This window comes from Klebsiella sp. CN_Kp088 (assembly GCF_040064335.1).
Taxonomy (GTDB): domain Bacteria; phylum Pseudomonadota; class Gammaproteobacteria; order Enterobacterales; family Enterobacteriaceae; genus Klebsiella; species Klebsiella aerogenes.
The window spans coordinates 171794-228594 of the sequence record NZ_JBEAIQ010000023.1; the positions used below are offsets into that span (position 1 = coordinate 171794).

The window sequence follows — 56801 nt, forward strand, 5'->3', positions numbered from 1 at the left end:
CTTTGACGACCGGCTCGGTGGCCAGGACCGCCGCGGCGCCGCAGATGCTGCTACCGGCGCCGATAAGCCAGCTGGTATGTTTATCGAGCCCGAAAACCTTCTGCCCGAGGAAACAGGCGATAAAGAAAGTGCTGGACAGCGTCAGTACGTCAATCAGGATCCCGCTGACGCCGACGTCAGCAATCTGGGCAAACGTCAGACGAAAACCATAAAGAATGATCCCCAGGCGCAGCAGATACTGCTTGGCGAAAATCACCCCACCGTCGCAGGACTGCCAAATTTTAGGATAAACGGTATTACCGACCACCATGCCGAACAAGATAGCCAGCGTTAGCGCGCTGAAGCCCGCGCCGGCGATAGCAGGGAAACTGCCTGCCCACAGGGCGGCGCCGGTCAACGCGGCGGTCAGCGCCAGGCCTGGGACGAAATGCCACAGGGTGCGATGTTTAGTGGGTAAAGTGAGTGCTGTCATAACCTTCTCCTTTGTCTGGGCAAAGAATACGACTGGCTGGTTTAAAAATAAAATTGATTATATATTTATAATCTATCGGAATAAGTGATAAACCCTTCATCCTTCGCGCTGCAGATGTGTTGGCTGCGTTTACTCACCCCAGTCACTTACTGATGTAAGCTCCTGGGGACTCGCTCACTTGCCGCCTTTCTGCAGCACGAATGATTTTGGGTTATACCCTTCATCCTTCAGGCCACAGCCCTGCTGATTTATGTCACCATAGCGTTGACGGTTATCCAGCTTGGGCTAATACACAGGTGAGTTATGCATATCACGCTACGGCAACTGGAAGTTTTTGCTGAGGTTTTGAAAAGCGGGTCAACGACGCAGGCGTCACAGATGCTGGCGCTGTCGCAGTCGGCGGTGAGCGCGGCGCTGACCGACCTGGAGGGGCAACTCGGCGTTCAGCTGTTTGACCGCGTCGGTAAACGGCTGGTGGTCAACGAGCATGGCCGCTTGCTCTACCCGCGGGCGCTGGCGCTGCTGGAGCGCGCCGGAGAGATAGAACAGCTGTTTCGCGGCGATAATGGCGCGATCCGCGTTTATGCCAGTAGCACCATCGGCAACTATATTCTGCCGGAAATCATCGCCCGCTACCGCCGGGACTTCCCTGAACTGCCGCTGGAGCTGAGCGTTGGCAACAGCCAGGATGTGATTAATGCGGTCAGCGATTTGCGCGTCGATATTGGCCTGATCGAAGGGCCGTGCCACGCGGCGGATATTATCGCCGAGCCGTGGATTGAAGATGAACTGGTGGTGTTCGCCGCCCCTGATTCGCCATTCCTGGAAGGCGAATTGACGCTGCTACGGCTGGCGGAAGCGCAGTGGATCCTGCGCGAGCATGGCTCCGGCACGCGGGAGATCGTCGACTACGTGCTGTTGTCGCATCTGCCCGCATTTCAACTGGGCATGGAGCTTGGCAACTCGGAGGCGATTAAACATGCGGTCCGCCACGGACTAGGCATCAGCTGCCTGTCGCGGCGAGTCATTGCCGAGCAGCTGGAGGCCGGAACGCTGGTGGAGCTCAAGCTGCCGCTGCCGCGCCTGACGCGCACGTTATGGCGTATTCGCCATCGGCAAAAACACGTTTCCAAGGCGCTGCAGCGCTTTATCCGTTACTGCGAGGTGTAGCGCTAGCAACGACGTAAGCCGCGATTTTTTGTCTGTTTTTTTATGCGCCAATGCAGGATTACTGCTTTACTAATAATTTGTGTCAGATCATGAAGCTCTCTTATAACTTTGCATTTGTACCGGATGGATGGACGATCGTCTGCTACAATCGCGCCTCATTTTTTGGATGGATAGCATTTTCACATGGTTTCGGAAACTAAAACCACAGAAGCGCCCACGCTCCGCCGCGAGCTAAAAGCGCGCCACTTGACCATGATCGCTATTGGCGGTTCCATCGGTACAGGTCTTTTCGTTGCCTCTGGCGCAACAATTTCTCAGGCAGGCCCCGGCGGCGCGCTGCTTTCCTACATTCTGATCGGTCTGATGGTGTATTTCCTGATGACCAGTCTCGGCGAGCTGGCGGCATTTATGCCGGTTTCAGGCTCTTTTGCGACCTACGGTCAGAACTATGTAGAAGAAGGCTTTGGTTTCGCGCTGGGCTGGAACTACTGGTACAACTGGGCGGTGACTATCGCCGTTGACCTCGTTGCTTCGCAGCTGGTGATGAGCTACTGGTTCCCGGATACACCCGGCTGGATCTGGAGCGCCTTATTCCTCGGCATCATGTTCCTGCTGAACTGGATCTCGGTACGCGGCTTCGGCGAAGCGGAGTACTGGTTCTCGCTGATTAAAGTTGCCACCGTGATTATCTTTATCATCGTCGGCATTATGATGATTTTTGGCATCTTCGAAGGCGCCAAGCCGGCGGGCTGGAGCAACTGGGGCATTGATGATGCGCCGTTTGCCGGCGGTTTTGCGGCGATGATCGGCGTGGCGATGATTGTCGGCTTCTCCTTCCAGGGTACCGAGCTCATCGGTATTGCCGCGGGCGAATCGGAAAATCCGGAGAAGAACATTCCGCGCGCGGTGCGTCAGGTGTTCTGGCGTATCCTGCTGTTCTATGTCTTCGCGATTTTGATTATCAGCCTGATCATCCCGTATACCGATCCGAGCCTGCTGCGCAACGACGTTAAAGACATTTCCGTTAGCCCGTTCACCCTGGTGTTCGAGCACGCCGGTCTGCTCTCTGCGGCGGCGATCATGAACGCGGTTATCCTGACGGCGGTGCTGTCGGCGGGTAACTCCGGGATGTACGCCTCTACGCGTATGTTGTATACCCTGGCGTGCGACGGCAAAGCGCCGCGCATTTTCTCGAAGCTGTCGAGAGGCGGCGTACCGCGCAACGCGCTGTATGCGACTACCGTGATTGCGGCGCTGTGCTTCCTGACCTCGATGTTCGGCAACCAGACGGTTTACCTGTGGCTGCTGAATACCTCCGGGATGACTGGCTTTATCGCCTGGTTGGGTATTGCGATCAGCCACTACCGTTTCCGTCGTGGTTACGTGTTGCAAGGTAACGATATTAATAACCTGCCGTACCGTTCCGGGTTCTTCCCGCTGGGGCCGATCTTCGCCTTCGTACTGTGCCTTATCATCACCCTTGGCCAGAACTATGAAGCCTTCCTCAAGGACACCATTGATTGGGGCGGCGTGGCGGCGACCTACATCGGCATTCCGCTGTTCCTGGTTATCTGGTTTGGTTACAAGCTGGTGAAAGGTACCCGCTTCGTGCGCTACAGCGAAATGAAGTTCCCGGAACGCTTTAAAGGCTAATTCCTCACTCTACCGCTTTCGATAAAGCCCTCTTTTAAAGAGGGCTTTTTTTATGCCAGCAAGGCTTACAAACGGACACACTTCTTCATAATTGTATTGATAATTGTAATCATTATCCTTATCATTTCGGAAAATTCAGGATGAAGCCAATCTCCATATCTTGCCGCTCAACTACGAAAGGCAAGGGGTGACCAGCCACATCGACTGTAAAAAAATTGCGCGCGGCCGCCAGAGCCGCGTGTCGACAGGATGTGCAAGCAGCACCCTTTGTTTGATTTGTAGTTGACCTCATGGAGATTTGGTATGTTCAGGTTAAACCCTTTTGCCCGGGCGGGACTGTGCGCGTCCGTCGTAGCATTGGCATTTCCGGCGCTGGCCGCAAATGATGACGAGACGCTGGTTGTCACCGCCGCGGCGACTGAACAGAGCGTCAAAGATGCCCCCGCCAGTATCAGCGTGATCACCCAACAGGACTTGCAGCGTAAGCCGGTGCAGAACCTGAAGGACGTGCTGCGCGATGTGCCTGGCGTTCAGCTCACCAACGAAGGGGATAACCGCAAGGGTGTCAGCATCCGCGGTCTGGATAGCAGCTATACGCTGATCCTGATCGATGGCAAACGCGTCAACTCGCGTAACGCCGTCTTCCGCCATAACGATTTCGATCTGAACTGGATCCCGGTGGACTCCATCGAGCGGATTGAGGTAGTGCGCGGCCCGATGTCTTCCCTGTACGGTTCCGACGCGCTCGGCGGCGTGGTCAACATCATTACCAAAAAAATCGGCCAGAAATGGACCGGTACCCTCAGCAGCGATGCCACCATTCAGGAACACCGCGATCGCGGCGACACTTACAACGGCCAGTTCTTCACCAGCGGCCCGCTGATTGACGGCGTGTTGGGCATGAAAGCCTACGGCAGCCTGGCGAAACGCAGTAAAGACGATCAGCAATCTTCCAGCAACGCCGCGGGCGAAACGCCGCGCATTGAAGGTTTTACCAGCCGCGACGGTAACGTTGAGTTCGCCTGGACGCCAACGGAGAATCAGGACATTACCGCCGGCTACGGTTTCGATCGCCAGGATCGCGATTCAGACTCGCTCGACAAAAACCGCCTTGAACGCCAAAACTACTCTTTGACCCATAACGGGCGCTGGGACGTTGGTAATAGCGAAGTGAAATTCTACGGCGAGAAAGTGGATAACAAAAATCCAGGGCAGGCTGGGACCATTACCTCTGAAAGCAATGCGGTGGATGGTAAATATGTGATGCCGTTGGGGATGATCAACCAGATCGTCACCCTCGGCGGCGAATGGCGCCACGATAAACTCAAAGATCCGGTGAACCTGAGCAGCGGCGGCAAATCGACTTCCGCCAGCCAGTACGCGCTGTTCCTCGAAGACGAGTGGCGGATCTTTGAACCGCTGGCGCTGACCACCGGCATCCGTATGGATGATCACCAAACCTACGGCGATCACTGGAGCCCGCGTGCGTATCTGGTCTATAACGCCACCGATACCGTGACCGTGAAAGGCGGTTGGGCAACGGCCTTTAAAGCGCCGTCGCTGCTGCAATTGAACCCGGACTGGACCACCAACTCCTGTCGCGGTAGCTGCAGCATTATCGGTAACCCGGATCTGAAGCCGGAAACCAGCGAAAGCTTTGAGCTTGGTCTGTATTACAGCGGTGAAGAGGGCTGGCTGGAAGGGGTTGAAGGCAGCGTGACCGCCTTCCAGAACAACGTTGACGATATGATCGACATTCTGCGTACCTCCAGCGCCAGCGAAGCGCCGGGTTACCCGAACTTCGTCGGCTGGAAGACCGTGAACGGTAAGCGCGTGCCGGTATTCCGCTACTTCAACGTCAACAAAGCGCGGATTAAAGGCGTGGAGACCGAAGTGAAGGTTCCGTTCGGCGAAGAGTGGAAACTGACGGTCAACTATACCTATAACGATGGTCGCGATCTGAGCAACGGCGGCAATAAACCGCTGCAGACGCTGCCGTTCCACACCGCTAACGGTACCCTCGACTGGAAACCGCTGGAGGATTGGTCTTTCTACGTCACGGCCAACTATACCGGTGAGCAGCGTGCGGTAAGCGCGACGGGTAAAACCCCAGGCGGTTATACCATGTTCGATATCGGCGCCGCGTGGCAGGTCAGCAAAAGCGTGAAACTGCGCTCCGGCGTGCTTAACGTTGGCGATAAAGATCTGAGCCGCGACGATTACAGCTACACCGAAGATGGGCGTCGCTACTTTATGGCCGTCGATTACCGCTTCTGATAGCGATAAACTGTCTGCCGCCGCTGAAGTAACTTCAGTGGCGGCTGCCCCGATAAAACGTGTACGCCGCTATCCGCCAGGTATCAGCCGCTTGCCCCTTTCATCCACCACCTTTTCTCCATCCTCTTTGCTAAATGCGCCTTGCTGCGGGTCGGGCAGGATATCCAGTACCACTTCAGATGGCCGACATAAGCGGGTTCCCCGTTCAGTGACCACAATAGGGCGATTAATCAGGATGGGATGAGCGAGCATAAATTCTATTAACTGCTCGTCGGTGAACTTGTCCTCTGCGAGTCCCAACTGGGCATAAGGTTCAACATTCTCGCGTAGTAGAGTACGCACAGCGATCCCCATATCTGCAATAAGCTTAACCAGCTCATCGTGAGTCGGCGGTGTTTCAAGGTAATAAATAACGGTGGGCTCATTACCGCTGTTACGGATCATCTCCAGCGTATTCCGTGACGTACCGCAGGCCGGGTTGTGATAGATGGTGATATTACTCATATGAGTATCTCGTTATAGAGTGAGAGAGAGCCGCAGCGCCAGCGCGGCCAGAGTGACAAACAGCACAGGTAGCGTCATGATGATGCCTGTGCGGAAGTAATATCCCCAACTGATGGTCATGCTTTTCTGCGACAGTACGTGCAGCCACAGCAGGGTCGCCAGACTGCCTATTGGCGTGATTTTGGGGCCTAAATCGCAACCAATCACGTTGGCGTAGATCATCGCTTCTTTGATAACGCCAGAAGCGGTGCTTCCTTCAATCGACAGTGCGCCCACCAGGACCGTTGGCATATTGTTCATTACCGACGACAGGAAAGCGGTCAGGAAGCCCGTGCCAAACGTTGCCGCCAGCAGTCCCTTATCCGCCAGCATATTCAGCACACCCGACAGATATTCCGTTAAGCCCGCATTGCGCAGACCGTAGACCACCAGGTACATACCCAGCGAGAAAATAACGATCTGCCAGGGCGCGCCGCGCAATACTTTACCGGTATTGATGGCGTGACCTTTTTTCGCAACGGCAAACAGAACAGCGGCACCGACAGCGGCGATGGCGCTAACGGGCAGCCCCAGCGGTTCAAGAACAAAGAAACCAACCAGCAACAAAAGCAAAACAACCCAGCCAGCTTTGAAGGTTGCGGGATCTTTAATCGCGCTGGCAGGTGTTTTCAGCAAAGTGACGTTGTAAGTTGCCGGAATATCCCGGCGGAAAAACAGATGCAGCATGCCCAGCGTGGCCGCGATGGCAGCAATATCAACAGCAACCATCACAGAGGCGTATTGCGTAAAACCAAGCCGGAAGAAATCAGCTGAGACAATATTGACCAGATTGGAAACGATAAGCGGCAGGCTGGCGGTATCGGCAATAAACCCGGCAGCCATGACAAAGGCTAATGTTGTCCTTTTGCTGAACCCCAGAGCGAGCAGCATGGCAATAACGATGGGAGTCAGAATGAGCGCTGCGCCATCGTTAGCAAACAGCGCCGCAACGGTCGCGCCTAACAGGATAATCCAGGTGAACAGCAGACGACCGCGCCCGTTGCCCCAGCGGGAGACATGCAGCGCAGCCCATTCAAAAAAGCCCGATTCATCGAGCAGCAGGCTGATGATAATCACCGCGATAAAAGTCGCTGTTGCGTTCCAGACGATATTCCAGACAACGGGAATATCACTGGGATGAATAACGCCGCAGGCCAGCGCCAGTACTGCGCCAATACTCGCGCTCCAGCCGATGCTGAGGCCCCTGGGCTGCCAGATAACCAACACCAGCGTGAATAAAAAGAGACTACCGGCCAACAACATTCTCTACTCCAATATATGCGTTTCTATATATGTATCAACAGGTGGCGCACGCTGTTTTCTTGCGCCATTCGTCAATATCTTCCCTCATGCTCTGCCTGGTCGTGGCAATGATCTCCGCCGCCCAGGCAGGCATATGGGGCGAGAGGCGATAGTGGACCCATTTCCCTTGCCGGCGGTCGAGTACCAGTTCAGATTCACGTAATATCGCCATATGGCGAGATATTTTCGGCTGGGATTGCCCGGTGGCGGCACACAGATCGCAGACGCACAGTTCGCCGGACTCACGCAGCAACATGATGATGGCTAAACGGGTTTCATCCGCCAGGATTTTAAACAGCTGGATAGGCTTTATCATGGTTGACCAGATTATCATGGAGGTACATATATGCTAAATCATATATGTTGTGTTTTAAATAACAAATTATCGCCCGTAGCGACAAGATAGTTCCTGACGAAGATATAAAGCCGGGCAAGCGGAGGATGCCCGGCGGAGGGAAATAGAGGGTTACTTAAACAGATGCTTCGCGTGGAAGCGCAGATGATCTTCTATAAAGGTGGCGATGAAATAGTAGCTGTGGTCGTAGCCGGGCTGGATACGCAGGCTCAGCGGCCACTGTTTCTGTCGAGCTACCTCTGCCAGCACCGCGGGCTGTAGCTGGTTACCGAGAAACTGGTCGGCGTCACCCTGATCAATTAACGTCGGAATGGCATCCCCGGTCTGGCTTGTCTGCATGAGTGCGCAGCTGTCCCACTCCTGCCAGTTCGCTTCATCATTGCCGAGATAGGCGCTGAACGCTTTTTGTCCCCATGGAACTTTGCATGGGTTAACGATCGGCGCGAAGGCCGAGACGCTGGTAAAGCGCCCTGGGTTTTTCAGCGCCATGATGAGCGCGCCGTGGCCGCCCATCGAGTGGCCGCTGATAGCGCAACGGTCGGCGACCTTAAATTGACGGTTAATCAACTGCGGTAGCTCATCGCGCAGGTAGTCGTACATGCGAAAATGCGCCGCCCACGGCGCCTGAGTGGCGTTGAGGTAAAAACCCGCGCCTTTACCGAGATCGTAACCGGCATCATCGGCGACGTCATCACCGCGCGGGCTGGTGTCGGGCATCACCAGCGCGATGCCAAGTTCGGCGGCGACACGCTGGGCGCCAGCCTTGTTGGTGAAGTTTTCGTCATTGCAGGTCAAACCGGATAGCCAGTACAGCACCGGTGGCGGGGCGGTTTCCGTCGTCGGCGGTAAAAAAATGCTGAACGTCATCGCACAATTCAAGGTACTGGAGTGATGACGCCAGCGCTGCTGCCGACCCTCGTAACAGCGATGTTCTTCAAGCAGTTCCATGCAGGGCTCCTCGGGTATCTATGTGTAATGCTTAATAATACAGATATTTCATTAACCGGTGAGTAACTTTCACTTTCCCGTCGCGCAAAGCTATTGCATCATTAATACGAGTTATAAAGAACGTCTCTAAACATCTACAGTGCTAATGAATGCGCGCGAGGGCGGTAGGGCTCGCTGGCGTGGCGCATCGACAACGTCCAACCGCAGCGGTAAAAATGAAAGGTTGCGCCAATTTCAATAATTATCGTGACGGCTACTGGATTATGTGCGCCACCTCACGCACAATGAGTGCAAACTTTGCCCTCAGAAGAGCAAAGAGCGCCACACCTGCAGGAGAACCTAAATGTCATCATTGAGTAAAGAAGCCATACTCGTTCATGAAGCGCTGGTCGCTCGTGGGCTGGAGACGCCGCTGCGTCCGCCAGTACAAGAAATTGATAATGAAACGCGCAAGCGTCTGATCGCCGGGCACATGACTGAGATTATGCAGCTGCTGAATCTTGATCTCAGTGACGACAGCCTGATGGAGACTCCGCATCGCATCGCAAAAATGTACGTTGATGAGATTTTCTCCGGTCTGGATTATGCCAGATTCCCGAAAATCACCGTTATTGAAAACAAAATGAAAGTTGACGAGATGGTGACGGTTCGCGATATCACGCTGACCAGTACCTGTGAACATCACTTTGTGACGATTGACGGCAAAGCGACCGTTGCTTATATCCCGAAAGATTCGGTAATCGGCCTGTCGAAAATTAACCGCATCGTGCAGTTCTTTGCCCAGCGTCCGCAGGTGCAGGAGCGCCTGACGCAGCAGATCCTTACCGCGCTGCAGACTTTGCTCGGCACCAGCAACGTCGCGGTATCCATTGACGCGGTGCATTACTGCGTGAAAGCGCGCGGCATCCGCGATGCGACCAGCGCCACGACCACCACTTCGCTTGGCGGTCTGTTTAAATCCAGCCAGAATACCCGCCAGGAGTTCCTGCGCGCCGTACGTCACCACAATTAATTCGGAGCAGGGTGCATGGAGAGAAACGTCACGCTGGACTTCGTTCGCGGCGTCGCCATCCTCGGCATTCTGCTACTGAATATCACCGCCTTCGGCTTGCCGAAGGCGGCCTATCTGAATCCGGCCTGGGCCGGGAGTGTTTCGCTGAGCGACGCCTGGAGCTGGGCCATCCTCGATCTGTTTGCGCAGGTAAAATTCCTCACCCTGTTTGCTCTGCTGTTCGGCGCCGGATTGCAAATGCTGCTGGTACGCGGTAAACGCTGGATCCAGTCGCGGCTAACGCTGCTTGCCCTGCTTGGTTTTATCCACGGTCTCTTTTTCTGGGACGGCGATATTCTGCTGGCCTATGCGCTGGTGGGGCTGATTGCCTGGCGCATGGTACGCGATGCCCATCATGTCAAATCGCTATTTAATACCGGCGTCGTGCTTTATCTCATCGGTATTGCGGTGCTGGTATTGTTGGGATTAATTTCCGGCAACGGCGCCAGTCGGTCATGGGTGCCCGATGCCGCGAATGTGCAGTATGAGCAGTTCTGGAAGCTCAAAGGCGGTATGGAGGCGGTGAGCAATCGCGCGGATATGCTGTCCGATAACCTGGTGGCGCTGGGCGTGCAGTACGGCTGGCAGCTGGCGGGGATGATGCTAATGGGCGCGGCGCTAATGCGCTGCGGCTGGTTGAAAGGGCAGTTTAGCCTTAGCCATTATCGCCGCGTCGGGGCTGTGCTGATTATTGCCGGGATGTTGGTAAATGTGCCGGCCATCGCCGCGCAGTGGTATTTGCAATGGGACTACCGCTGGTGCGGTTTTCTGCTGCAGGCGCCGCGTGAACTTGGCGCGCCGCTACAAACCATTGGCTATGCCGCGCTGGCGTGGGGATTCTGGCCGCAATTATGCCGCTTTCGTCTGGTTGGGGCGATTGCCTGCGTTGGGCGGATGGCGCTCAGTAACTATTTACTGCAAACCCTGATCTGCACCACGCTGTTCTATCACCTGGGCCTGTTTATGAAATTTGACCGTTTACAGCTGTTGGCCTTTGTGCCGGCGGTGTGGGCCGTTAATCTCCTCTTCTCGCAGTTTTGGCTGCGTCATTTCCGCCAGGGGCCCGTTGAGTGGCTATGGCGTCAGTTAACCCTGAGAGCCTCAGGGACATCATCCAGAGATACATCTGTATAACGATCTCGATCACAATCATTAACAAAATGGATGTAACCGTTTCCAGCCGTGTGACCTCACTCACGTAGCGCGGTGCGCGTCGCTGCCAGAATAGCCACCTTGCTGAACACAGGAGGTGGGTGTGACGTATTGCAATGCGATAAAGGCGGGTATGTATGATCACCATTCGTGATGTCGCCCGTCAGGCGGGAGTTTCCGTGGCGACGGTTTCACGGGTGCTGAACAACAGCGCGTTGGTGAGCCCGGATACCCGGGAGGCAGTGATGAAGGCGGTCGCGCAACTGGGCTATCGGCCGAATGCCAATGCCCAGGCGCTGGCGACCCAGGTTAGCGATACCATTGGCGTGGTGGTGATGGATGTGTCAGACGCCTTTTTCGGCGCGTTGGTGAAAGCGGTGGATACCGTCGCGCAGCAGCATCAGAAATATGTGCTAATCGGCAACAGCTACCATGAAGCTGAAAAAGAGCGTAACGCCATTGAGGTGCTAATTCGCCAGCGCTGTTCGGCGCTTATCGTGCATTCGAAAGCGTTAAGCGATGCCGAACTCGGCGACTTTATGCAGCATATTCCAGGCATGGTGCTGATAAACCGCATTGTGCCTGGTTTTGCGCACCGCTGCGTGGGTCTCGATAACGTCAGCGGTGCGCTAATGGCTACGCGGATGCTGCTCAATAACGGCCATCAGCGGATTGGCTATCTCTCTTCCAACCACGGCATTGAAGATGATGAACTGCGCCGCGAAGGGTGGAGTAAAGCGCTGCAGGAGCAGGGCATTATCGCGCCGGATAGCTGGGTGGGCTCGGGTTCGCCGGATATGCAGGGCGGTGAAGCGGCGATGGTAGAACTGCTGGGGCGTAATTTAGGCCTGACCGCGGTGTTTGCCTATAACGACAGTATGGCTGCCGGGGCGTTAACCACTCTCAAGGATAACGGCATTGCCGTGCCGCAGCATCTCTCGCTGATTGGTTTTGATGACATTCCCATTTCCCGTTACACCGATCCGCAATTGACTACCGTGCGCTATCCCATTATGTCGATGGCGAAATTGGCTACCGAACTGGCGCTACAAGGGGCGGCAGGGAAACTCGATAGCGAGGCCAGCCACTGCTTTATGCCCACGCTGGTGCGGCGCCATTCGGTGACGCAAAAGCAAAGTGTGGGGCCGATCACTAACTGAATCTATTAGCTGATGTAACCGCTTTCAATCTGTGAGTAAATTCACAGTATATTAACATTCAGCTGTTTATGATGGCAGCGTTGACCAGTCCGAACCAGACTGTACAGGTGATGTTTTAAAATATCATCTTAAACAATAGGTTAGGCACTTGATGAAGCCGTTTTTCTGGAGCGTTACCCTACACGGAAGACAGAATTAACGTTGTGAATATCGTTGTGCGGTAACCCTAATGTAACAACTCCCGCCAGCTATCTTCACGCCAAAAAAAACGATGCAAAATAATAAAACCGGAGATTCCATGAATAAGAAGGTCTTAGCTCTGTCCGCCGTCATGGCTGGCATGCTTTTTGGCGCCGCAGCGCATGCCGCGGATACCCGTATCGGCGTTACGATCTACAAGTATGACGACAACTTCATGTCCGTTGTGCGTAAAGCGATCGAAAAAGACAGCAAATCTGCGCCGGACGTGCAACTGCTGATGAATGACTCGCAGAACGATCAGTCCAAACAGAACGATCAGATCGACGTGCTGCTGGCGAAAGGGGTGAAGGCGCTGGCCATCAACCTGGTTGACCCGGCGGCGGCGGGTACGGTTATCGACAAAGCGCGTGGGCAAAATGTGCCGGTGGTGTTCTTTAACAAAGAGCCGTCGCGCAAGGCGCTGGATAGCTACGATAAAGCCTATTATGTGGGTACCGACTCCAAAGAATCCGGGATTATCCAGGGCGATCTTATCGCCAAACACTGGAAAGCGAATCCAAACTGGGATCTGAACAAAGATGGTCAGATTCAGTTTGTTCTGTTGAAAGGCGAGCCGGGCCACCCGGATGCCGAAGCGCGTACTTCCTACGTTATCAAAGAGCTGAATGAAAAAGGTCTTAAAACTCAGCAACTGGCGTTAGATACCGCCATGTGGGATACCGCGCAAGCGAAAGATAAAATGGACGCCTGGCTCTCCGGCCCGAACGCCAACAAAATCGAAGTGGTCATCGCGAACAACGATGCGATGGCGATGGGCGCGGTAGAAGCGCTGAAAGCGCATAACAAGAGCAGCATTCCGGTGTTCGGCGTCGATGCCCTGCCTGAAGCGCTGGCGCTGGTGAAATCGGGCGCGATGGCCGGTACCGTGCTGAACGACGCCAACAACCAGGCCAAAGCGACCTTCGATCTGGCGAAGAACCTGGCAGACGGCAAAGAGCCCGCTGCTGGCACCAACTGGAAAATTGAGAATAAGATTGTCCGCGTACCGTACGTAGGCGTAGATAAAGACAACCTCAGCCAGTTTATCGGTAAATAAGTTCTTCATGCATTGCGGGCGCGCTCGCGCGCCCGATTATTCCTGATACCGAAGCCGATTTTGCTGCGATATAACTTATCGTCGCGGATCGTCACGAACGCAGCCAGGTATAACTATGGTCAGCAATAATAGCGTACAGTCGGGCGAATATTTGTTGGAAATGAGTGACATCAACAAATCTTTCCCCGGCGTTAAAGCTCTTGATAATGTCAATCTGAAGGTTCGTCCGCACTCTATCCATGCATTAATGGGCGAGAATGGCGCGGGCAAATCGACATTATTGAAATGCTTATTTGGAATCTATCAAAAAGATTCCGGCAGTATTCTTTTTCAGGGAAAAGAAATCGATTTCCATTCGGCGAAAGAAGCGCTGGAAAACGGTATTTCTATGGTGCACCAGGAATTAAACCTGGTACTTCAACGTTCGGTCATGGACAACATGTGGCTGGGACGTTACCCCACCAAAGGCATGTTTGTCGATCAGGATAAAATGTATCGCGATACCAAAGCGATATTTGATGAACTCGATATTGATATTGATCCGCGCGCTCGCGTGGGGACTTTATCGGTATCGCAGATGCAGATGATTGAAATTGCCAAAGCATTCTCCTATGACGCGAAAATCGTCATTATGGATGAGCCTACCTCATCGCTGACAGAAAAAGAGGTTAATCACCTGTTTAAAATAATCCGCAAGCTGAAAGAGCGTGGCTGCGGTATTGTTTATATCTCCCATAAAATGGAGGAGATATTTCAGCTATGCGATGAGATTACGATCCTGCGCGATGGTCAGTGGATCGCCACCCAGCCGCTGGAAGGGCTGGATATGGATAAGATCATTGCGATGATGGTTGGCCGTTCGCTGAACCAGCGTTTTCCGGATAAACAAAACAAACCGGGCGAAGTAATCCTTGAAGTTCGTAACCTGACCTCGCTGCGCCAGCCGTCGATCCGCGATGTCTCGTTCGATCTGCATAAAGGCGAAATTCTCGGCATTGCCGGACTGGTGGGCGCTAAACGTACCGATATCGTTGAAACGCTGTTTGGCATCCGCGAAAAGGCCAGCGGCACCATTACCCTGCATGGTAAAAAAATTAATAACCATAGCGCTAATGAAGCGATTAACCACGGCTTTGCGCTGGTAACCGAAGAGCGTCGTTCGACGGGGATTTATGCTTATCTCGATATTGGTTTTAACTCGCTGATATCAAATATCAAGAAGTATAAAAACAAGGTCGGCCTGCTGGATAATTCACGGATGAAAAGCGATACCCAATGGGTTATCGATTCCATGCGTGTAAAAACGCCAGGTCATCAAACGCAAATCGGTTCGCTTTCCGGCGGGAATCAGCAGAAGGTTATTATCGGCCGTTGGTTATTAACCCAACCGGAAATATTAATGCTTGATGAACCGACCCGCGGAATTGACGTCGGCGCGAAATTTGAAATTTACCAGCTGATTGCCGAACTGGCTAAAAAAGATAAGGGCATCATTATTATCTCTTCTGAAATGCCGGAGCTGCTGGGAATTACCGACCGTATTCTGGTTATGAGCAACGGGCTGGTTGCCGGAATTGTTGAGACCAAAACCACGACGCAAAATGAAATTCTGCGTCTTGCATCATTGCACCTTTGAGATCAGGGGCTTTCCATGAGTGCGTTAAATAAAAAGAGTTTTCTCACTTACCTGAAAGAGGGTGGGATTTACGTTGTACTTTTGGTCTTGCTGGCCATTATTATTTTCCAGGATCCGACCTTCTTAAGTCTGTTGAACTTAAGTAACATCCTGACGCAATCCTCGGTACGTATTATCATCGCGCTCGGCGTCGCCGGGCTGATTGTCACCCAGGGGACCGACCTTTCCGCCGGACGTCAGGTGGGTCTGGCGGCGGTGGTAGCGGCTACCATGCTGCAGGCGGTGGATAACGCCAACAAGGTGTTCCCGGAGATGGCGACCATGCCGATTCCGTTGGTGATTCTGCTGGTCTGCGCGATTGGCGCGGTGATTGGCTTGATTAACGGTATCGTCATTGCCTATCTCAACGTGACGCCGTTTATCACTACGCTGGGTACGATGATCATCGTTTACGGTATCAACTCCCTGTACTACGACTTTGTCGGCGCGTCGCCGATTTCCGGTTTCGACAGCCACTTCTCACAGTTTGCCCAGGGCTTTGTCGCTTTAGGTTCATTCCGCCTGTCGTACATTACATTCTACGCGCTGATCGCTATCTTCTTCGTGTGGATCCTGTGGAATAAAACCCGTTTCGGTAAAAACATCTTCGCTATCGGCGGCAACCCGGAAGCGGCGCGTGTCTCCGGCGTTAACGTGGCGCTGAACCTGCTGATGATTTATGCCCTGTCCGGGGTGTTTTACGCCTTCGGCGGGCTGCTGGAAGCCGGACGTATCGGTTCGGCGACCAACAACCTCGGCTTTATGTACGAACTGGATGCGATTGCCGCCTGCGTGGTGGGGGGCGTTTCCTTCAGCGGCGGCGTGGGTACGGTTTTCGGCGTGGTGACCGGGGTCATTATCTTTACCGTCATCAACTATGGTCTGACCTACATTGGCGTCAATCCATACTGGCAGTACATTATTAAAGGGGCGATTATCATCTTCGCTGTGGCGCTGGATTCACTGAAGTACGCGCGTAAGAAATAAGATTGAACATATAAAAAACCCGCGCCTGGCGCGGGTTTTTTATGCCTGAAATTCGATAAAACGACGGCGGCTATTTTTCTTTCTGTAGCTCCAGTAACTGCTCGGGCGTGACCGCCGGGTAGGATTGCGCATCCTCCGGAACTTCATGCTGCTGCGCTGGGATGGGGATCAGCGGCCCGAGGAAACGCGGTTCGCGTTTGAAGATATAGAGATCCGCCAGCGCGCCAAATCGGGCGCCAAACTCGCGAAGACGTACGGTCCACATATCCTTCGGCGAAGGCACCGCATAGCACTGCGCCTGAATCCCCATATGCAGGGCGATAAACAGCGCGCGCTCGCAATGGAAGCGCTGGGTGATAATAATAAAATCATTGGTATCGAACACTTTGCGGGTGCGCACGATCGAATCGAGGGTGCGGAAACCGGCGTAGTCCAGCACGATATCCGCCGGATCGACGCCGGCTTTAATCAGATCGCGGCGCATGGTCATCGGTTCGTTATAGCTTTGCAGGGCGTTGTCACCGCTTAACAGCAGATAATTAACCTTACCGCTATTGTAGGCGTTGAGCGCACCCTGGATCCGATAACGATAATACTGATTGATCACGCCGGTGCGATAATATTTGGCAGTGCCCAACACCACGCCCACCTGGCGGTAGGGGAGATCCTGCAGCTCATCGTAAATATAGGGCGCGGTTTTCCAGCTCATCCAGCGGTCAAGACCCAGCACGGTCAACAGCAGCAGGCCGAGCAGGACTAACAGGCTGTATAACACACGCTTTAACATGAACTTGACTCAATGGTGGACGAGGGAAGCTTCAGGCTACTTTACCCGCCGGGTAAGCGCAAGAAACCATCGTTTAATTGCGGGGATTTTCAGCAATATGGCAGATTACCGAATCCAGGCCGGAGAAGCCAAAGGCGCATCCGGCAATCTGCTCAGGCTATCAGGCTAATTAACCTAACAGCACGCGGTCGATATTCTGACAGCCCAACGCTTTCAGGGTCGCAACGGTCGCATCCCACTGGATAAGCGATGCATCGGCTTTCTCGGCCAACAGCGCGCGCTGGATATCCGGATAGTCGTAACCGTTAAGGCTCAGCAGGTTCAGCGCGCCCTGCAGCGGCGGTAGCGTCGGATTGAACGCCGCGTTTTCCGCGTAGCTGCCGCAGAAAATGGTGCCGTCTTTCAGCTCCAGCGCCACGCCGGAAGGGGAGTTGCTGTACGGCGCGTGGCAGCGGTTCGCCGCCTGAATAGCCGCCTGCGTGAGCGCATCGCCGCTGAGGGGGAAGCCGTGATCCTGCTCATCCATCAGCAGAGTTTTGATTTCCAGATCTTTCGGGCCAAAGGCGTCCGGCAGATAGTGCTGCAGGGAGTGCGCTTCGCGACCCGGCAGATGAATGCGCAGCGCCAGACCGCTATTCAGTTCATTCATAAACTGGCGGCAGTGGCCGCAAGGCGTGTAGTTGACGGTAATGGCGCGCAGGGATTTTTCGCCGCGTAGCCAGGCGTGGCTGATGGCGCTCTGTTCCGCGTGGACGGTCTGTTGCATGGTGGCGCCGAGGAATTCCATGTTGCCGCCGAAGTACCAGCGACCGCTCACGCCGCGGGCGATAGCGCCAACGTTAAAGTGAGAAAGATCGGCGCGGGCGCAGGCGGCGGCAAGCGGCAGTAGCGCAAAGGCCAGCGCGTCTTCATCCAAACCTGTTGCTTGTTGTAGCGTCGCCACCTGATCGGCTTCGAGCAGCGCCGGGAAGTGCGGGTCTGCGAGCATCGGGGCGATGGCCGCCTGCAGGTCTGCCGCCAGATTAGTCAAAGCAGCTTGAAAACGAGAGTGCATAGCGTTGCCTCATAACAATGTAATGGGAAGCTAGTGTAAGGGCCCGCACGGGACCTATATGTGACATAAGTCTCATTGTTTATGCAACGCTAATTTGTTGCATTTATAAGTGTGATGCAAATCACAATTATCCGACAACAGCGACGATCACCGGGAACAGAAAAGGCGCGACCAGCGAGGTAATAATTCCGCACAGTACCAGCGCTAGCGAGCTAAACGCCCCTTCCTGGTAGTCCAGTTCGGCGCAACGCGCGGTGCCGAGGGCGTGCGAGGCGGTACCCATCGACAGGCCGCGGGATGCTTTAGTATGAATACGCATGGCGTTAAGCAGCGTATGGCCGAACACCGCGCCGAGGATCCCAACGAAAATGACGCACACGGCGCTAATCGCTGGAATACCGCCAATACTGCCGCTGACCGCCATGGCAATTGGCGTGGTGACGGATTTTGGCATGATGGAAGCGGCTATTTGCGGGGTGGCGCCCATCAGCAGAGCGACGGTGGTACCGGTGATCATCGCCACGCAGCTACCGATAAAGCAGATGGTGATGATGGATTTCCAACGCGCGCGGATCTGGTGCAGTTGTTCATATAGCGGAAAGGCCAGCGCAACCACCGCCGGCTGCAGCAGATCGTTAAGGATTTTGCTGCCGGCAAAATAGCGTTCATAAGAAATACCGGTGACCAGCAGGAAAGGAATAATGACCACCATGGCGACCAGCAGCGGGTTGAGCAGCGGAAATTTAAACCGCGCCGCCAGCTTGCGGGCAAGGAAAAAGACAATCAGCGTTAACGGTAGCGACCACCACATTTCATAGATCATTTTTTACTTCCTTTTTGCCCGATGATTTTGCGTTCACCGTGGACCAGATGCGAGCTCCAGCTCACCACCAAAAAGACTAATAAAGTACTGACGGCGCAGGACACCGCCACCGGGCCCAGCTGCGCGCGCAGTAAATCCCAGTACTGCATTACGCCAACGCCGATAGGCACGAACAGCAGCGCCATGTAGCGGATCAGAATGTTGCAGCCGGGGTTGACCCACTGCGGCGGCATAATTTGCAGCGCCAGCAGCACGAACAAAATCAGCATGCCGATAATGCTGCCGGGGATCGTGATGGGCAGTAGCCCGGCGATAAAAATGCCTGCATACAAGCAGGCGTAAATCAGGACGAAAGCTCGCACGTACTGCCAGATAATATTCAGCGACTTACTCATGGTAATAACCCTTGATGAACTGCCATTCATCATACAATTAAACCCTGAAATGTGCTACCGATCACATCATGAATTCTAGGCATCGTCAGCATAGAAAATGGGAACAGCGGCCTTATTCTGCGAGGTAGTGCAGAAAACGAGTGAGCGCCAGCGATGGTACTTCGCTTTTGCGCCAGAACACCCCAACGCTACCTTTTTGTTCAATACGCGGCAAATTCAGAATCGTCAGCTGCCGATGTTCGGCGTAATGCTGCGCCAGCCGCAAAGAAAGAATAGAGATCATATCGCTGCTTTGCAGCAAATTGCTGGTGACATTCATCGAGGCTGACTCGATAGTATTCTCCGGCAGCATGACCCCGTTATCGACCAGCGCGTTATCAATGCTTTGGCGAATGGGCGTGCCGGTAGGCCAGACGATCCAGCGCCAGGTGGCGAGATCTGCCCAGCTCAGACGTGGCATGCTAGCCAGCGGATGGTCGGGACGGGCGACGAAGCACACCGGTTCGGTATAGAGCACACGATAGTTGAGCGGCAGTTCCAGCGCGCGGCCGCCAACACGTCCGACGACCACATCGACCACGCCGGAGAGCAGGTCGTGCAGCAGCGGGGTCATCACTTTTTCTTCGATATTCAGATGCAGGGTCGGCATCTCTTTAAGCAGGGCGAGGATCGCCTGCGCCACGCAGTCTGTCGCCACGGGAGAGCAGCCGATCATCAGGCTGCCGACCAGCCCGCCTTGCTTAAAGCGCTCGATCTCGTACTGCGAGCGCGACATATCGTTGATTAGCCGCTGGGCGTGCTGAAGCAGCAGTTTGCCGCCTTCCGAAGGGCGCAGGCCCTTACTGTGGCGCTCAAAGAGCGGCATGCCGACTTCTTCTTCAAATTGCGTCAGCCACTTAGAGAGCGCGGGCTGGGTAATATTCATCATTTTCGCGACCTGCGTGAGATTGCCTTGCTCACCCAGCGCCACCAGCATTTTCAAATGCTGCAGCTTCAACTTTTGCGTCCAGTTCGCCATCAGCCGATAACCTCCAGGTTATGTCTATGCCCGAAAAGCCATTGTACATTTCATCGCCATGGTTACAAAATCGCAACATAAAAGAAATAAATACAACATCTACCCTGACCTGCACTGAGGCATCATTATGGCTCAACGACGTGAACTACAGACGTTACTTAACGCAGCGCCGGTTGGCGCCCTGCAGTGGCGTGTGATTATCTGCTGTTTTCTGGTGGTGATGCTTGATGGATTTGACACCGCCGCCATTGGCTTTATCGCTCCCGATATCCGTGTTCACTGGCAATTGAGCGCCAGCGACCTCGCGCCGCTGTTTGGCGCCGGACTATTGGGATTGACCGCCGGGGCGCTGCTCTGCGGCCCGCTTTCCGACCGTTTCGGTCGTAAACGGGTGATTGAGTTTTGCGTGGCGCTGTTTGGCCTGTTTAGTCTGCTCTCCGCATTCTCGACGAATCTAGAGATGCTGGTTTTTCTGCGTTTCCTCACCGGTCTGGGATTAGGCGGGGCGATGCCCAACACCATCACTATGACTTCGGAATATCTGCCCGCCCGCCGCCGCGGCGCGTTAGTTACCCTGATGTTCTGCGGCTTCACGCTCGGTTCGGCGCTGGGCGGCGTGGTGAGCGCCCAACTGGTGGCGCATATCGGCTGGCACGGCATTCTGGCCTTAGGCGGGATCCTGCCGCTGCTGCTGGCCGTCGCGCTGCTGTGGGCGCTGCCGGAATCGCCGCGCTGGCAGGTTCGTCGCGGGCTGCCGCAGGCGACCATCGCCAGAACCGTCAGCGCTATCACCGGCGAGCGCTATCCCGAGACCCATTTCTGGCTCGACGAACCGGCAGCCGGGCCGAAAGGCAGCATTAGCCAGCTGTTTGCCGGCCGACAACTGGCGATCACCTTGATGCTCTGGGTGGTGTTCTTTATGAGCCTGCTGATTATCTATTTGCTCTCCAGCTGGATGCCGACGCTGCTTAACCATCGTGGTATCGATTTACAGCACGCTTCGTGGGTGACCGCCGCGTTTCAGGTGGGCGGCACGCTCGGCGCACTGTTGCTCGGCATCCTGATGGACCGTTTCAATCCCTTCTTTGTACTGGCGCTAAGTTATTGCCTGGGCGCGTTGTGCATCGTGATGATCGGTTTAAGCGAAAACGGATTGTGGCTGATGGCGCTGGCGATTTTCGGCACTGGAATTGGCGTGAGTGGTTCGCAGGTGGGTCTGAATGCGCTGACCGCCACCCTTTACCCAACCCAGAGCCGCGCGACCGGGGTCAGCTGGTCCAACGCCATCGGCCGCTGCGGCGCCATCGTTGGTTCGCTCTCCGGCGGCATGATGATGGCGATGAATCTCTCTTTCGACACGCTGTTTTACGTTATAGCGGTACCGGCGGCGATCGGCGCGGTGATGCTCATCATGCTGATGCTGGCGGTTCGCCGTCCTGGATCTGTACCCGACGCGCTGCCCTCTGCGGGTGTCGCGAATAAATAAGGAGAACAATAATGACCCTATCTACTCCGCAATCGAACCGCGAACGCCAGCAGTTCTACCAGCATATTGCCGGGCAGAATCTGACGCCGCTGTGGGAATCGTTGCACCATTTGGTGCCGCAAACGCCGAATGCCAACTGCGCCCCGGCGTACTGGAACTATCAGGAAATTCGCCCGCTGCTGCTGGAAAGCGGGCAGTTAATCGGCGCTAAAGAGGCGGTGCGTCGGGTACTGGTGCTGGAGAACCCGCAGCTGCGCGGCCAGTCGTCCATTACCGCGTCGCTGTATGCCGGCCTGCAGCTCATCATGCCGGGCGAGGTGGCGCCGAGCCACCGTCACAACCAGTCGGCGCTGCGCTTTATCGTGGAAGGCCACGGCGCGTTCACCGCCGTCGACGGCGAGCGCACGCCAATGCGCCCCGGCGATTTTATTCTGACTCCGCAGTGGCGCTGGCACGATCACGGCAATCCTGGCGATGAACCGGTGGTCTGGCTCGATGGTCTCGATTTACCGCTGGTCAACTATCTCGGCTGCGGATTTGCTGAAGATTATCCGCAGGAGCAGCAGCCGGTGACGCGTAAAGAGGGCGACTACCTGCCGCGCTATGCTGCCAATATGCTGCCGCTGCGCCATCAGGTGGGAAATTCCTCGCCGATTTTTAACTACCGCTACGACCGTAGCCGCGAGGCGCTGCACGACCTGACCCATCTTGGCGAGGCCGACGAATGGGACGGTTACAAGATGCGCTACGTCAACCCGGTCACCGGCGGCTATCCGATGCCCTCGATGGGCGCTTTCCTGCAACTGTTGCCTAAAGGGTTCCGGTCGCGGGTGGCGAAAACCACCGATAGCACCATCTACCACGTAGTAGAAGGTAGCGGCCAGGTGATGATTGGCGAACAAACCTTTGCATTCCAGGCGAAAGACATCTTCGTGGCGCCAACCTGGCACGGCGTATCGTTCAACGCCAGCGAAGAGTGCGTGCTATTTAGCTTCTCGGACCGTCCGGTACAGGAGGCCTTAGGCCTGTTCCGTGAAGCGCGTTATTAATAAGAAGGAAAACAATGATGACTCAATACGTTTTTGCACCCCAGGCGCCGATTAGCATCCCGGTTGTTGGCAGCGATGAGCAGTTCCCGGTACGCCGCGTTTACTGCGTTGGCCGTAACTATGCCGCCCACGCTCGTGAAATGGGCTTCGATCCGGATCGCGAACCACCTTTCTTCTTTTGTAAACCGGCGGATGCGGTTGTGCCGGTGGCGGCTGGCGAAACGCTGGATCTGCCGTATCCGGCGCAGACCGACAACTATCACTACGAGATTGAGCTGGTGGTCGCCATCGGCAAAGCGGGACGCGACATCCCGCTGGAGCAGGCGCAGGAATATATATGGGGCTATGCCACCGGACTCGATATGACCCGCCGCGACCGCCAGATGGAGATGCGCCAGATGGGGCGCCCGTGGGAGATAGGTAAAGCGTTCGATCTTTCCGCTCCTGTCGCGCCGCTGCATAAAGCCGCCGAGGCGCGCGAGGTCAATCAGGCCGGGATCTGGCTGCAGGTGAATGGTGAAGATCATCAGCGTAGCGATATACGCCACCTCATCTGGTCGGTAAATGAAACCATCAGCTATCTCTCTGGCTTTTTTGAACTACAGCCCGGCGATCTGATTTTCACCGGCACGCCGGAGGGCGTCGGCGCGGTGGTGAAGGGGGATGTGATTACCGGCAACGTAGACGGACTGACGCCTATCGCCGTGCGCGTGGTGTGAGGTGAACAATGAAGCTGTACAGTTTTTTTAATAGCTCTGCCTCATATCGGGTGCGCATCGCGCTGGCCCTCAAGGGCATCGATTATCAGAGCGTTGGGGTGAATATCCGCATCGGGGCGCAGAATGCGCTGGAGTACCGGCGGCTCAATCCGGTTGGGCTGGTACCGACGCTTATCACCGATGACGGTGAATCGCTGGGTCAGTCGCTGGCGATTGTTGACTGGCTTGACCGCCACTACCCACAAATGCCGCTGCTGCCGCAGGAGGATCCCGCGCGGATGCGGGTGCTGGAGATGGTCTACGCCATCGCCTGCGATATTCATCCGATTAATAACATGCGGGTCTTGCGCTACCTTAGCGATGAGTTGAAGGTCAGCGAAGCGGACAAAAAACGCTGGTACGCCCACTGGATCCAGCAGGGGCTGAGCGCGCTGGAGCAACTGCTGCGACAATCGAAATCCGGCGCTTTCTGCGTCGGCGATAGACCAACGCTCGCCGACTGTTGTCTGGTGCCGCAATGGGCCAACGCGCAGCGGATGGGGTGTGATTTGAGCCATTATCCGCGCTGCCAGGCGGTTTACGACGCCTGTACCCGGCTACCGGCCTTTATTGCCGCCGCGCCGGAAAATCAACAAGACAAAATTCCGGCCTAGGGAGGAGGGAAAATGGCGAAAGTGACGCGAGCAATTATCGTTGGCGGCGGCATTGGCGGCGCGGCGACGGCGCTCTCTCTGGCGCGCCAGGGGATCAAAGTGATGCTGCTGGAAAAGGCGCATGAAATCGGTGAAATCGGCGCCGGTATTCAGCTGGGGCCGAATGCGTTTTCAGCGCTGGATAGCCTCGGCGTCGGCGAAGTGGCGCGCCAGCGCGCGGTGTTTACTGACCATATCACGATGATGGATGCGGTGAATGGGGAAGAGGTAGTGCGTATCGAGACCGGGCAGGCCTTCCGTGACCATTTCGGCGGCCCGTATGCGGTGATCCATCGGGTGGACATTCACGCCACCGTCTGGGAAGCCGCGCTGACCCATCCCGGCGTGGAATACCGGACTTCAACTCAGGTGGTGGATATCCGCCAGACCGCCGATGACGTGACGGTCTTTGATGACAAAGGCAACAGCTGGACCGCCGATATTCTGCTGGGCTGCGACGGCGTGAAGTCAGTGGTGCGCCAGAGTCTGCTCGGCGATGCGCCGCGGGTCACCGGCCACGTGGTGTACCGCGCGGTGATCGAGGCCGCCGACATGCCGGAAGACCTGCGTATTAACGCGCCAGTACTGTGGGCCGGGCCGCATTGCCATCTGGTGCATTATCCGCTGCGCGGCGGCAAACAGTACAACCTGGTGGTCACCTTCCATAGCCGCGAAAGCGAAGAGTGGGGCGTGCGCGACGGTAGTAAAGAAGAGGTGCTCTCTTACTTTAAAGGGATTCATCCGCGCCCGCGGCAGATGCTCGACAAGCCGACTTCCTGGCGCCGCTGGTCCACCGCCGACCGCGAGCCGGTTGCAAAGTGGGGCAACGATCGCATTACCCTGGTCGGCGATGCCGCCCATCCGGTAGCGCAATATATGGCGCAGGGCGCCTGCATGGCGCTGGAGGATGCGGTAACGATAGGTAAAGCGCTGCAGCAGTGCGACGGCGACGCCGCTCACGCCTTCGCGCTATACGAGTCGGTGCGTATTCCGCGTACCGCGCGAATTGTCTGGTCAACCCGTGAAATGGGGCGGATTTATCACGCGGCGGGGGTCGAACGTCAGGTACGTAATCTTCTCTGGAAGGGTAAAGCGCAGGATGAATTTTACCGGGGTATCGAGTGGCTTTACGGCTGGAAAGAGGATAACTGCCTCGAACCACGCTAAGGTCTGGTATTGAGGTCTTTCAACCGACGCACAGAGGCGCTACCATAGCGCCTCTTTTTTTTCCGGGTAACGATATGCGTGTATTACTGGCGCCAATGGAAGGCGTGCTCGATTCGCTGGTGCGCGAGCTGCTGACCGAGGTTAACGATTACGATCTGTGCATCACCGAATTTCTGCGCGTGGTGGACCAACTGCTGCCGGTTAAATCGTTCTATAGACTGTGCCCGGAACTGCACCATCAAAGCCGTACTCCGTCCGGCACCCGCGTGCGCGTGCAATTGTTGGGGCAATACCCGCAATGGCTGGCGGAAAACGCCGCCCGCGCGGTGGAGCTTGGCTCTTGGGGCGTGGATTTAAACTGCGGCTGTCCATCGAAGCTGGTGAACGGCAGCGGCGGCGGCGCGACGTTACTGAAAGATCCCGAGCTTATCTATCGCGGGGCGAAAGCCATGCGCGAAGCGGTTCCCGATCACCTGCCGGTGACGGTGAAAGTTCGCCTCGGCTGGGACAGCGGCGAACGGCGCTTTGAAATCGCCGACGCGGTACAGCAGGCGGGCGCCAGCGAGCTGGTGGTGCATGGCCGCACGAAAGAGGATGGTTACAAAGCTGAACGCATCAACTGGCAGGCCATCGGCGAAATCCGCCAGCGCCTGGCCATCCCGGTGGTTGCCAACGGCGAAATCTGGGACTGGCAAAGCGCGCAGGAGTGCATGGCCGCTACCGGCTGTGATTCAGTGATGATTGGCCGCGGCGCGCTCAATGTGCCGAATCTCAGCCGGGTAATTAAATACAATGAACCGCGTATGCCGTGGCCGCAGGTGGTTGAGTTACTCAAAAAATATACTCAGCTGGAAAAGCAGGGGGATACCGGTTTATATCACGTGGCGCGCATTAAGCAGTGGCTGGGCTATTTACGCAAAGAATACACGGAAGCGCTTGGCCTCTTTAATGAAATTCGCACCTTGCAAACCTCAGCAGAGATAGCGAAAACGATTGCACGTTATTAGATAAGGCGGTGTTATTCCGTACGCACTTTATTAATTAGCACTTATTCCTGCACGATACGACGCGAGCTGTATCACGTTTTTATTCCCTCGCGCTTGAGTCGTCACAAGAAGTTGATACAGTGCAATAGTTGGATTGCTACTGCTTCGGCAGGCGAAACCTGATTACCTGGCATTTGTCGGGGGTCAGGTTTTTTTGTTTCTGGGGTTCATATGCTAATCGCCAAAGTACTTAATAATAACGTGGTGGTAGTGGTCAACGAGCAGCAGCGCGAACAGGTGGTGATGGGGCGAGGGCTGGCCTTTCAAAAGCGCGTGGGCGACTCGTTGGACGAAAGTAAAATTGAAAAAGTCTTCGCCTTACAAAGCGATGAACTGGTTGGCCGCTTAGGCGAATTACTCAGTCAGATACCGTTAGAAGTGATGACTACCTGCGATCGTATCATCGACCTGGCCCGCGGGCGGTTGGGAAAGTTACAGGAAAGTTTATATATCACCTTAACTGACCACTGTCACTTTGCCATCGAGCGGCAGAAAAACGGCGTCGCGATTCGCAACGTGCTGTTGTGGGAGATTAAACGGCTGTATCCGAAGGAGTTCGAACTGGGTCAGGAGGCGAGGGCCATTATCGCCCGCCGGCTGGGCGTCGAGCTTGCCGAGGATGAAGCCGGGTTTATCGCTTTGCATCTGGTGACGGCGCAGCTCAACAGCGAAATGCCGGAAGTGATGCACGTGACGCGGGTGATGCAGGAGATCCTGCAACTGGTGAAGTATCAGCTGCAGCTTAACTATGACGAAGAGTCGCTCAGCTACCAGCGCTTTGTGACCCACCTGAAGTTTTTTGCCCAGCGCATGTTAACGCGAACGGTAGTGCAGGATGACGACGTCACGCTGCACAGCGCGGTGAAAGATAACTACGCCAAAGCGTGGAAGTGCGCGGAAACGGTGGCGAAGCACTTGCAAAAGAATTATCAACGGGCGCTGACCACCGAAGAGATTATGTTTCTTGCCATTCATATTGAACGGGTAAGAAAAGAGGGGCGTTAATTCCCCCACAAAACTGGATTGTTACTGCATGATGCAGGCAAAACCTGAGCGCGACGCCAACCGGCGTGGTTCTCGGGTTTTTTTATTTTTACTACTCAGTCGCCGGTTGTCTGTGGGCAGCGGCAGTAAGGAAAAGAGCATGGAATATAAAGCACTCGCGCAGGATATTCTTCACCGCGTCGGCGGCAAAGAGAATATTGTGAGTCTGGTTCACTGCGCGACACGTCTGCGTTTCAAATTGAAGGATAATGCGAAGGCCGATGCCGAAGGGCTGAAGGCGAACCCCGGCGTGATCATGGTGGTAGAAAGCGGCGGCCAGTTTCAGGTGGTCATCGGTAACCATGTTCACGATGTCTGGCTGGCAGTGCGCCAGCAGGCGGGGTTAAGCGACGACAGCGAACCGGTAACACAGGAGAAAGCGGCAAAAAGCTCGGTATTAAGTCAACTCATCGACATCATCTCCGGCATCTTTACCCCTTTTATTGGCGTGATGGCGGCGACGGGGCTGCTGAAAGGTCTGCTGGCGCTGGCGCTAACCTGCGGATGGCTCACGCCGCAGCAGGGGACCTATAAAATCTGGTTTGCCGCCAGCGATGCGCTGTTCTTTTTCTTCCCGCTGTTTCTTGGCTACACCGCTGGCAAAAAGTTTGGCGGCAACCCGTTCATCTCAATGGTGATCGGCGGGGCATTAACCCACCCGCTGATGATTCAGGCCTTTGAAGCCAGTCAGACGGGGGCGCCAGTGGAGCACTTTCTCGGCATCCCGGTGACCTTTATTAATTACAGCTCGTCAGTGATCCCGATTATCCTCGCCTCGTGGGTCTGCTGCTGGCTGGAACGTAAGAGTAACGCGGTGCTGCCGTCCGCGATGAAGAACTTTTTTACTCCGGCAATCTGCCTGGCGGTGGTAGTGCCGCTGACCTTTCTGGTGATAGGCCCGCTGGCGACCTGGCTGAGCCACATGATTGCCAATGGCTATCAGGTTATCTACGTTTTTGCCCCATGGCTGGCAGGAGCAGTGCTGGGCGCGCTATGGCAGGTATGCGTTATTTTCGGCCTGCACTGGGGGCTGATACCGTTGATGATCAATAACATGACCGTGTTGGGGCATGATTCTATGCTGCCAATTATTCTGCCGGCGGTGATAGCCCAGGTGGGCGCCGTGCTGGGGATACTGCTGGCCACGCGCGATTCGCGTCAGCGGATGCTGGCCGGTTCCGCGTTTTCCGCCGGGCTGTTTGGCATCACGGAGCCTGCCATTTATGGCCTGACGCTGCCGTTACGTCGCCCGTTTATCTTCGGGTGTATCGCCGGCGCGATTGGCGGCGCGATCACCGCCTTCAGTAATAGCTACGCCTATTCCTTTGGGGTGCCGAACATTTTCTTTCCGGCGCAGATGATCCCGCCCGGCGGTATTGATTTTAGCGTGTGGGGCGGATTAATCGGCACCGGGGTGGCTTTCATTCTCGCCTGCGTATTGACCTTCTTTGCCGGCATGCCGCGCAGCCAGGCTGAACAGGCGATCGTCGTCGCGCCTGCGGCGGAAAACGATATTCTGGCGCCGATGTCCGGCAGCGTACTGGCCCTCGACCAGGTGCCGGATAGCACCTTCGCCAGCGGACTGCTGGGTAAAGGCGTGGCCATTATTCCAGCGGTGGGCAAGGTCATTGCCCCGTTTTCTGGCGAGGTCGCCTCGCTGTTTCAGACTAAACACGCCATCGGCCTGCTGAGCGACAGCGGCATTGAGCTACTGATCCATGTCGGCATTGATACCGTCAAACTCGACGGCGTACCGTTTACCGCCCATGTCAAAGAGGGGGATAAAGTTCAGGCCGGCGATTTGCTGCTGGAGTTCGACCGTCAGGCTATTCTGGACGCCGGTTACGACCTGGCGACCCCGATTATTATCAGCAACAGCGATGAATACCGTAGCGTTGAGATTGTATCCGCGAGCGTCGTGGATGCCGGCCAGCCGCTGTTGTCCGTCAGCCATTAATTACAGGAGAGAGCGATGAAAACATTCCCACAGGGCTTTTTATGGGGCGGCGCCACCGCGGCAAATCAGGTCGAAGGGGCGTATCTGGAAGATGGCAAAGGTTTATCCACCTCCGACGTACAGCCGCAGGGGGTATTCGGCGACGTCGTGGAGCGCGTCGCGGGCGATAGCAGTATTAAAGATGTGGCGATCGATTTTTACCATCGTTACCCGCAGGATATCGCGCTGTTCGCTGAGATGGGTTTCAACTGTCTGCGGGTCTCGATCGCCTGGACGCGTATCTTCCCGAACGGTGATGACGCCGAGCCGAACGAAGCCGGGCTGGCTTTCTACGACAAGCTGTTTGCCGAGATGGCCGCGCATAATATCACTCCGCTGGTGACGCTATCGCACTATGAGATGCCGTGGGCGCTGGTAAAAAACTATGGCGGCTGGGGCAGTCGCAAGGTGATTGGCTTTTTCGAACGCTACGCCAGGACGGTATTCAGCCGCTATAAAAATCAGGTCAAACTGTGGCTCACTTTTAACGAAATTAATATGTCGCTGCATGCGCCAATGACCGGCGTCGGTTTGCCGGCCGGTAGCAGTAAAGGCGAAGTCTATCAGGCTATCCACCACCAGTTGGTGGCCAGCGCGCTGGCGGTCAAAGCCTGTCATGAACTGGTACCGCAAGGGAAGATTGGCAATATGCTGCTCGGCGGGCTGATGTATCCGCTGAGCTGCAAGCCGGAAGATGTCTTTGAAACGCTGCAGCAAAACCGCAGCTGGCAGTTCTTCGGCGATGTGCAGTGCCGTGGCGCCTATCCGGGCTACATGCAGCGCTATTTCCGCGAAAACGATATTACGCTGACCATCACCGACGGTGACCGGGAAGCGCTGAAAGAGACCGTCGATTTTATCTCCTTTAGCTACTATATGACCGGCTGCGTCACCGCCGATGAAGCGCTGAACCAGCAGGCGCGCGGTAACATTCTCAGCATGGTGCCGAATCCGCATCTGGCAAGCTCGGAGTGGGGCTGGCAGATAGACCCGCTGGGGCTGCGTACCCTGTTAAACGTACTGTGGGACCGCTATCAGAAGCCGTTGTTTATCGTTGAAAATGGTCTGGGGGCGAAAGATAAAATCGAAGCCGACGGCAGCATCAACGATGACTATCGCATCAGCTATCTCAACGATCATCTGGTGCAGGCGCGCGAAGCCATTGCTGACGGCGTTGAACTGATGGGCTTTACCAGTTGGGGGCCAATCGATCTGGTTAGCGCGTCGAAGGCCGAGATGTCCAAGCGCTACGGTTTTATCTATGTCGATCGTGACGATCGCGGGCAGGGGACGCTTGAACGGCGTAAGAAGAAAAGCTTCGCCTGGTATCAGGCGGTGATTGCCAGTAACGGCGGTAGCCTGCAGGAATAAGCTGTTCAGCGGCCCGGTTGATCCGGGCCGCATGCCGTTTAAGCCGGTTTACCGGCGCGCAGTAAAAAGATCATCGGACGCTCTTTCTCTTCCTCCAGCGCCGGTTGGGCGGCGATTTGCTCGGCGCTCGGGCCCCACTCATCAAGCTGCTCCAGCATAAAACCGGCGGCGATGAGCGCGTTAATCCAGCTTGAGAGTTTGCGATGCTGTTTAATCACCCCCTCGGCAAACCAGTTGCTGATACGTTCGCCTTCCTGCTGATAGTGGCTGACCGGCCAGCGTTTCTGCCCCTGTTCATCTACCTGCCAGCCCTGCTGCAGCGGCGCGGTATAGATGGGATGTTCGGCGGAGAAGACCAGCTTACCGCCGGGAACCAGCGCCTGATAGAGCGTGGCGAACAGCGGGGCGACATCCGGCAGGTAATGCAGCGCCAGCGAACTGTAGACCAGATCGCAGCTCTCGGCGGGCAGCGTCAGGGTTTGCAGGTCGGCGCAGCGATATTGGATAGTTTCGCCGGTGGTCATCTCCCGCGCCCGCTCCAGCATCCGGCTGGAGAGATCAAAACCGATTATCTGTTTTGCTCCCTGTTGCTGCGCCCAGCGGCAAAACCAGCCGTATCCGCAGCCGAGATCGACTACTCGCAGGCCGTCTAACTGTGGCAGCAGGCGCTGAATTGCCGGCCACTCCGGCGCGCCGTCAAGCCCCTTCACCGAACGATCAAGGGTGGCGTAACCGGCAAAGAAACCGGGATCGTCATAAATGTTCTGACTCATTGCAACTCCAATAATAACTTTGTTTATTTTTAGCTGACTCATTGTCAATGCACACGCTTTACTTAACGAACGCCATTCAATTAATTTATGATGACCAACCTTTATAAGTAACCCGACCTGAAGAATGAACCTTACACTGAGCAAAAGCGTGCTGGCGGCACTGCCACTGGCCATCGCGCTGGCTGGCTGCGCGCCATCCCATGACATTGGCGGCCCTTTAAAGCAGCAAACCCCGGCATCTCATGTTTCTATGGATCTTCCCGCCGCCGTAAAAAATGGCTGGCCGCACACCGACTGGTGGAAAGACTACCACGATGCCCAGCTGGATAATCTGATTCAGCGCGCGTTAGCCAATGCCCCGGACATGCAAATTGCCGCGCAGCGCATCAAACTGGCCGAAGCGCAGGCGCGAATGTCGCAGGCGAATCTTGGTCCGGAGATGGATTTCTCCGCCGATATCGAACGGCAGAAAATGTCCGCGGAAGGCCTGATGGGACCGTTCGCTACTGATACCGACGGCAACACCGGGCCCTGGTACACCAATGGTACCTTTGGTCTGACTGCCGGTTGGGATCTGGATCTGTGGGGGAAAAACCGTGCGTTGGTGAAAGCGCGTATCGGCGAAGTGAAAGCCCAGGTCGCCGAGCAGGCGCAGACCCGCGAGCTGCTGGCCAGCAGCGTGGCGCGCCTGTACTGGCAGTGGCAGACCGAAGCAGCGGTGAAAACGGTGCTGCAGCAGGTCAAAAGCGAACAGAATAATATTGTTAGCGTCGATACCGCGCTCTATCAGCGTGGCATCACCAACTCCGCCGAAGGGGCGGAGAACGACATTAACGTCAGCAAAACCGATCAGCAGCTGGCCGACGTGGCGGGTAATATGAAAGAGATTGAAGCGCGGCTGATGGCGTTAACCAACAGCCAGAGCCAGTCGCTCAATCTGCGAGCGGCGCCGCTGCCCGCAGTCAGCGCGCAAATGCCGAGCGAACTGGGTTATGAACTGCTGGCCCGCCGTCCGGATCTGCAGGAAGCCCACTGGTATATTGAATCCTCGCTAAGCGAAGTTGATGCGGCGAAAGCGGCGTTTTATCCGGATATCAACCTGATGGCGTTCCTGCAACAGGATGCGCTGCATTTAAGCGATCTGTTCCGCCATTCGGCGCAGCAGATGGGCGTCACCGCCGGGCTGACGCTGCCTATCTTTGATAGCGGCAGGCTGAATGCCAATCTCGACATCGCCAGCGCGCAGAACGGCCTGTCGATCGCTAAATACAACAAAGCCGTGGTCGATGCGGTGAACCAGGTAGCGAAAACCGCAAGCCAGGTAGAGACGCTGATGGAGAAAAACCAGCAGCAGCAGCAGGTGGAGAAAGACGCGCAGCGGGTGGTCAATCTCGCCCAGGCGCGGATGAATGCGGGAATCTTATCCGGTTCCCGCGTGAGCATGGCGAAGCTGCCTGCGCTACAGGAGCGAATCACCGCACTGCGTCTGCACGGCCAATGGCTGGATGCCAGCATTCAGCTGACTTCCGCACTGGGCGGCGGTTATCACCAGACGACAAAATAACGGCATCAATAGCGGCGCGCGGCGCCGCTATTGATTATCATCCTCTGTATCTTCCTCTTTTCTTTTCGCTTCCCGGCGTTTCAGCCACAGATGAACCCCGACCACCAGCGCCACTACGAGGATCAGCCAGATCCAGTGTTTAACGTGCTGATCGAGATGGTGCAGCCACGGGCCGATCGCTTCGCCGCCAAGATAGCCAAGGGTAGTAAAAATCAGCGCCCAAACGATGGCGCCAAAAATATTCAGCGGTAGAAATATTTTTGGCGGCAAGCGGCTGGCGCCGATCAAGACCGGGCCGATAACCCGAAAGCCGTACATAAAGCGGGTGCCGATAACGAACAGATAGGGATGGCGCTGAATCAGGCGCTGCGCTTTACGGATGCGCGCCTTTTGCCGCGAGAAGCGGCGCAGTAGCTTACCGCCGAACTGACGTCCAAGGAAATACAACAGCTGATCGCCGATCATGCCGCCTAAGGCCACGGCGATGACCACCAAAGGAAACTTCAATAGACCCTGATGTGCCGCCACGCCGCCAAGGATGGTGATGGTTTCACCTTCTGCGATGCTGCCAATAACCAGCGCCGCGTAGCCGTATTGGGAAATCAGGTGATTGATATCCATATAAACATAAACTCCTACTCTTACCAGTCCCTTAATCATACACCCTGATGATTAAAACGCGCTGAAGCGGATTTTTATCGCTGTACACAAAATAATCTACAGAGTGAATTATACTTGGATCAGTGCTGTACGAAGCCGTGACAAGGGGGACGCTATGAACCATGTCTGGGGACTCTTCGCTCATCCTAATCAAGAGATGAGCGTGATCAAGAGTGAAAATGAGACCGTTTCGCACCACTACACGCATCATGTGCTGGTGATGGCGGCGGTTCCGGTTATCTGCGCCTTTATCGGTACGACGCAGCTCGGCTGGAACTTCGGCGACGGTACGGTGATTAAGCTCTCGCTGATGACCGGGTTGGTATTAGCGGTACTGTTTTACGCCGTGATGTTAGCGGGGGTGGCGGTGATGGGGCGGGTGATCTGGTGGATGGCCAGAAGCTATCCGCAGCAGCCGTCGCTGAAACGCTGTATGGTCTTTGCCGGCTACGTCGCGACGCCGCTATTTTTAAGCGGGATCGTGGCGCTCTATCCGCTGGTATGGCTGTGCGCGCTGATAGGCACCATCGCGCTGTTTTACACCGGTTATCTGTTGTATCTGGGTATTCCGACCTTCCTGAGTATTAATAAGGAAGAGGGGCTCAGCTTCGCCAGCTCAACCCTGGCTATCGGGGTGCTGGTGCTGGAAGTGCTGCTGGCGATCACCGTCGTGCTGTGGGGCTACGGGTACCGACTCTTCTAATCAAATGCATTGCCGGCAGAAATGAATAATTATGTCGGCAATGCAGCATTTACTCACGATTCTTATTGGCCTCAGGGCGTTATGACGCGGTATGATGGCGTTTGCCAGCGGCGTAGCTCACTTTACGCCGCGGCGTACGTTCTATAACGTGCAAAAATACTTTTCAGAATGCCCATGATGCCGAATTTTCGAATTTCTTTGCTCAGCCTGACTTTGCTGCTGGCTGTGCCTTTTGCGCCCCAGGCGATAGCAAAAACCACTGCGGTAACCGCCGCTTCACAGCCGGACATCGCTTCCGGTAGCGCGATGATCGTCGATCTGGCGACCAAGAAAATCATTTACGCCAGCCAGCCCGATTTGGTGCGCCCGATGGCGTCTATTACCAAAGTGATGACCGCTATGGTAGTGCTGGATGCGCATTTACCGCTGGACGAAATGCTGACCGTTGATATCAGCCAGACGCCGGAGATGAAAGGTATCTATTCCCGCGTACGACTTAACAGCCAAATCAGCCGCCGCAATATGCTGCTGCTGGCGCTGATGTCTTCGGAAAACCGTGCCGCCGCCAGCCTGGCACACCACTATCCTGGCGGTTATAACGCTTTTATCCGCGCGATGAACGCCAAAGCGCAGGCGCTGGGTATGACCCATACACGCTATGTTGAGCCGACCGGCCTGTCGGTGCATAACGTCTCCACGGCGCGCGATCTGACTAAGCTGCTGATCGCCAGCGAACAATATCCGCTGATCGGCCAGCTAAGCACCACCAAAGAAGATACCGCCACCTTTGCGCATCCGGCGTATACCTTGCCGTTCCGCAATACCAACCATCTGGTGTATCGCGATAACTGGAATATTCAGTTGACCAAAACCGGCTTTACCAACGCCGCCGGCCACTGCCTGATTATGCGCACGGTGATTAATCAACGCCCGGTGGCGCTGGTGGTAATGGACGCGTTTGGCAAATATACCCACTTTGCCGACGCCAGCCGTTTACGGACCTGGATTGAAACCGGCAAGGTGATGCCGGTTCCGGCATCCGCATTGAGTTATAAAAAGCAGCGTGAAGCGCAGATGGCGGAAGCGATGCTGAAAGGCGGCACGCAGACCGCGCAGAACGATTAATTTGTCCTTCCCCCGGATTGCGCCGCAATCCGGGAATTTTGATATCACTCCGGTAACGTCCAGTCGCCGTCGCCAAGCTGGCGCTGCATGATTAGGGTATCGCGCCAGTCGCCCATCTTATAGCCGACGCTGCGCAGCTGTCCGGCAACGGTAAAGCCAAATTTCTTATGGATGGCAATCGAGCCGGCGTTGTTATGTCCGTCGCCGATAATCGCCAGCATCTGCCGCCACGGCCCCTGTTCACATTGCGCGATGAGGCGTGTCAGCAGCGCGCTGCCGATGCCGCGCCCGCCCATGCCGGACTCAACGTATATGGACTCTTCCAGCGTATAGCGATAGGCCGGGCGAGGGCGGTAAAAGGTGGCGTAGCAGTAGCCGACAATGGTGCCGCGCCACAGCGCGACCAGCCACGGAAGCCCGTTATCGCGCACGGTTTTGATTCGCTTGCGCATTTCGTCGACGGTAGGCGGGATCTCTTCAAACGAGGCGCGGCCATTAAGCACGTGCCAGACGTACAGCGCGGCAATCGCATGCGCGTCATCAGGCAACGCTTCGCGGATCTCTAAGTCGGCGTCTTGTAACTTATCCTTGGCGGACATGGGGGCTCCTCAAGCTAATTGGCCGGAGAGTCTTTTTCTCCGGCATGCAGCGTAATACAGAAGCCCCGCGGCTGAACAGTCCTGGTTAACGATTATTGTGCTTCCGTCGGCTTCTGCACCTCGCCCCAGTATTTTTGTTTGCTGGTTTTGCCGATCCCCGGATTCATGCTGTTGGTGGGATCGTTCTGGCGATAGAAGCGTTTTAAACTCTCCGCCGCTTCATACAGATGCCCGACGTTGTGCTCCGCCGGGTACTGCGCGCCGCGCGCTTTCAACAGATCCAGCATTTTTTCCTTCAGTTCGTGCGCGTCGACCCCTTTCTTCACGATGTAATCCTGGTGGAAGACGTGGCACATAAAGTGGCCATAGTAGAGCTTGTAGACCAACTGGCTGTCGATTTCCGCCGGCAGATGTTCGAACCATTCGGTGTCATTGCGGCGCAGGGCGATGTCCAGCGCCAGAATATCTTCCACTTCGTCGGCATGTACCGCCTGATAGCGGATCGCCGCGCCGGCAGCGGCGAAGCGGTGCAGGAATGCCTTGCTGCCTTCTTCCGCGGTACAGACAAAGAAATCGCCTTCGGCCTGCTGGAAATACTCCGTAAGCCACTTTTGCGCTTCTTCGATGCCGTCGCCGGCCATCTTCAGCAGCAGATGATGTTCGTACTTATCACGCCAGGTTTTCATACGCTCCGGCAGGTGCGCCGGGAAGGCGTGACCGAGCTTCTGCATAAAGCGGTCGGTGAAGTGCGGCTTGAACAGGGAGACTTTTTCCAGCATCGCGTCGGTGCGCCCCTTCATGGTGAAGAAGAACGGCATTTTGTCGGTGCCGAGCTTATCGATCATCAGGAAGGTGTCTTTGCCATATTTTTCGGCGATATCGTAAATATCGCGGTGCATATATTCACCGGCTACCGGCAGATTATTGAATTCAGCGAGGATGTGGCGGCGGATTTCGGTGAGCACTTCCGGCTGATTGGTGCCGATATAGAACACCTGCTGGCGCTTTTCCGCCGGAAAAGTATCGAGACGGACGGCGAAGACCGCCAGCTTGCCGGCGCAGCCGGAGGATTCGAACAGGCGGTCCGGGTCGGCGTTATAGCGAGCCGGGGTATCGGCGTTGACGTCGCGCACGCGGGTGACGTAATCGTGATCGTGGGCGTGGCGGCCATCGTGCTGCACGTCGGCATCGTTGATACGGTCATCGTCGAGGCGGCTCAGGATTTGCTCCGGCGTTGAGCCAAGATCGATTCCCAGATGGTTGACTAATTTCAGTTTGCCGTCGGCGTCAATCTGCGCGAACAGCGACATTTCGGTATAGGCCGGTCCGCGTTGCACCAGCGATCCGCCGGAGTTGTTACAGATACCGCCGATGACGGATGCGCCGATGCAGGAAGAGCCGATCACCGAGTGCGGTTCGCGGCCCAGCGGTTTTAGCGCTTTTTCCAGTGAATAGAGGGTGGTGCCAGGGTAGGCCAGCACCTGCTCACCCTTATCCAGCAGGTGCAGCTTATCCAGACGCAGCGTGCTGATAATGACGATTTCGCGATCGTAATCATTGCCGCTTGGGGTGGAGCCTTCGGTGAGGCCGGTATTCGCCGCCTGCATCAGGATAATTTTGTCAGCCTGGACGCAGGCGCTGAGAACTCGCCATAATTCAAGCAGGGTACCGGGGAACACCACCGCCAGCGCATCGCCGTGGCCGGAGCGGAAACCTTTCCGGTAACGCTGGGTTTTCGCCGGATCGGTTAACAGATGCGAGGAGCCAACCAGCCGCGCCAGTTCCGCCAAAAAGGGAGGGTTATTTATTGTTGTTGCAGATGACATGATTCACTCCTTGTGGGCACAGAAAAGCTATATCGCTGTTAGCATACCGCTTTGTATGACAATTTGGTGTATGAATGTTTCTATAAATCAGATAAGAACCTTAGCATTCTACGGGCGCGTTGTTTATATATATGGCAAACTGCGGTTTTTGCTGCGTTTTCGCTGGGCTATTAGCACCGAATCAAAGAGGGATACATAATAATGAAATGGTTGTGTACTGTTGGCGTCGCCGTGAGCCTGGCGCTGCAACCCGCGCTGGCGGATGAACTGTTTAGTAACCATCCGCTGACGCCTGAGGCGCGAGATGCGTTTGTTAGCGAACTGCTGAAAAAAATGACGGTCGATGAAAAAATCGGTCAGCTGCGCCTAATCAGCGTCGGTCCGGATAACCCGAAAGAGGCGATCCGGGAAATGATCAAAGACGGTCAGGTAGGGGCGATTTTTAATACCGTGACCCGGCCTGATATCCGCGTGATGCAGGATCAGGTGATGCAGCTAAGCCGCCTGAAGATCCCGCTGTTTTTCGCCTACGATGTGCTGCACGGCCAGCGTACCGTCTTCCCGATAAGCCTCGGCCTGGCCTCCTCTTTTAATCTCGACGCGGTGAATACCGTCGGACGTATCTCGGCCTATGAAGCGGCTGACGATGGTCTCAATATGACCTGGGCGCCGATGGTCGACGTCTCTCGCGACCCGCGCTGGGGCCGCGCCTCCGAAGGTTTTGGCGAGGATACTTACCTGACCACCGTGATGGGTAAAGCGATGGTGGAGTCGATGCAGGGTAAGAGCCCGGCAGACCGCTATTCGGTGATGACCAGCGTTAAACACTTCGCCGCCTACGGCGCGGTTGAAGGCGGCAAAGAGTACAACACCGTCGATATGAGCCCGCAGCGCCTGTTCAACGACTACATGCCGCCGTATAAAGCCGGTCTCGATGCCGGCAGCGGCGCGGTGATGGTGGCGCTAAACTCGCTCAACGGTACCCCGGCCACTTCCGATTCCTGGCTGCTGAAAGACGTCCTGCGCGACCAGTGGGGCTTCAAAGGCATCACCGTTTCCGACCATGGCGCCATCAAAGAGCTGATTAAACACGGTGTCGCCTCCGACCCGGAAGACGCGGTGCGCGTCGCGCTGAAGTCCGGTATCAACATGAGCATGAGCGATGAGTACTACAGCAAATATCTGCCGGGGCTGGTGAAATCCGGCAAGGTGACGATGGCTGAACTGGATGACGCTACCCGCCACGTGCTCAACGTCAAGTATGATATGGGGCTGTTCAACGATCCGTACAGCCATCTGGGGCCGAAAGCATCCGACCCGCAGGACACCAACGCCGAAAGCCGTCTGCATCGTAAAGAGGCGCGTGAAGTGGCGCGAGAAAGCCTGGTGCTGCTGAAAAATCGTCTCGATACGCTGCCGCTGAAAAAATCCGGCACGATCGCCGTAGTAGGCGCGCTGGCGGATAGCAAGCGCGACATGATGGGCAGCTGGTCGGCGGCGGGCGTGGCCGATCAGTCGGTCACCGTGCTGACTGGCATTAAAGAAGCGCTGGGCGATAAAGGCAAAGTGATTTATGCCAAAGGCGCTAACGTTACCGACGATAAAGGCATTGTCGATTTCCTTAACCTGTATGAGAAAGCGGTGCAGGTCGATCCGCGCTCGCCGCAGGAGATGATCGATGAAGCCGTGGCGGCGGCGAAACAGTCCGACGTGGTTGTTGCGGTAGTGGGCGAAGCACAGGGCATGGCGCATGAGGCTTCCAGCCGGACCGATATCACCCTGCCGCAAAGCCAACGCGACCTGATTAGCGCACTGAAAGCGACCGGTAAGCCGCTGGTGCTGGTGCTGATGAACGGGCGTCCGCTGGCGCTGGTGAAAGAGGATCAGCAGGCGGATGCGCTGCTGGAGACCTGGTTTGCCGGTACTGAAGGCGGCCATGCCATCGCCGATGTGCTGTTTGGCGATTACAACCCTTCCGGTAAGCTGCCGATGTCCTTCCCGCGTTCGGTGGGGCAGATCCCGACCTACTACAGCCATCTGAATACCGGCCGTCCGTATAATCCGGAAAAGCCCAATAAATACACCTCGCGTTATTTTGATCAAGCGAATGGCCCGCTGTATCCATTTGGTTATGGCCTGAGCTACACCACCTTCAGCGTTTCGGATGTTAAAATGTCGGCGCCAACGATGCCGCGCGACGGCAGCGTGACCGCCAGCGTGCAGGTGACCAACACCGGCAAGCGCGAAGGGGCGACGGTGATCCAGCTTTATTTGCAGGACGTGACCGCGTCGATGAGCCGCCCGGTGAAAATGCTGCGCGGCTTTAAGAAGGTGAATCTTAAGCCGGGTGAGACGCAAACCGTCAGCTTCCCGATTGATGTTGAAGCGCTGAAATTCTGGAACCAGCAGATGAAATACGTTGCTGAACCGGGCAAATTCAACGTCTTTATTGGGGTGGATTCCGCCCGCGTTAAGCAGAGCGAATTTGAGTTGCTGTAATCGATAGCCCTGTGAAAGGGGATAAACCGGGTATTACTCCTGAAAGGCCGATTAATCGGCCTTTTTTTTTCGTTCGCCGGCCAAATGGACTACGCTTTTCTCTTAAGCTTCTGTAAACGGAGCGCAAAAGAAGAGAAGGAAGCAGGATGATGGCAACGAAATGGTCAGGCGCGTTGGCGCTAGTGGCGCTGGTCAGCCTGCCGCTGCAGGCGGCGGAACCGGTGAAAGTGGGTTCGAAAATCGATACGGAAGGGGCGCTGCTCGGCAATATCATTTTGCAGGTACTGGAAAGCCACGGCGTGAAAACGGTCAATAAAGTCCAGCTTGGCACCACGCCGGTGGTTCGCGGAGCGATTACCGCCGGTGAGCTGGATATCTATCCGGAATACACCGGCAACGGGGCTTTCTTCTTTAAAGATGAAAATGACCCGGCGTGGAAAAACGCCAAACAGGGCTATGAAAAAGTTAAAAAGCTGGACGCGGAAAAAAACAAGCTGGTCTGGCTGACCCCGGCTCCCGCCAATAATACCTGGACTATCGCGGTGCGACAGGAAGTGGCGGAGCAAAATCATCTTGCTTCATTGGCCGATCTTAGCGCCTATCTACAGAAGGGCGGCGATTTTAAACTGGCGGCTTCCGCGGAGTTTATCGAGCGCGCCGATGCTCTCCCGGCGTTCGAAAAAGCCTATGGCTTTAAGCTCAATCAGAATCAGCTGTTGTCGCTGGCGGGCGGCGATACCGCGGTGACCATTAAAGCGGCGGCGCAGCAAACCTCCGGCGTAAACGCGGCGATGGCCTATGGCACCGATGGCCCGGTAGCGGCTTTGGGGCTGCAAACCCTGAGCGATCCAAAAGGCGTACAGCCTATTTACGCCCCGACGCCGGTTGTGCGTGAAGCGGTGCTGAAGGCGTATCCGCAGATGGCGCAGTGGCTGGAACCGGTGTTTGCCAGCCTCGATGAAAAAACGTTGCAGAAATTAAACGCCAGCATTGCCGTTGAAGGGCGAGACGCGAAGAGCGTAGCCGCCGATTACCTGCAACAAAAAGGGCTGCTGAAGTAAATACGAGTGACTATTCGTTGTTATAACCGCGTGGCGCTGCTGCTCACGCTACTGCTGTTGGCCGTGACGGCGCTGCCATTCGTCACTTATGCCCCTAATCGTCTGCTTTCCGGTGAAGCGCGCTGGCTATGGACGCAGATGCCGTGGCTGGCGGCGGTGCAGCTGGCAGGCGCGTTGCTGTTGTTGTTATTGTGCTGGATCCCAGGCCGTCTGGCGCTGCTCGGTAGCCTGCTTATTGCCGATTTGCTCCTGCCATTACTAATGTGGGGCGCCGGAGACATCGCGCTACAGCTGGTGCAACAGGGCTCCCCGCTGGCGCGTACCTCTCCCGGAAGCGGATTATGGCTTTCGCTGGCGCTATGTCTGCTACTCGCCAGCGATACTATCCGCCGCCTGACTCCGCATGCTTTATGGCGTTGGCTGCTGAATGCGCAGCTTTGGCTGCTACCGTGCCTGCTGCTGTGGCATGGGTCGCTCGATCAACTCTCATTGCTGAAAGAATATGCTAACCGTGAGGATGTCTTTAATGACGCGCTGCGTCAGCACCTGTGGTTGTTGTTCGGGACGTTGCTGCCCGGATTATTATTGGGTCTATCGATAGGCTTCGCCCTCTGGCGGCGACCGCACTGGCAGGCGCCGGTATTCACCTTCCTTAATGTGATTCAAACTATTCCTTCGGTGGCGCTCTTCGGTTTGTTGATCGCGCCGTTGGCCGGGTTGACGCGCCATTTTCCGCTACTGGGCAAAATTGGCATTTCCGGAACCGGCCTGGCTCCGGCGCTAATCGCACTGGTGCTGTATGCGTTATTGCCGCTGGTACGCGGGGTGGTGACCGGGCTGCAACAGGTACCACGCGAGGCGCTGGAAAGCGCAACCGCAATGGGAATGAACGGCTCCCAGCGTTTTCGCCAGGTTCAGTTACCGTTGGCGCTGCCGGTCCTGTTGCGCAGCCTGCGGGTGGTCAGCGTACAGACTGTCGGTATGGCGGTGGTAGCGGCGTTGATAGGCGCGGGCGGCTTCGGCGCTTTGGTGTTTCAGGGGCTCCTCAGCAGCGCGCTGGATTTGGTGCTGCTGGGCGTCATTCCGACGATTGCGTTGGCGGTAGTTGTGGATGCCGTGTTTGCACTGTGGAGCGCGTTACTAAAAGGAGAAACGCATGATTGAGTTCGACGGGGTGAATAAAGCCTTTGCCGGGCAACCCGCGGTGAAAGATCTCAACCTGCATCTGCGCGAGGGGGCGTTTTCGGTGCTGATTGGTACTTCCGGCTCCGGAAAATCAACCACCCTGAAGATGATTAACCAACTGGTGGAACAGGATAGCGGAGTGATACGCTTCGCCGGCGAGGATATCCGTCGACAGCCATTGCTGGCGCTGCGCCGCCGTATGGGGTACGCCATTCAGTCAATTGGCCTGTTTCCACACTGGACGGTGGCGCAAAATATCGCCACCGTGCCGCAGTTGCAAAAGTGGCCGCGCGCAAAAATTACCGAGCGGGTTGATGAATTGATGGCGTTATTAGGCCTGGAGCCTCTACTACGCGATCGCTACCCGCATCAGCTTTCCGGGGGCCAGCAGCAGCGCGTCGGCGTGGCGCGGGCGCTGGCGGCCAACCCGGAGGTGCTGTTAATGGATGAGCCGTTCGGCGCGCTGGATCCGGTGACCCGCGAAGCGCTGCAGCAGGAGATGCTGCGCATTCATCGTCTGTTTGGGCGCACGATTGTGCTCGTCACCCATGATATCGATGAAGCGCTACGCCTGGCGGATCATCTGGTGCTGATGGACGGCGGCGAAGTGGTGCAGCAGGGAGAGCCGTTACAGATGTTGCTGGAGCCAAAGAACGCCTTTGTCGAAACCTTCTTTGGCCGCAGTGAACTAGGGGTGCGGCTGCTCTCGCTACGCGGCGTCGGGGATTATTTACGCCGGGATGAGCGGCTGGCGGGCGATGCGCTAAACGTCTCAATGACGTTGCGCGAGGCGTTGTCGCAGTTTGTCGCTCACCGTCGCGACGTTTTGCCGGTGGTTGATGAACAGGGCGAAGCGTGCGGTACGTTGCACTTTGCTGATTTGTTACGTGATGGAGGTGGGGCGTGAAGGCGCTTCGCGATCCGCTGCTGTGGTTGGTGGCGCTGTTTATCGCGCTGCTGCTGGTGTTGCCCCATAGCGCGCCGCTGTTTAGCTGGCTATTTCCGGAACTGCCGCGCCCGGTTTATCAGCAGGAGAGTTTTCTGGCGCTGACGCTGGCCCACTTTTGGCTGGTGGCGTTATCAAGCCTTGTCGCAACGGTTATCGGTATCGGGGCCGGGGTTATCGTCACCCGGCCCGCCGGACGAGAGTTTCGTCCACTGGTGGAGACCATTGCTGCCATGGGACAGACATTTCCGCCGGTGGCGGTACTGGCGATTGCGGTACCGGTGATGGGCTTCGGCTGGCAACCGGCGCTTATCGCGCTGGCGCTGTACGGAATATTGCCCGTGCTGCAGGGGACGTTGGCTGGATTAAGTTCGATATCGCCTGGGGTATTGAACATTGCCGAGGGGATGGGGATGAGCGGCTGGCAGCGGTTGTGCAAAGTGGAGCTGCCGCTGGCGGCCCCGGTCATGCTGGCCGGGATCCGCACTTCGGCCATCGTCAATATTGGTACGGCAACCATTGCCTCAACGGTGGGCGCCAACACGCTCGGCACGCCAATTATTATCGGCCTCAGCGGCTTTAATACCGCTTACGTGCTGCAGGGGGCGCTGCTGGTAGCGCTGGCGGCGATCATCATCGATCGCTTTTTCGAACGGCTAAACCAGTGGGTCAGCCGACACCACCGCGAACAATAAACGAGTAACCCGCTAGCATCACGCCGCCGATCCCGCCGATGGCCATGCATAAGAAGAGGGTAATGACCGCGATTTTCGCAGGCTTCATGATAGGCTCCTTTTGTTAACGGAGGGATTATACGGTGAAGCGCTGGTGTTAACGAAACATTAATTGCTATTTAGCCAGATCAGGTTTTCCCGCTGTTCCCAATCGCGAAGCTGTGCTGCCTGTGGACTACCTGGCGGTGTGGGGCACCACACCAGTAGGGTGCTGTCAGGAAACAGTTGCGGACGGATCTGGTTCAGGGAATGTGCGACAACGTCGACCCGCCAACCTTGCTCGCAGGCTTTCCAGCCCTCCAGCCACAGTCGGGTGGTGTCATCGGTATTCCAGCCAACCACCACTGCGTGATGGCCGGGGCGTTTCCAGGCATGGGCGAGACATTGGGCGATATGATTGATCAAGATGCCGTCGAGCAGGCTGCGCAGCGCCAGTAGCGTTGGCTGCGGGCTTAACAGGCGGTGGCGGAGCGGATTAATCAGGTAATGGACTAGCGTTTGCGCGGAATAGCTGTGGCTGCGCTCTTTTAGCCATAGGCGCAAGCGTTGGTAATGACCTTCCTGTAGAAAACCGAGCAATATCTCCTGCTGTTCGCGCCAGCCGTCTTCAGCATCCTCTTCGCGGTCAGGTAGCAGGTTTTTTACCTTGCTGACCTGTACGCCGGCATCAATCCAGCGCTTAATTTCGCGAATACGCTCAATTTCATTGTCATTGAATAATCGATGACCGCCATCGGTGCGCTGCGGTTTAATAAGTTCATAACGTCGCTGCCAGGCTCGCAGCGTCACGGGATTGATATCACAAAGCTGAGCCACTTCGCCTATCGTATACAGCGCCATTTTCCCCTCCCGCCGTGTTCTCCTGATTTAACTGTAGAAGGGGTTTATCAATTGTTCATTTTTTGTTCTTTTTGGCCGCGACGAGACGGTGAGAAGTGTGATCGTCGCCGTGATTTAGCATTTTCTTGTATCGCTTCAAAGAAAGTTATCGGCGGTCAGTGTATGTTACGCGCTTTCAAAGGTTGTGTGGTTTGCGGGTATGTACGAGTTCGATCTGGTATTGCTGCTGCTCCAGCAGATGTGCGTGTTTCTGGTCATCGCCTGGCTGATGAGTAAAACGCGGCTGTTCATTCCCCTGATGCAGGTCACCGTGCGTTTGCCGCATAAGTTGCTGTGCTATGTCACCTTCTCGATTTTTTGCATTATGGGGACCTATTTCGGTCTGCATATCGAAGATTCTATTGCAAATACCCGCGCTATTGGCGCAGTGATGGGCGGCCTGCTCGGCGGCCCGGTGGTCGGCGGCCTGGTGGGGCTGACCGGGGGCCTGCATCGCTATTCGCTGGGCGGTATGACGGCGTTAAGCTGTATGGTGTCGACCATTGTCGAAGGTCTGCTCGGTGGCCTGGTGCACAGCATCTTAATTAGGCGCGGTCGCCCGGATAAAGTGTTCAGCCCGCTTACCGCCGGGGCGATTACCTTTTTCGCTGAACTGGTACAGATGCTGATAATCCTGCTCATTGCGCGACCCTTTCAGGATGCGCTGCACCTGGTACAGAGTATCGCCGCGCCGATGATGGTCACTAACACCGTCGGCGCCGCGCTGTTTATGCGTATTCTGCTGGATAAGCGGGCGATGTTTGAAAAATACACCTCGGCTTTTTCCGCCACCGCGCTGAAAGTGGCGGCCTCTACCGAGGGGATCCTGCGTCAGGGATTCAACGAAGAGAATAGTATGAAGGTGGCTCAGGTGCTGATTCAGGAACTGGATATCGGCGCTGTAGCCATTACCGACCGCGAGCGGCTGCTGGCGTTTACCGGCATCGGCGATGACCACCATCTACCAGGTAAGCCGATCTCATCATCCTATACGCAAAGGGCGATTGATACCGGCGAAGTGGTTTATGCCGACGGCAACGAGGTGCCGTACCGCTGTTCAATTCACCCTGGATGCAAACTGGGCTCGACGCTGGTCATTCCGCTGCGCGGTGAGAATCAACGGGTTATTGGCACCATTAAGCTATATGAAGCGAAAAACCGCTTGTTCAGCTCAATTAACCGTACGCTGGGGGAGGGGATCGCCCAGCTACTGTCGGCGCAGATCCTTGCCGGTCAGTATGAACGGCAGAAGGCGTTGCTGACCCAGTCGGAAATTAAGCTGCTACATGCTCAGGTCAACCCGCACTTTTTGTTCAATGCCCTGAACACGCTGAAGGCAGTGATTCGCCGCGATAGCGATCAGGCCGGACAATTGGTGCAGTATCTATCAACCTTCTTTCGCAAAAATCTGAAGCGACCAACGGAGATCGTCACCCTGGCGGACGAAATTGAACATGTGAATGCCTATCTGCAAATTGAGAAGGCGCGATTCCAGGATAATTTACAGATACGTATGCAGGTTCCTGCATCGCTTGAACATCTGCAGCTACCGGCGTTTACGTTACAGCCGATAGTCGAAAACGCGATCAAGCACGGCACTTCTCAGCATCTTGGCGTGGGCGAAATTACCATTCGAGCCAGTCAGCATGAGCGTTGGTTACAGCTGGATGTGGAAGATAACGCCGGGCTGTATCGGGATAACCCTAATGCCAGCGGGCTCGGAATGAGCCTGGTGGACAGAAGACTGCGTACGCGCTTCGGCGCCGACTGCGGAATTAGCGTCGCTTGCGAAGCGGAACATTTTACCCGCATTACGCTGCGACTGCCTCTGGAGGAGAATGCATGCTAAAAGTTTTAATCGTCGATGATGAGCCGCTGGCGCGGGAAAATCTGCGCATTCTGCTGGAGGCGCAAAGCGATATTGATATCGTCGGCGAATGCGGCAACGCCGTCGAGGCCATTGGCGCGGTACATAAGCTGCGTCCCGACGTGTTGTTTCTGGACATTCAAATGCCGCGCATCAGTGGGTTGGAGATGGTTGGTATGCTCGATCCAGAGCATCGTCCTTATATCGTCTTTTTAACCGCCTTCGATGAATATGCGGTGAAGGCCTTTGAAGAGCACGCCTTTGATTATCTGCTAAAGCCGATCGAAAACGCCCGGCTGGAGAAAACCCTGAGCCGCCTGCGCCAGGAGCGCAGCCTGCAGGATGTATCCCTGTTGGATGATGCCCGGCAGGCGCTGAAGTACATTCCCTGCACCGGTCACAGCCGCATCTGGTTGCTGCAGATGGAAGATGTGGCTTTTGTGAGTAGCCGGATGAGCGGGATTTACGTCACCGATAGCGAAGGCAAAGAAGGGTTTACCGAACTGACTTTGCGTACGCTTGAAAGCCGTACGCCGCTGTTGCGCTGCCACCGTCAATATCTCGTTAACATGGCGCATTTGAAGGAGATCCGCCTTGAGGAGAATGGGCAGGCGGAATTGTTAATGCGCGCCGGGCAAACGGTGCCGGTCAGCCGCCGCTATCTGAAAAGCCTGAAAGAGGCGATTGGTCTGTAAAAACGCGGAATCATGGTAGACTTAGCGCCAGCATTTTTCATCATGAAGGCATTATGATCAGTAACGATATTTTACGTAGCTTGCGCTACACCCTGAAAACGAATAATAACGGTCTGGTACGCATCTTTGCGCTGGCGGATGCGCCGGTGAGTGCGGAACAACTGGTACCCTGGCTGAAAAAAGAAGACGAAGAAGGGTTTGCGCGCTGCCCGGATGTCGTGCTGTCGAATTTTCTCAATGGCCTGATTTACGACAAACGCGGCAAAGACGAATCGGCGCCGCCGCTGGCGGTTGAACGCCGGGTGAATAACAATATCGTACTGAAAAAATTGCGTATCGCTTTCTCGCTGAAGACCGACGATATTCTGGCGATCCTGACTCAGCAAAAATTCCGCGTGTCGATGCCGGAAATCACGGCCATGATGCGCGCGCCGGACCACAAAAACTACCGCGAATGCGGCGATCAGTTTTTGCGCTATTTCCTGCGCGGTCTTACCGAACGCGAGCACGCCAAAGGCTAAGCGCCTGACTTGACCCGGGCCTGCGCCCGGGCCCTGCACCTCTTTACTTCTTCACCTCTTTAAAACCCTGCGATTCCAGCAATTTAGTTGACACCGATAGTGAAACAAACTGCTGTGAGCAGTCGGTGAACATCGAGCCCGGCAGTTTGCACAGCTCGCTGATTTTCGCTTTGCTAAAATCCACGGTCAGATGCTCAAGCGCATAGGAATCTTTATAGTCGATGGTCTGTTCTACGCCCTGTAGATTACGATACACGCTGCTAATCGGCTCAATAATGGCCCGCGCCTGTTCTTTATTTTCGGCGCCGATCGATTTATAGGGAATGGTGTTGTCGGCATCCTGACGCAATACTTTGTCGCCGTCATAGTGGTAGGTAAAGCTGAGTTCGACGCCGTTGGTATTCAGCGCAAAGGTTTTACTCTCTTCTTTTTTATTATCGCAGCCGGCGAGGGCCGCCAGCAGAACAGATACGGCCAGCACGCCAGCCATCTTGCGGTTAAATTTCATCACGATTCCCTATGTTGAGTGGTATTGCGCGTCCAGAGAGGAGCAGACAGTAATGATTATTATGGCTATTGCGCGTTGTCGCAACAGAAGGCGTGAAGGGAATAAAAAAGCGCTGCCGGAGCAGCGCTTTTACGGAGGTTATTTAACCTGCTGACCCGGCTGTGCGCCGCTGTCAGGGCTTAACAGGAAGATATCTTTCCCGCCAGGGCCGGCGGCCATCACCATCCCTTCGGAGATGCCGAAGCGCATTTTACGCGGCGCCAGGTTGGCGACCATCACCGTCAGGCGGCCAATGAGCGCCTGCGGGTCCGGGTAGGCGGAGCGGATGCCGGAGAAGACGTTACGCTTCTCGCCGCCGAGATCGAGAGTCAAGCGCAGCAGCTTATCGGAACCGTCGACGAACTCGGCGTTTTCAATCAGCGCGATGCGCATATCCACCTTGGCGAAATCGTCAAAGGAGATAGTTTCCTGGATCGGATCATCGGCCAGCGGGCCAGTCACCGGCGCGGCGGCGGCTTTAACTTCTTCTTTAGAGGCTTCCACCAGCGCTTCGACCTGTTTCATCTCAATGCGATTGTACAGCGCTTTGAAAGCGTTAACCTTGTGCGCCAGCAGCGGCTGTTGGATGGCGTCCCAGCTCAGCTCGGTGTTGAGGAACGCTTCAGCGCGCGCGCTCAGCCCCGGCAGAACCGGCTTCAGCCAGGTCATCAATACGCGGAACATGTTCAGCCCCATGGTGCAGATTGCCTGCAGGTCGGCGTCACGGCCTTCCTGTTTGGCCACCACCCACGGCGCCTGCTCGTCGACATAGCGGTTAGCGACGTCGGCCAGCGCCATAATTTCGCGGATGACTTTACCGAACTCGCGGCTTTCCCACGCTTCGCCGATAGCGGCAGCCGCATCGGTGAAGGTTTTATACAGCGCCGGGTCAGCCAGCTCAGCAGAGAGCATGCCGTCAAAGCGTTTATTGATAAAGCCGGCGTTACGCGAAGCCAGGTTCACCACTTTGTTAACGATATCGGCGTTAACGCGCTGGATAAAGTCTTCCAGGTTCAGGTCGATATCATCAATGCGCGAAGAGAGCTTAGCGGTGTAGTAGTAGCGCAGGCTGTCGGCGTCGAAATGGTTCAGCCAGGTGCTGGCCTTGATAAAGGTACCGCGTGATTTGGACATCTTGGCGCCGTTTACCGTGACATAGCCGTGAACGAACAGGTTGGTCGGCTTACGGAAATTGCTGCCTTCCAGCATGGCCGGCCAGAACAGGCTGTGGAAGTACACGATATCTTTACCGATGAAGTGATACAGCTCGGCACTGGAATCTTTCTTCCAGTAGTCATCGAAGCTGGTGGTGTCGCCGCGTTTGTCGCATAGATTCTTAAAGGAACCCATGTAACCGATCGGCGCATCCAGCCAGACGTAGAAGTATTTGCCCGGCGCGTTGGGAATTTCAAAGCCAAAGTACGGCGCGTCACGGGAAATATCCCACTGTTGCAGGCCGGATTCGAACCACTCCTGCATTTTGTTCGCCACCTGCTCCTGCAGCGCGCCGCTGCGGGTCCACGCCTGCAGCATTTCGCTAAAGGACGGCAGGTCGAAGAAGAAGTGCTCAGATTCACGCATCACCGGCGTCGCGCCGGATACTACAGATTTCGGATCGATGAGCTCAGTTGGGCTGTAGGTGGCGCCGCAGACTTCGCAGTTATCGCCGTACTGGTCCGGGGATTTACACTTCGGACAGGTACCTTTGACGAAACGGTCCGGCAGGAACATGCCCTTTTCCGGATCGTAGAGCTGAGAGATGGTGCGGTTTTTAATAAAACCGTTTTCTTTCAGACGGGTATAGATAAGCTCCGACAGCTCGCGGTTCTCGTCGCTGTGCGTCGAGTGATAGTTGTCGTAGCTGATATCGAAACCGGCAAAATCGGTCTGATGCTCCTGACTCATCTCGCCAATCATCTGCTCCGGGGTGATGCCAAGCTGCTGCGCTTTCAGCATAATCGGGGTGCCGTGGGCGTCGTCGGCGCAGATGAAGTTGACTTCGTGGCCGCGCATTCGCTGGTAACGGACCCAGACATCAGCCTGGATGTGCTCCAGCATGTGGCCGAGGTGGATAGAGCCGTTGGCGTACGGCAGCGCGCACGTTACCAGAATTTTTTTCGCGACTTGAGTCATAGTGGGCATTACATCTTCTGTTGTAAAAAGGGCTTTTGATGTTACCTGAAAGGCAATAATTTGGTAAGCCCAAAGCTTATTGTGGGGGAATTATTCCCTTTCAGGTAAACTTAACGGACAAGAATCAACTCACAATAACAAAGGAGTCGGGATGAGTTCGCAATCCCAGGCCAAATCCCCCGAACGTCTACGCGCGATGGTCGCCGGGACTCTGGCTAATTTCCAGCACCCAACCCTGAAACATAACCTCACCACGCTAAAGGCGCTGCACCATGTCGCCTGGCTTGACGATACCGTGCATATCGAGATCCAAATGCCGTTCGTCTGGACCCGCGCGTTTGAGGCGTTGAAGGAGCAATGCAGCGCCGAGCTGCTGCGTATCACCGGCGCGAAAGCCATCGACTGGAAGCTCTCTCACAGTATCGCCACCCTGAAGCGGGTGAAAAACCAGCCGGGTATTAATGGCGTGAAAAACATCATCGCCGTCAGTTCCGGTAAAGGCGGGGTGGGAAAATCCTCTACCGCCGTCAACCTCGCGCTGGCGCTGGCGGCGGAAGGGGCCAAAGTGGGTATCCTTGATGCCGACATCTATGGCCCGTCGATTCCGACCATGCTTGGTGCGGAAGACAGCCGCCCGACATCACCGGACGGCACCCATATGGCGCCGATTATGAAGTATGGCCTGGCGACGAACTCCATCGGATATCTGGTGACCGATGACAACGCCATGGTGTGGCGCGGCCCGATGGCCAGCAAGGCGCTGATGCAGATGCTGCAGGAGACGCTGTGGCCGGATCTGGATTACCTGGTGCTGGATATGCCGCCGGGAACGGGCGACATCCAGCTGACCCTGGCGCAGAACATTCCGGTAACCGGCGCGGTGGTGGTGACGACGCCGCAGGACATCGCGCTGATCGACGCCAAAAAAGGCATCGTGATGTTTGAGAAAGTAGAAGTGCCGGTCGTAGGCATCGTGGAAAACATGAGCATGCATATCTGCAGCAACTGTGGCCACCACGAGCCTATCTTTGGCACCGGCGGCGCCGAGAAGCTGGCGGCGAAGTACCACACTCAGTTGCTAGGCCAGTTGCCATTGCATATCACGCTGCGTGAAGATCTGGATAAAGGCACGCCGACGGTTATTGCGCGTCCGGAAAGCGAGTTTACCGATATCTACCGCCAGCTGGCGGGACGCGTGGCGGCGCAGATGTACTGGCAGGGCGAGGTTATCCCGAGCGAGATCGCCTTCCGCGCCGTTTAAGGCTGGGTGTAACGCATCAGCCAATAATCTCCGTCAGGAGACGCGCCCTGGGCTTCGAGTTTCCAGCCGTGATGCTGGTAGAAGCGCAGGGCGTTTTCATTTCGAGACAGACACTTCAGCGTACCACTGCGCTTGAATGAGCGCTGAACCTGTTCCAGCAGCAGGCTACCGACGCCTTTTCCCTGCCACTGCGGATCCACAAACAGGTTATGCAGGAAGTTGTCGATAACCCACACCGAGGCGAATCCTGCCAGCACATCGCCGCATTCGGCGACCCATAGCTGTTCGTCTTGCACCACGGCATCAAAATCTTCCAGCCGCCATTGATCGCCGTTAAGCCATGTCCATGAGGCAAGACGCGCGTCAAGAAACAGCTGACGCAGGCGAGGGTAGTCGCTGGCGCGACCGGGGCGAATGCGCAATTGCGCCTGCGTCGAGGACTTAGCGATGATAGAAGATCTCGCCGTCATACACTTTCAGGATCTTGCCTTCGGTGTCGGTGATCAGAACGTAGTTGCCGCCCATATAGGTCCAGTGACTGCCGGCATCCGGCGCGGGCAGGTTACGCAATTGCCACTGTTTGATGTTGTACTCTGGAGTGAGGTACATCGCCGGCACGGTATCGCCAATATGAAATTGGGTAAAATCAGCGGTGAATTCTTTCATCGCATACTGTTCAATCCCGGAGGCCGGCGCCGCCCAGCTTGCGCTGGCGCTGGCAAGAAGTACGCCCAGAAGCATCATTTTTGTTTTACGCATATTTTCCTCAATATTACCTGGACTCAAAATAGCAGCCTCGTATCATTCCTGAAGCGCTGCTGAAATGGCAAGCACTGGTTTTTTAAAAAGTGTAAGCAAAACACGGCTGAAGTCTTGTCCCGCTTGCGTTGTTAGGCGGTAAATCGCTATTTTGGGAGCATTCTGAAGCAGGGGAGACTTGGCATGTTCAGGCTGGAAGATCTGACCTTATTTGTCCGCGCGGCGGCGTTAGGCAGTTTTAGCGAGGCGGCACGGGAGGCGGGGCAGCAGCCAGCGCAGGTCAGCGCGGCGATAAAACGCCTGGAGACGACGCTCAACATTCGCCTTTTTGCTCGTTCGACCCGTAGCCTGCGCCTGACCCCGGAGGGCGAAACCTGGCTGCCCTACGCCACCCAGATGCTTGATACCCTACAGGCCGGGTTACAGAAAATTCAGGCGCCGGGGGATGAAGTCCGCGGCACGCTGCAAATCGCCGTGCCATCCGATCTTGGACGTAACCTGCTGCTCAAGGTGTTTTGCGCTTTTCGCGAACGTCACCCGGCGCTGCGCCTGCGGCTGCACTTTTCCGATCATCTGACCGACGTGTTTAAAGATCCGGTGGATGTCGCTTTTCGCTACGGCTACCACGAAGACGCTTCGTTTATCTCGCTGCCCGTCGCGCCGGAAAACCGTCGGGTGTTGGTAGCTTCACCGCAGTGGGTTGCCCGCCACGGTCAAATCAGTAGTCTGGAGGAGTTATCCCGGCACAGCGCGCTGTTGTACGTATTACGCGGCCGCCCTTTTGACCGCTGGCCGCTGATTTCAGGTAATGAAGTGCATACCGTGGAGATGAACGGCGCGATTATGAGCGATGATGCGGAGGTGATCCGTCGGCTGGCGGTAGCCGGGGTGGGGATCGCTTATAAATCGTTTCTTGATGTCAGCGACGACCTGCGGGAAGGGCGTCTGGTGCGGTTGCTGCCGGACTTTCAGGGCGATTTAACGCCGCTGAACATGATTTGTCCGCACCGCAAACAGCTCTCTGCCGCGGTGCGTTTGTTATATCAAGAGGTGAAATCACATTGTGAAGCGCTTAGTGCTTAACTAAGGTCGCGAAGTAATAGATTAGCGGGATCGCCAGCACCCACAGGCCAATCGGAATTTCACGCCACTTGCCGGCGATTGCTTTAATGACAATGTAAAACAGCAGCCCGCCGGCAATACCGGTGCCGAAGCTGTTGGCGATTAGCGTAATCATCACCATCATTAACACCGGCAGTCCGTCGGTAAAGTTCCCCAGATCGACTTTGCGCAGGCCGCTAAACATGTTCAGGCCTATCAAAATTAACGCCGGCGCGGTGGCCTCTTTAGGGATCATGAGCGCCACCGGCGTAAACAGCAACATCAGCAGGAACATCACCGCCGCCGAGAGCGCGGTGAGGCCGGTCTTGCCGCCGGCTTCCGCCGCCGCGGATGATTCAATCAGCGCCGTGGCCGCCGGAATACCGACCCACGGGCCCAGCGCGGCGGCAATCGAATCGACCATAAACGGGCGATTAATCTGCGGCATGTTGCCTTCTTCATCCAGTAAGCCCGCCTCGCCGCCGACCGCCAGCGTCGTACCCATGGTCGAGAAAAACTCGGACGCGAAAAAGACGAACAGGAACGGCAGGAAGGCGATATTTAATGCCCCCAACAGATCGATTTGCCCGAACACCGGAGCCAGCGAGTGAGGAACATCAATAAAGCTGTCCGGTAGCTTTGTCACGCCGAATGGAATACCCACCAGGGTGGCGAAAAGAATAGCCCACAATATCGCGCCTGGCACTTTACGCGCCTGTAGCGCTATCGCCAAAAACAGGCCGCACAGCGCCACCAGCGCGCCGGGGGCAAGAAAATCACCGAGCATCAGGGCGTTGGTTTTGGCATTCGCCAGCACCAGCCCGGCATTGCGAAAGCCGAGCACCGCAACGAATAACCCGATCGAGGCCGTCAGCCCCAGCTTAATTGATTGCGGTACCGAGCGGGTGACCACTTCGCGCAGGCCGAATTGGGTCAACAGGAAGAAGAGGATCCCCGACCAGCAGGCAATCCCGAGGCCAATCTGCCAGCCAATACCTTCGCTGCCCGCCAGCGTCACCCCCACCAGTACCGAGCCGCCAATGCCCGGACCGACGATAAACGGTAGGTTGGCATAAAACGCCATTAATAACGAACCGGCGACAAAGACCAGGATGGTGCCGGTGGTGGCGGCGCCTTTATCCATTCCGCCAATCGCCAGCAGTCCTGGAATAACCACCAGTAAATAGGCGGCGGCGAGAAAGCCGGTGATCCCGGCCAGGCATTCGGTGCGTAGCGAACCGCCCCGTGAGTGCAGCGCAAAGCGGCGCTCCAGCCAGTGGCTACGGGCAGAAGTATGAAGTGTGTTATCGGCCATGCTCAGGCTCCCTGAGGATTATTGTTGTGATGAGTTGGCGCCGGAGTCTCCCGGCAGGCTATCAACGGGTCAACTATCTGGCGACTGCCGCCGTCGGTGAGACCCAAATCGGTTAGATGCGGCCCGGCATTACAGGCGAGGCAGGTGCCTTCAATCGCCTTAAATACCCGGTATGGCGGCTCCCAGTCGGCGACTTTACTGCTTAAATCTCGCAGCTCGCGGAACTGCCGCGCCAGCTCGGCGGCGGGAAGATCGGAGAGCATGCCGGCAATCGGCATCGCCACATGGGCCAGGATCTCGCCCTGTTGCGCCAGCGCCATTCCGCCGCCGGAAGCGATCAACTGATTTGCCGCCAGCGCCATATCATTCGCATCACGCCCGAGCACCACCAGGTTATGTGAGTCATGCGAGTAGCTGGTGGCAATGGCGCCACGCAGCTCGCCCCAGCCTTCGAGCAGGGCGATTTGCGGCGTTGCCTGATGGCGGCCATGGCGGTGCTTCACCCAAATCAGGCTAAAGCCCGCGGGCAGTTGTACTTCGCCGTCGCGGATCTGTACTTCTACTTCACCCCATTTCGTGAAGCGCGCGCCGCTGATGTGGCGCAGGCGGGCGACACCATGGCGAATGCCCTTAATTCGCAGAATAAAATCTTCTGCATCGAGGGGGGCTAACTGCAAGGTATCACGCGGTGGCGTCACGCCGGGCGCGGCGGCAAGGGGGGTTAGCAGGTGACCGTTACGAGCGATAAGTTTGCCGCCGACATAGACCTCCTGAGCCTCGAGTTTCTCCAGCGAATCAAACACCACCAGATCCGCACGTCGCCCCGCGGCAATTAGCCCAAGATCGTTGCGCTGCAGGCGAATAGCGGCATTGAGGGTGGCGAAACGCAGCACATCGACCGTTGGCAAACCGTGTGCAATCAGCAGGTTGAGCAGGGCGATAATGCCGCCTTTCTCCAGCAGCATATCCGGCGGTACGTCATCGGTGCAGACGGTGATTTGCGAGGAGAGATGCGGCAGCGTTTTTAACGCCGCAACGATATCGGGCAGTAGATAGGGGTGCGAGCCGCGAATTTCGATAGTCAGCCCGGCGCGCAGTTTTTCCAGCGCATCGGCCGCTGAAGTCAGTTCGTGATCGGAGGTGACGCCGGCGGCGAGATACGCCTGTAAATCGGCGCCGCTGAGCCCACGGGCATGGCCCTCAATCAGTTTGCCGCTGTTAAGCCCGGCCTGGACAATCTCCTGCATCCGTTCGCTGCCGTTCAGCACGCCATGCATGTCCATCACTTCCGCTACGCCGCGTACTTCCGGCCAGCCAAGCATAGTTTCCATTTCAGCGCCGGCGAAATCAGCGCCGGAC

52 protein-coding genes and 1 pseudogene (2 of these 53 running past the window's edge) are annotated in these 56801 nt (G+C 56.1%); 31 read left to right on the forward strand and 22 right to left on the reverse strand.

All coding sequences use genetic code 11. The annotated features are described in order from the left end of the window. Nucleotides 1–472 carry the start of a YeiH family protein gene (locus tag ABLV08_RS14060; protein WP_020078285.1) on the reverse strand. The gene continues 578 nt to the left of window position 1, outside the view, so only the first 472 of its 1050 coding nucleotides appear in the window; its start codon is at nucleotides 470–472; its stop codon lies beyond the left edge, outside the window. Between the two features lie 303 nt (nucleotides 473–775). Between ABLV08_RS14060 and yieE the strand changes: the two genes are divergently transcribed. From yieE to cirA, 3 genes are all read left to right on the forward strand, one after another. Next, entirely contained in the window at nucleotides 776–1642 is an 867-nt protein-coding gene (yieE, locus tag ABLV08_RS14065; RefSeq protein WP_348855967.1) for a DNA-binding transcriptional regulator YeiE, read from the forward strand. A gap of 183 nt (nucleotides 1643–1825) precedes the next feature. Further along, nucleotides 1826–3295 (forward strand): amino acid permease, encoded by a 1470-nt coding sequence (locus tag ABLV08_RS14070; RefSeq protein ID WP_015365702.1) that lies wholly within the window; start codon nucleotides 1826–1828, stop codon nucleotides 3293–3295. A gap of 303 nt (nucleotides 3296–3598) precedes the next feature. Further along, on the forward strand, nucleotides 3599–5572 hold the full coding sequence (cirA, locus tag ABLV08_RS14075) for a catecholate siderophore receptor CirA (protein WP_045376785.1): 1974 nt from the start codon (nucleotides 3599–3601) through the stop codon (nucleotides 5570–5572). A 69-nt stretch (nucleotides 5573–5641) separates the two neighbouring features. Here cirA and arsC read toward each other — a convergent pair whose 3' ends face one another. The 4 genes from arsC to fghA form a co-directional block, all read right to left on the reverse strand. Continuing rightward, on the reverse strand, nucleotides 5642–6076 hold the full coding sequence (gene arsC, locus ABLV08_RS14080) for a glutaredoxin-dependent arsenate reductase (protein WP_015706113.1): 435 nt from the start codon (nucleotides 6074–6076) through the stop codon (nucleotides 5642–5644). Nucleotides 6077–6088: 12 nt separating this feature from the next. After that, the gene (locus ABLV08_RS14085; RefSeq protein ID WP_348855968.1) at nucleotides 6089–7378 is read right to left on the reverse strand and encodes an arsenic transporter; all 1290 of its coding nucleotides are present in this window, start codon (nucleotides 7376–7378) and stop codon (nucleotides 6089–6091) included. Nucleotides 7379–7412: 34 nt separating this feature from the next. Further along, the gene (locus ABLV08_RS14090) at nucleotides 7413–7733 is read right to left on the reverse strand and encodes a metalloregulator ArsR/SmtB family transcription factor (RefSeq protein ID WP_045376776.1); all 321 of its coding nucleotides are present in this window, start codon (nucleotides 7731–7733) and stop codon (nucleotides 7413–7415) included. 150 nt (nucleotides 7734–7883) lie between these two features. After that, on the reverse strand, nucleotides 7884–8720 hold the full coding sequence (gene fghA, locus ABLV08_RS14095) for an S-formylglutathione hydrolase (protein WP_063411238.1): 837 nt from the start codon (nucleotides 8718–8720) through the stop codon (nucleotides 7884–7886). Between the two features lie 343 nt (nucleotides 8721–9063). Here fghA and folE point away from each other — a divergent pair, with 343 nt between their 5' ends. The 6 genes from folE to mglC all read left to right on the forward strand — a co-directional run bounded on the left by folE (nucleotide 9064) and on the right by mglC (nucleotide 16042). Then, nucleotides 9064–9732, forward strand: a complete 669-nt coding sequence (gene folE / locus ABLV08_RS14100) for a GTP cyclohydrolase I FolE (protein ID WP_015365708.1) — start codon at nucleotides 9064–9066, stop codon at nucleotides 9730–9732. Between the two features lie 15 nt (nucleotides 9733–9747). Then, complete coding sequence (yeiB, locus tag ABLV08_RS14105; RefSeq protein WP_045359625.1) at nucleotides 9748–10905, forward strand: DUF418 domain-containing protein YeiB; 1158 nt, start codon at nucleotides 9748–9750, stop codon at nucleotides 10903–10905. 155 nt (nucleotides 10906–11060) lie between these two features. Next, nucleotides 11061–12083, forward strand: a complete 1023-nt coding sequence (galS, locus tag ABLV08_RS14110; RefSeq protein ID WP_015706108.1) for an HTH-type transcriptional regulator GalS — start codon at nucleotides 11061–11063, stop codon at nucleotides 12081–12083. Nucleotides 12084–12381: 298 nt separating this feature from the next. Continuing rightward, entirely contained in the window at nucleotides 12382–13380 is a 999-nt protein-coding gene (gene mglB, locus ABLV08_RS14115; protein ID WP_063411239.1) for a galactose/glucose ABC transporter substrate-binding protein MglB, read from the forward strand. A gap of 115 nt (nucleotides 13381–13495) precedes the next feature. Beyond that, nucleotides 13496–15016, forward strand: a complete 1521-nt coding sequence (gene mglA / locus ABLV08_RS14120; protein WP_015365712.1) for a galactose/methyl galactoside ABC transporter ATP-binding protein MglA — start codon at nucleotides 13496–13498, stop codon at nucleotides 15014–15016. 15 nt (nucleotides 15017–15031) lie between these two features. Beyond that, nucleotides 15032–16042: a galactose/methyl galactoside ABC transporter permease MglC gene (gene mglC, locus ABLV08_RS14125; protein ID WP_015365713.1), complete on the forward strand. Its 1011-nt coding sequence runs from the start codon at nucleotides 15032–15034 to the stop codon at nucleotides 16040–16042. A gap of 70 nt (nucleotides 16043–16112) precedes the next feature. Here mglC and sanA read toward each other — a convergent pair whose 3' ends face one another. The 5 genes from sanA to ABLV08_RS14150 form a co-directional block, all read right to left on the reverse strand. Next, nucleotides 16113–16829: an outer membrane permeability protein SanA gene (sanA, locus tag ABLV08_RS14130; protein ID WP_015365714.1), complete on the reverse strand. Its 717-nt coding sequence runs from the start codon at nucleotides 16827–16829 to the stop codon at nucleotides 16113–16115. A 169-nt stretch (nucleotides 16830–16998) separates the two neighbouring features. Continuing rightward, on the reverse strand, nucleotides 16999–17883 hold the full coding sequence (gene cdd, locus ABLV08_RS14135; RefSeq protein ID WP_015365716.1) for a cytidine deaminase: 885 nt from the start codon (nucleotides 17881–17883) through the stop codon (nucleotides 16999–17001). Nucleotides 17884–18010: 127 nt separating this feature from the next. Next, nucleotides 18011–18706, reverse strand: a complete 696-nt coding sequence (locus tag ABLV08_RS14140) for a CidB/LrgB family autolysis modulator (protein WP_348855969.1) — start codon at nucleotides 18704–18706, stop codon at nucleotides 18011–18013. Beyond that, nucleotides 18703–19101 (reverse strand): CidA/LrgA family protein, encoded by a 399-nt coding sequence (locus ABLV08_RS14145; RefSeq protein WP_020078292.1) that lies wholly within the window; start codon nucleotides 19099–19101, stop codon nucleotides 18703–18705. Before ABLV08_RS14145 ends, ABLV08_RS14140 begins: the two co-directional genes overlap by 4 nt. Before the next feature lie 112 nt (nucleotides 19102–19213). Then, nucleotides 19214–20119, reverse strand: a complete 906-nt coding sequence (locus ABLV08_RS14150; protein ID WP_045386121.1) for a LysR family transcriptional regulator — start codon at nucleotides 20117–20119, stop codon at nucleotides 19214–19216. Between the two features lie 127 nt (nucleotides 20120–20246). Here ABLV08_RS14150 and ABLV08_RS14155 point away from each other — a divergent pair, with 127 nt between their 5' ends. The 9 genes from ABLV08_RS14155 to ascB all read left to right on the forward strand — a co-directional run bounded on the left by ABLV08_RS14155 (nucleotide 20247) and on the right by ascB (nucleotide 30689). Then, entirely contained in the window at nucleotides 20247–21605 is a 1359-nt protein-coding gene (locus tag ABLV08_RS14155; RefSeq protein ID WP_020078293.1) for an aromatic acid/H+ symport family MFS transporter, read from the forward strand. Between the two features lie 11 nt (nucleotides 21606–21616). After that, nucleotides 21617–22654, forward strand: a complete 1038-nt coding sequence (gene gtdA, locus ABLV08_RS14160) for a gentisate 1,2-dioxygenase (RefSeq protein WP_047054143.1) — start codon at nucleotides 21617–21619, stop codon at nucleotides 22652–22654. A 17-nt stretch (nucleotides 22655–22671) separates the two neighbouring features. Then, nucleotides 22672–23373: a fumarylacetoacetate hydrolase family protein gene (locus ABLV08_RS14165; RefSeq protein WP_015365722.1), complete on the forward strand. Its 702-nt coding sequence runs from the start codon at nucleotides 22672–22674 to the stop codon at nucleotides 23371–23373. Between the two features lie 8 nt (nucleotides 23374–23381). Then, nucleotides 23382–24026, forward strand: coding sequence for a maleylacetoacetate isomerase (maiA, locus tag ABLV08_RS14170; protein WP_015706104.1), 645 nt, complete (start codon nucleotides 23382–23384; stop codon nucleotides 24024–24026). 12 nt (nucleotides 24027–24038) lie between these two features. Further along, nucleotides 24039–25232 carry a 3-hydroxybenzoate 6-monooxygenase gene (locus tag ABLV08_RS14175; RefSeq protein WP_126033372.1) on the forward strand — a complete coding sequence of 398 codons (1194 nt, stop codon included), beginning with the start codon at nucleotides 24039–24041 and terminating at the stop codon, nucleotides 25230–25232. Between the two features lie 74 nt (nucleotides 25233–25306). Beyond that, nucleotides 25307–26239 (forward strand): tRNA dihydrouridine(16) synthase DusC, encoded by a 933-nt coding sequence (gene dusC, locus ABLV08_RS14180; protein WP_348855970.1) that lies wholly within the window; start codon nucleotides 25307–25309, stop codon nucleotides 26237–26239. A 210-nt stretch (nucleotides 26240–26449) separates the two neighbouring features. Then, a complete protein-coding gene (gene bglG, locus ABLV08_RS14185) occupies nucleotides 26450–27283 on the forward strand; it encodes a transcriptional antiterminator BglG (protein ID WP_015365726.1) in 834 nt (277 codons plus the stop codon). Between the two features lie 28 nt (nucleotides 27284–27311). Then, nucleotides 27312–29279: a PTS beta-glucoside transporter subunit IIABC gene (gene bglF, locus ABLV08_RS14190; RefSeq protein WP_348855971.1), complete on the forward strand. Its 1968-nt coding sequence runs from the start codon at nucleotides 27312–27314 to the stop codon at nucleotides 29277–29279. 15 nt (nucleotides 29280–29294) lie between these two features. Then, entirely contained in the window at nucleotides 29295–30689 is a 1395-nt protein-coding gene (ascB, locus tag ABLV08_RS14195) for a 6-phospho-beta-glucosidase (RefSeq protein WP_348855972.1), read from the forward strand. 38 nt (nucleotides 30690–30727) lie between these two features. Here the strand turns inward: ascB and ABLV08_RS14200 are convergent, their stop codons facing one another. Further along, entirely contained in the window at nucleotides 30728–31462 is a 735-nt protein-coding gene (locus ABLV08_RS14200; RefSeq protein ID WP_046883899.1) for a class I SAM-dependent methyltransferase, read from the reverse strand. 124 nt (nucleotides 31463–31586) lie between these two features. On the opposite strand from ABLV08_RS14200, the gene mdtQ reads away from it, so the two are divergent. Further along, the gene (mdtQ, locus tag ABLV08_RS14205; protein ID WP_020078297.1) at nucleotides 31587–33026 is read left to right on the forward strand and encodes a multidrug resistance outer membrane protein MdtQ; all 1440 of its coding nucleotides are present in this window, start codon (nucleotides 31587–31589) and stop codon (nucleotides 33024–33026) included. A gap of 27 nt (nucleotides 33027–33053) precedes the next feature. Here the strand turns inward: mdtQ and ABLV08_RS14210 are convergent, their stop codons facing one another. After that, on the reverse strand, nucleotides 33054–33647 hold the full coding sequence (locus tag ABLV08_RS14210; RefSeq protein ID WP_015365732.1) for a DedA family protein: 594 nt from the start codon (nucleotides 33645–33647) through the stop codon (nucleotides 33054–33056). Nucleotides 33648–33801: 154 nt separating this feature from the next. Between ABLV08_RS14210 and ABLV08_RS14215 the strand changes: the two genes are divergently transcribed. Both ABLV08_RS14215 and pbpG read left to right on the forward strand, forming a co-directional pair. After that, entirely contained in the window at nucleotides 33802–34389 is a 588-nt protein-coding gene (locus ABLV08_RS14215) for a Yip1 family protein (RefSeq protein WP_015365733.1), read from the forward strand. A 174-nt stretch (nucleotides 34390–34563) separates the two neighbouring features. Then, nucleotides 34564–35514, forward strand: a complete 951-nt coding sequence (gene pbpG / locus ABLV08_RS14220; RefSeq protein WP_161798740.1) for a D-alanyl-D-alanine endopeptidase — start codon at nucleotides 34564–34566, stop codon at nucleotides 35512–35514. A gap of 44 nt (nucleotides 35515–35558) precedes the next feature. On the opposite strand, the gene ABLV08_RS14225 is transcribed toward pbpG, so the two are convergent. Together ABLV08_RS14225 and dld are read right to left on the reverse strand one after the other, a co-directional pair. Continuing rightward, nucleotides 35559–36113: a GNAT family N-acetyltransferase gene (locus ABLV08_RS14225; RefSeq protein ID WP_015365736.1), complete on the reverse strand. Its 555-nt coding sequence runs from the start codon at nucleotides 36111–36113 to the stop codon at nucleotides 35559–35561. 92 nt (nucleotides 36114–36205) lie between these two features. Continuing rightward, nucleotides 36206–37939 carry a D-lactate dehydrogenase gene (gene dld, locus ABLV08_RS14230; RefSeq protein ID WP_020078299.1) on the reverse strand — a complete coding sequence of 578 codons (1734 nt, stop codon included), beginning with the start codon at nucleotides 37937–37939 and terminating at the stop codon, nucleotides 36206–36208. A gap of 201 nt (nucleotides 37940–38140) precedes the next feature. On the opposite strand from dld, the gene bglX reads away from it, so the two are divergent. The 5 genes and pseudogenes from bglX (at nucleotide 38141) to ABLV08_RS14255 (ending at nucleotide 44325) form a co-directional block, all read left to right on the forward strand. Continuing rightward, entirely contained in the window at nucleotides 38141–40438 is a 2298-nt protein-coding gene (gene bglX / locus ABLV08_RS14235) for a beta-glucosidase BglX (protein WP_348855974.1), read from the forward strand. A 146-nt stretch (nucleotides 40439–40584) separates the two neighbouring features. Continuing rightward, a complete protein-coding gene (locus ABLV08_RS14240; RefSeq protein ID WP_020078301.1) occupies nucleotides 40585–41499 on the forward strand; it encodes an ABC transporter substrate-binding protein in 915 nt (304 codons plus the stop codon). Nucleotides 41500–41505: 6 nt separating this feature from the next. Further along, a complete protein-coding gene (locus ABLV08_RS14245) occupies nucleotides 41506–42663 on the forward strand; it encodes an ABC transporter permease (protein WP_020078302.1) in 1158 nt (385 codons plus the stop codon). Next, a pseudogene (locus ABLV08_RS14250) lies at nucleotides 42656–43601 on the forward strand (ABC transporter ATP-binding protein); the annotation flags it as partial. The gene ABLV08_RS14245 and the pseudogene ABLV08_RS14250, both read left to right, overlap by 8 nt. Beyond that, a complete protein-coding gene (locus tag ABLV08_RS14255) occupies nucleotides 43588–44325 on the forward strand; it encodes an ABC transporter permease (protein ID WP_015706090.1) in 738 nt (245 codons plus the stop codon). The pseudogene ABLV08_RS14250 and the gene ABLV08_RS14255, both read left to right, overlap by 14 nt. On the opposite strand, the gene ABLV08_RS14260 is transcribed toward ABLV08_RS14255, so the two are convergent. Together ABLV08_RS14260 and ABLV08_RS14265 are read right to left on the reverse strand one after the other, a co-directional pair. Next, nucleotides 44300–44413, reverse strand: a complete 114-nt coding sequence (locus ABLV08_RS14260) for a protein YohO (protein ID WP_015365743.1) — start codon at nucleotides 44411–44413, stop codon at nucleotides 44300–44302. The two genes, ABLV08_RS14255 and ABLV08_RS14260, sit on opposite strands and share 26 nt — an antisense overlap. A 59-nt stretch (nucleotides 44414–44472) precedes the next feature. Next, nucleotides 44473–45204: a MerR family transcriptional regulator gene (locus tag ABLV08_RS14265; protein WP_015365744.1), complete on the reverse strand. Its 732-nt coding sequence runs from the start codon at nucleotides 45202–45204 to the stop codon at nucleotides 44473–44475. Between the two features lie 199 nt (nucleotides 45205–45403). Between ABLV08_RS14265 and ABLV08_RS14270 the strand changes: the two genes are divergently transcribed. The 3 genes from ABLV08_RS14270 to ABLV08_RS14280 are packed head-to-tail and all read left to right on the forward strand — an operon-like array spanning nucleotide 45404 to nucleotide 48326. Next, nucleotides 45404–47092 (forward strand): sensor histidine kinase, encoded by a 1689-nt coding sequence (locus tag ABLV08_RS14270; protein ID WP_015365745.1) that lies wholly within the window; start codon nucleotides 45404–45406, stop codon nucleotides 47090–47092. Continuing rightward, nucleotides 47086–47805 (forward strand): two-component system response regulator BtsR, encoded by a 720-nt coding sequence (gene btsR, locus ABLV08_RS14275; protein ID WP_015365746.1) that lies wholly within the window; start codon nucleotides 47086–47088, stop codon nucleotides 47803–47805. The genes ABLV08_RS14270 and btsR overlap by 7 nt, the downstream gene beginning before the upstream one ends. Nucleotides 47806–47858: 53 nt before the next feature. Continuing rightward, nucleotides 47859–48326: a DUF1456 family protein gene (locus ABLV08_RS14280; RefSeq protein WP_015706088.1), complete on the forward strand. Its 468-nt coding sequence runs from the start codon at nucleotides 47859–47861 to the stop codon at nucleotides 48324–48326. A gap of 43 nt (nucleotides 48327–48369) precedes the next feature. Here the strand turns inward: ABLV08_RS14280 and ABLV08_RS14285 are convergent, their stop codons facing one another. Both ABLV08_RS14285 and metG read right to left on the reverse strand, forming a co-directional pair. Then, nucleotides 48370–48834 (reverse strand): YehR family lipoprotein, encoded by a 465-nt coding sequence (locus tag ABLV08_RS14285; protein ID WP_015365748.1) that lies wholly within the window; start codon nucleotides 48832–48834, stop codon nucleotides 48370–48372. A gap of 138 nt (nucleotides 48835–48972) precedes the next feature. After that, complete coding sequence (gene metG / locus ABLV08_RS14290) at nucleotides 48973–51006, reverse strand: methionine--tRNA ligase (protein ID WP_348855978.1); 2034 nt, start codon at nucleotides 51004–51006, stop codon at nucleotides 48973–48975. Between the two features lie 151 nt (nucleotides 51007–51157). Between metG and apbC the strand changes: the two genes are divergently transcribed. Further along, nucleotides 51158–52267 (forward strand): iron-sulfur cluster carrier protein ApbC, encoded by a 1110-nt coding sequence (apbC, locus tag ABLV08_RS14295; protein WP_015365751.1) that lies wholly within the window; start codon nucleotides 51158–51160, stop codon nucleotides 52265–52267. Here the strand turns inward: apbC and ABLV08_RS14300 are convergent. Together ABLV08_RS14300 and ABLV08_RS14305 are read right to left on the reverse strand one after the other, a co-directional pair. Continuing rightward, nucleotides 52264–52716: a GNAT family N-acetyltransferase gene (locus ABLV08_RS14300; RefSeq protein ID WP_032715595.1), complete on the reverse strand. Its 453-nt coding sequence runs from the start codon at nucleotides 52714–52716 to the stop codon at nucleotides 52264–52266. The two genes, apbC and ABLV08_RS14300, sit on opposite strands and share 4 nt — an antisense overlap. Beyond that, on the reverse strand, nucleotides 52709–53026 hold the full coding sequence (locus ABLV08_RS14305; RefSeq protein ID WP_015365753.1) for an RcnB family protein: 318 nt from the start codon (nucleotides 53024–53026) through the stop codon (nucleotides 52709–52711). Before ABLV08_RS14305 ends, ABLV08_RS14300 begins: the two co-directional genes overlap by 8 nt. 183 nt (nucleotides 53027–53209) lie before the next feature. Here ABLV08_RS14305 and ABLV08_RS14310 point away from each other — a divergent pair, with 183 nt between their 5' ends. Beyond that, the gene (locus ABLV08_RS14310) at nucleotides 53210–54109 is read left to right on the forward strand and encodes a LysR family transcriptional regulator (protein ID WP_348855975.1); all 900 of its coding nucleotides are present in this window, start codon (nucleotides 53210–53212) and stop codon (nucleotides 54107–54109) included. On the opposite strand, the gene ABLV08_RS14315 is transcribed toward ABLV08_RS14310, so the two are convergent. Together ABLV08_RS14315 and ABLV08_RS14320 are read right to left on the reverse strand one after the other, a co-directional pair. Further along, nucleotides 54099–55442 (reverse strand): NCS2 family permease, encoded by a 1344-nt coding sequence (locus ABLV08_RS14315; RefSeq protein WP_020078310.1) that lies wholly within the window; start codon nucleotides 55440–55442, stop codon nucleotides 54099–54101. The two genes, ABLV08_RS14310 and ABLV08_RS14315, sit on opposite strands and share 11 nt — an antisense overlap. Before the next feature lie 2 nt (nucleotides 55443–55444). Next, nucleotides 55445–56801, reverse strand: partial view of an adenine deaminase C-terminal domain-containing protein gene (locus tag ABLV08_RS14320; RefSeq protein ID WP_063402433.1) — the 3' portion only. 455 nt of this gene lie beyond the right edge of the window; the window shows 1357 of its 1812 coding nt (coding positions 456–1812); its start codon lies off the right edge, out of view — the gene reads right to left on this strand; it ends in the stop codon at nucleotides 55445–55447.

What these genes read in the sequence shown, in the direction of transcription:
- yieE (WP_348855967.1), top strand. Translation starts at nt 776, where the DNA reads ATGCATATCACGCTACGGCAACTGGAAGTTTTTGCTGAGGTTTTGAAA.
- ABLV08_RS14070 (WP_015365702.1), top strand. Translation starts at nt 1,826, where the DNA reads ATGGTTTCGGAAACTAAAACCACAGAAGCGCCCACGCTCCGCCGCGAG.
- cirA (WP_045376785.1), top strand. Translation starts at nt 3,599, where the DNA reads ATGTTCAGGTTAAACCCTTTTGCCCGGGCGGGACTGTGCGCGTCCGTC.
- arsC (WP_015706113.1), bottom strand. Translation starts at nt 6,076, where the DNA reads ATGAGTAATATCACCATCTATCACAACCCGGCCTGCGGTACGTCACGG.
- ABLV08_RS14085 (WP_348855968.1), bottom strand. Translation starts at nt 7,378, where the DNA reads ATGTTGTTGGCCGGTAGTCTCTTTTTATTCACGCTGGTGTTGGTTATC.
- ABLV08_RS14090 (WP_045376776.1), bottom strand. Translation starts at nt 7,733, where the DNA reads ATGATAAAGCCTATCCAGCTGTTTAAAATCCTGGCGGATGAAACCCGT.
- fghA (WP_063411238.1), bottom strand. Translation starts at nt 8,720, where the DNA reads ATGGAACTGCTTGAAGAACATCGCTGTTACGAGGGTCGGCAGCAGCGC.
- folE (WP_015365708.1), top strand. Translation starts at nt 9,064, where the DNA reads ATGTCATCATTGAGTAAAGAAGCCATACTCGTTCATGAAGCGCTGGTC.
- yeiB (WP_045359625.1), top strand. Translation starts at nt 9,748, where the DNA reads ATGGAGAGAAACGTCACGCTGGACTTCGTTCGCGGCGTCGCCATCCTC.
- galS (WP_015706108.1), top strand. Translation starts at nt 11,061, where the DNA reads ATGATCACCATTCGTGATGTCGCCCGTCAGGCGGGAGTTTCCGTGGCG.
- mglB (WP_063411239.1), top strand. Translation starts at nt 12,382, where the DNA reads ATGAATAAGAAGGTCTTAGCTCTGTCCGCCGTCATGGCTGGCATGCTT.
- mglA (WP_015365712.1), top strand. Translation starts at nt 13,496, where the DNA reads ATGGTCAGCAATAATAGCGTACAGTCGGGCGAATATTTGTTGGAAATG.
- mglC (WP_015365713.1), top strand. Translation starts at nt 15,032, where the DNA reads ATGAGTGCGTTAAATAAAAAGAGTTTTCTCACTTACCTGAAAGAGGGT.
- sanA (WP_015365714.1), bottom strand. Translation starts at nt 16,829, where the DNA reads ATGTTAAAGCGTGTGTTATACAGCCTGTTAGTCCTGCTCGGCCTGCTG.
- cdd (WP_015365716.1), bottom strand. Translation starts at nt 17,883, where the DNA reads ATGCACTCTCGTTTTCAAGCTGCTTTGACTAATCTGGCGGCAGACCTG.
- ABLV08_RS14140 (WP_348855969.1), bottom strand. Translation starts at nt 18,706, where the DNA reads ATGATCTATGAAATGTGGTGGTCGCTACCGTTAACGCTGATTGTCTTT.
- ABLV08_RS14145 (WP_020078292.1), bottom strand. Translation starts at nt 19,101, where the DNA reads ATGAGTAAGTCGCTGAATATTATCTGGCAGTACGTGCGAGCTTTCGTC.
- ABLV08_RS14150 (WP_045386121.1), bottom strand. Translation starts at nt 20,119, where the DNA reads ATGGCGAACTGGACGCAAAAGTTGAAGCTGCAGCATTTGAAAATGCTG.
- ABLV08_RS14155 (WP_020078293.1), top strand. Translation starts at nt 20,247, where the DNA reads ATGGCTCAACGACGTGAACTACAGACGTTACTTAACGCAGCGCCGGTT.
- gtdA (WP_047054143.1), top strand. Translation starts at nt 21,617, where the DNA reads ATGACCCTATCTACTCCGCAATCGAACCGCGAACGCCAGCAGTTCTAC.
- ABLV08_RS14165 (WP_015365722.1), top strand. Translation starts at nt 22,672, where the DNA reads ATGACTCAATACGTTTTTGCACCCCAGGCGCCGATTAGCATCCCGGTT.
- maiA (WP_015706104.1), top strand. Translation starts at nt 23,382, where the DNA reads ATGAAGCTGTACAGTTTTTTTAATAGCTCTGCCTCATATCGGGTGCGC.
- ABLV08_RS14175 (WP_126033372.1), top strand. Translation starts at nt 24,039, where the DNA reads ATGGCGAAAGTGACGCGAGCAATTATCGTTGGCGGCGGCATTGGCGGC.
- dusC (WP_348855970.1), top strand. Translation starts at nt 25,307, where the DNA reads ATGCGTGTATTACTGGCGCCAATGGAAGGCGTGCTCGATTCGCTGGTG.
- bglG (WP_015365726.1), top strand. Translation starts at nt 26,450, where the DNA reads ATGCTAATCGCCAAAGTACTTAATAATAACGTGGTGGTAGTGGTCAAC.
- bglF (WP_348855971.1), top strand. Translation starts at nt 27,312, where the DNA reads ATGATGCAGGCAAAACCTGAGCGCGACGCCAACCGGCGTGGTTCTCGG.
- ascB (WP_348855972.1), top strand. Translation starts at nt 29,295, where the DNA reads ATGAAAACATTCCCACAGGGCTTTTTATGGGGCGGCGCCACCGCGGCA.
- ABLV08_RS14200 (WP_046883899.1), bottom strand. Translation starts at nt 31,462, where the DNA reads ATGAGTCAGAACATTTATGACGATCCCGGTTTCTTTGCCGGTTACGCC.
- mdtQ (WP_020078297.1), top strand. Translation starts at nt 31,587, where the DNA reads ATGAACCTTACACTGAGCAAAAGCGTGCTGGCGGCACTGCCACTGGCC.
- ABLV08_RS14210 (WP_015365732.1), bottom strand. Translation starts at nt 33,647, where the DNA reads ATGGATATCAATCACCTGATTTCCCAATACGGCTACGCGGCGCTGGTT.
- ABLV08_RS14215 (WP_015365733.1), top strand. Translation starts at nt 33,802, where the DNA reads ATGAACCATGTCTGGGGACTCTTCGCTCATCCTAATCAAGAGATGAGC.
- pbpG (WP_161798740.1), top strand. Translation starts at nt 34,564, where the DNA reads ATGATGCCGAATTTTCGAATTTCTTTGCTCAGCCTGACTTTGCTGCTG.
- ABLV08_RS14225 (WP_015365736.1), bottom strand. Translation starts at nt 36,113, where the DNA reads ATGTCCGCCAAGGATAAGTTACAAGACGCCGACTTAGAGATCCGCGAA.
- dld (WP_020078299.1), bottom strand. Translation starts at nt 37,939, where the DNA reads ATGTCATCTGCAACAACAATAAATAACCCTCCCTTTTTGGCGGAACTG.
- bglX (WP_348855974.1), top strand. Translation starts at nt 38,141, where the DNA reads ATGAAATGGTTGTGTACTGTTGGCGTCGCCGTGAGCCTGGCGCTGCAA.
- ABLV08_RS14240 (WP_020078301.1), top strand. Translation starts at nt 40,585, where the DNA reads ATGATGGCAACGAAATGGTCAGGCGCGTTGGCGCTAGTGGCGCTGGTC.
- ABLV08_RS14260 (WP_015365743.1), bottom strand. Translation starts at nt 44,413, where the DNA reads ATGAAGCCTGCGAAAATCGCGGTCATTACCCTCTTCTTATGCATGGCC.
- ABLV08_RS14265 (WP_015365744.1), bottom strand. Translation starts at nt 45,204, where the DNA reads ATGGCGCTGTATACGATAGGCGAAGTGGCTCAGCTTTGTGATATCAAT.
- ABLV08_RS14270 (WP_015365745.1), top strand. Translation starts at nt 45,404, where the DNA reads ATGTACGAGTTCGATCTGGTATTGCTGCTGCTCCAGCAGATGTGCGTG.
- btsR (WP_015365746.1), top strand. Translation starts at nt 47,086, where the DNA reads ATGCTAAAAGTTTTAATCGTCGATGATGAGCCGCTGGCGCGGGAAAAT.
- ABLV08_RS14280 (WP_015706088.1), top strand. Translation starts at nt 47,859, where the DNA reads ATGATCAGTAACGATATTTTACGTAGCTTGCGCTACACCCTGAAAACG.
- ABLV08_RS14285 (WP_015365748.1), bottom strand. Translation starts at nt 48,834, where the DNA reads ATGAAATTTAACCGCAAGATGGCTGGCGTGCTGGCCGTATCTGTTCTG.
- metG (WP_348855978.1), bottom strand. Translation starts at nt 51,006, where the DNA reads ATGACTCAAGTCGCGAAAAAAATTCTGGTAACGTGCGCGCTGCCGTAC.
- apbC (WP_015365751.1), top strand. Translation starts at nt 51,158, where the DNA reads ATGAGTTCGCAATCCCAGGCCAAATCCCCCGAACGTCTACGCGCGATG.
- ABLV08_RS14305 (WP_015365753.1), bottom strand. Translation starts at nt 53,026, where the DNA reads ATGCGTAAAACAAAAATGATGCTTCTGGGCGTACTTCTTGCCAGCGCC.
- ABLV08_RS14310 (WP_348855975.1), top strand. Translation starts at nt 53,210, where the DNA reads ATGTTCAGGCTGGAAGATCTGACCTTATTTGTCCGCGCGGCGGCGTTA.
- ABLV08_RS14315 (WP_020078310.1), bottom strand. Translation starts at nt 55,442, where the DNA reads ATGGCCGATAACACACTTCATACTTCTGCCCGTAGCCACTGGCTGGAG.